This window comes from Methylobacterium sp. P3_A11 (genome assembly GCF_056403155.1).
Genome location: NZ_JBFUGA010000004.1, coordinates 56,470 through 111,741 on the forward strand (window position 1 = coordinate 56,470; position 55,272 = coordinate 111,741).

At 69.6% G+C, this 55,272-nt stretch carries 53 protein-coding genes and 1 pseudogene (2 of these 54 cut by a window edge); 21 read left to right on the forward strand and 33 right to left on the reverse strand.

Features of this window, described 5'->3' with window-relative positions:
- The 7 genes from AC1DXK_RS02345 to secA form a co-directional block, all read right to left on the reverse strand.
- A protein-coding gene (locus tag AC1DXK_RS02345) for an MFS transporter (RefSeq protein ID WP_477296713.1) crosses the window boundary here: on the reverse strand, positions 1 to 29 show its start. Its footprint begins 1,204 nt before the window's first position; 29 of the gene's 1,233 nt are visible here — the first part of the coding sequence; the start codon lies at positions 27 to 29; its stop codon lies off the left edge, out of view.
- Positions 30 to 66: 37 nt separating this feature from the next.
- The gene (locus tag AC1DXK_RS02350; RefSeq protein WP_477296715.1) at positions 67 to 2,661 is read right to left on the reverse strand and encodes a sensor histidine kinase; all 2,595 of its coding nucleotides are present in this window, start codon (positions 2,659 to 2,661) and stop codon (positions 67 to 69) included.
- Positions 2,662 to 3,035: 374 nt separating this feature from the next.
- The gene (gene ahcY / locus AC1DXK_RS02355; protein ID WP_457105718.1) at positions 3,036 to 4,436 is read right to left on the reverse strand and encodes an adenosylhomocysteinase; all 1,401 of its coding nucleotides are present in this window, start codon (positions 4,434 to 4,436) and stop codon (positions 3,036 to 3,038) included.
- A 163-nt stretch (positions 4,437 to 4,599) separates the two neighbouring features.
- Positions 4,600 to 5,004 carry a CsbD family protein gene (locus AC1DXK_RS02360; protein WP_457105719.1) on the reverse strand — a complete coding sequence of 135 codons (405 nt, stop codon included), beginning with the start codon at positions 5,002 to 5,004 and terminating at the stop codon, positions 4,600 to 4,602.
- A 304-nt stretch (positions 5,005 to 5,308) separates the two neighbouring features.
- On the reverse strand, positions 5,309 to 7,240 hold the full coding sequence (locus AC1DXK_RS02365; protein ID WP_477296718.1) for a potassium transporter Kup: 1,932 nt from the start codon (positions 7,238 to 7,240) through the stop codon (positions 5,309 to 5,311).
- A 122-nt stretch (positions 7,241 to 7,362) separates the two neighbouring features.
- Positions 7,363 to 8,034: a dethiobiotin synthase gene (gene bioD, locus AC1DXK_RS02370; protein ID WP_457105721.1), complete on the reverse strand. Its 672-nt coding sequence runs from the start codon at positions 8,032 to 8,034 to the stop codon at positions 7,363 to 7,365.
- Positions 8,035 to 8,041: 7 nt separating this feature from the next.
- Entirely contained in the window at positions 8,042 to 10,933 is a 2,892-nt protein-coding gene (gene secA, locus AC1DXK_RS02375; RefSeq protein ID WP_457105722.1) for a preprotein translocase subunit SecA, read from the reverse strand.
- 261 nt (positions 10,934 to 11,194) lie between these two features.
- Here secA and AC1DXK_RS02380 point away from each other — a divergent pair, with 261 nt between their 5' ends.
- A complete protein-coding gene (locus tag AC1DXK_RS02380; protein ID WP_457105723.1) occupies positions 11,195 to 12,118 on the forward strand; it encodes a foldase protein PrsA in 924 nt (307 codons plus the stop codon).
- Between the two features lie 138 nt (positions 12,119 to 12,256).
- On the opposite strand, the gene AC1DXK_RS02385 is transcribed toward AC1DXK_RS02380, so the two are convergent.
- Together AC1DXK_RS02385 and hemH are read right to left on the reverse strand one after the other, a co-directional pair.
- A complete protein-coding gene (locus AC1DXK_RS02385; protein ID WP_457105724.1) occupies positions 12,257 to 12,415 on the reverse strand; it encodes a hypothetical protein in 159 nt (52 codons plus the stop codon).
- 83 nt (positions 12,416 to 12,498) lie between these two features.
- On the reverse strand, positions 12,499 to 13,581 hold the full coding sequence (gene hemH, locus AC1DXK_RS02390) for a ferrochelatase (RefSeq protein ID WP_457105725.1): 1,083 nt from the start codon (positions 13,579 to 13,581) through the stop codon (positions 12,499 to 12,501).
- 250 nt (positions 13,582 to 13,831) lie between these two features.
- On the opposite strand from hemH, the gene AC1DXK_RS02395 reads away from it, so the two are divergent.
- Complete coding sequence (locus AC1DXK_RS02395) at positions 13,832 to 14,521, forward strand: uracil-DNA glycosylase (protein WP_457105726.1); 690 nt, start codon at positions 13,832 to 13,834, stop codon at positions 14,519 to 14,521.
- 15 nt (positions 14,522 to 14,536) lie between these two features.
- On the opposite strand, the gene AC1DXK_RS02400 is transcribed toward AC1DXK_RS02395, so the two are convergent.
- Complete coding sequence (locus AC1DXK_RS02400; RefSeq protein ID WP_457105727.1) at positions 14,537 to 14,968, reverse strand: hypothetical protein; 432 nt, start codon at positions 14,966 to 14,968, stop codon at positions 14,537 to 14,539.
- Positions 14,969 to 15,240: 272 nt separating this feature from the next.
- Here AC1DXK_RS02400 and AC1DXK_RS02405 point away from each other — a divergent pair, with 272 nt between their 5' ends.
- The 4 genes from AC1DXK_RS02405 (at position 15,241) to AC1DXK_RS02420 (ending at position 18,603) form a co-directional block, all read left to right on the forward strand.
- Positions 15,241 to 15,711 carry an AMP-dependent synthetase gene (locus AC1DXK_RS02405; RefSeq protein ID WP_457105728.1) on the forward strand — a complete coding sequence of 157 codons (471 nt, stop codon included), beginning with the start codon at positions 15,241 to 15,243 and terminating at the stop codon, positions 15,709 to 15,711.
- Between the two features lie 131 nt (positions 15,712 to 15,842).
- Entirely contained in the window at positions 15,843 to 16,661 is an 819-nt protein-coding gene (locus AC1DXK_RS02410) for an enoyl-CoA hydratase (RefSeq protein WP_457105729.1), read from the forward strand.
- A gap of 128 nt (positions 16,662 to 16,789) precedes the next feature.
- Positions 16,790 to 17,101, forward strand: a complete 312-nt coding sequence (locus AC1DXK_RS02415; RefSeq protein ID WP_457105730.1) for a hypothetical protein — start codon at positions 16,790 to 16,792, stop codon at positions 17,099 to 17,101.
- A gap of 65 nt (positions 17,102 to 17,166) precedes the next feature.
- Complete coding sequence (locus AC1DXK_RS02420) at positions 17,167 to 18,603, forward strand: phospholipase D-like domain-containing protein (protein ID WP_457105731.1); 1,437 nt, start codon at positions 17,167 to 17,169, stop codon at positions 18,601 to 18,603.
- Here AC1DXK_RS02420 and AC1DXK_RS02425 read toward each other — a convergent pair.
- Positions 18,521 to 19,306, reverse strand: a complete 786-nt coding sequence (locus AC1DXK_RS02425; RefSeq protein ID WP_457105732.1) for an endonuclease/exonuclease/phosphatase family protein — start codon at positions 19,304 to 19,306, stop codon at positions 18,521 to 18,523. The two genes, AC1DXK_RS02420 and AC1DXK_RS02425, sit on opposite strands and share 83 nt — an antisense overlap.
- Positions 19,307 to 19,692: 386 nt before the next feature.
- Here AC1DXK_RS02425 and AC1DXK_RS02430 point away from each other — a divergent pair, with 386 nt between their 5' ends.
- Both AC1DXK_RS02430 and AC1DXK_RS02435 read left to right on the forward strand, forming a co-directional pair.
- Positions 19,693 to 20,931 (forward strand): metallophosphoesterase family protein, encoded by a 1,239-nt coding sequence (locus tag AC1DXK_RS02430; RefSeq protein ID WP_457105733.1) that lies wholly within the window; start codon positions 19,693 to 19,695, stop codon positions 20,929 to 20,931.
- A gap of 22 nt (positions 20,932 to 20,953) precedes the next feature.
- A complete protein-coding gene (locus AC1DXK_RS02435; RefSeq protein WP_457105734.1) occupies positions 20,954 to 24,430 on the forward strand; it encodes an ATP-binding protein in 3,477 nt (1,158 codons plus the stop codon).
- 295 nt (positions 24,431 to 24,725) lie between these two features.
- On the opposite strand, the gene AC1DXK_RS02440 is transcribed toward AC1DXK_RS02435, so the two are convergent.
- The 5 genes from AC1DXK_RS02440 to AC1DXK_RS02460 form a co-directional block, all read right to left on the reverse strand.
- Entirely contained in the window at positions 24,726 to 26,228 is a 1,503-nt protein-coding gene (locus AC1DXK_RS02440) for a carboxypeptidase M32 (protein ID WP_457105735.1), read from the reverse strand.
- Positions 26,229 to 26,272: 44 nt separating this feature from the next.
- The gene (locus AC1DXK_RS02445) at positions 26,273 to 28,075 is read right to left on the reverse strand and encodes an ATP-binding cassette domain-containing protein (protein ID WP_457105736.1); all 1,803 of its coding nucleotides are present in this window, start codon (positions 28,073 to 28,075) and stop codon (positions 26,273 to 26,275) included.
- Positions 28,076 to 28,142: 67 nt separating this feature from the next.
- The gene (locus AC1DXK_RS02450) at positions 28,143 to 28,379 is read right to left on the reverse strand and encodes a hypothetical protein (protein ID WP_457105737.1); all 237 of its coding nucleotides are present in this window, start codon (positions 28,377 to 28,379) and stop codon (positions 28,143 to 28,145) included.
- A gap of 80 nt (positions 28,380 to 28,459) precedes the next feature.
- The gene (locus tag AC1DXK_RS02455; RefSeq protein ID WP_457105738.1) at positions 28,460 to 28,774 is read right to left on the reverse strand and encodes a polyhydroxyalkanoic acid system family protein; all 315 of its coding nucleotides are present in this window, start codon (positions 28,772 to 28,774) and stop codon (positions 28,460 to 28,462) included.
- Positions 28,775 to 28,897: 123 nt separating this feature from the next.
- Positions 28,898 to 29,248 carry a septal ring lytic transglycosylase RlpA family protein gene (locus tag AC1DXK_RS02460; protein ID WP_457105739.1) on the reverse strand — a complete coding sequence of 117 codons (351 nt, stop codon included), beginning with the start codon at positions 29,246 to 29,248 and terminating at the stop codon, positions 28,898 to 28,900.
- 585 nt (positions 29,249 to 29,833) lie between these two features.
- On the opposite strand from AC1DXK_RS02460, the gene AC1DXK_RS02465 reads away from it, so the two are divergent.
- Positions 29,834 to 31,024 (forward strand): site-specific DNA-methyltransferase, encoded by a 1,191-nt coding sequence (locus AC1DXK_RS02465; protein ID WP_457105740.1) that lies wholly within the window; start codon positions 29,834 to 29,836, stop codon positions 31,022 to 31,024.
- A 106-nt stretch (positions 31,025 to 31,130) separates the two neighbouring features.
- On the opposite strand, the gene mutY is transcribed toward AC1DXK_RS02465, so the two are convergent.
- A complete protein-coding gene (mutY, locus tag AC1DXK_RS02470; protein WP_477296726.1) occupies positions 31,131 to 32,474 on the reverse strand; it encodes an A/G-specific adenine glycosylase in 1,344 nt (447 codons plus the stop codon).
- Positions 32,475 to 32,607: 133 nt separating this feature from the next.
- On the opposite strand from mutY, the gene AC1DXK_RS02475 reads away from it, so the two are divergent.
- From AC1DXK_RS02475 to AC1DXK_RS02505, 7 genes are all read left to right on the forward strand, one after another.
- Positions 32,608 to 33,090, forward strand: coding sequence for a DUF721 domain-containing protein (locus tag AC1DXK_RS02475; RefSeq protein ID WP_457105742.1), 483 nt, complete (start codon positions 32,608 to 32,610; stop codon positions 33,088 to 33,090).
- Between the two features lie 89 nt (positions 33,091 to 33,179).
- On the forward strand, positions 33,180 to 33,824 hold the full coding sequence (locus tag AC1DXK_RS02480) for a DsbA family protein (protein WP_457105743.1): 645 nt from the start codon (positions 33,180 to 33,182) through the stop codon (positions 33,822 to 33,824).
- Between the two features lie 191 nt (positions 33,825 to 34,015).
- The gene (locus tag AC1DXK_RS02485) at positions 34,016 to 34,390 is read left to right on the forward strand and encodes an AtpZ/AtpI family protein (protein ID WP_457105744.1); all 375 of its coding nucleotides are present in this window, start codon (positions 34,016 to 34,018) and stop codon (positions 34,388 to 34,390) included.
- A gap of 74 nt (positions 34,391 to 34,464) precedes the next feature.
- Complete coding sequence (locus AC1DXK_RS02490) at positions 34,465 to 35,220, forward strand: F0F1 ATP synthase subunit A (RefSeq protein WP_457105745.1); 756 nt, start codon at positions 34,465 to 34,467, stop codon at positions 35,218 to 35,220.
- Positions 35,221 to 35,295: 75 nt separating this feature from the next.
- Positions 35,296 to 35,523 carry a F0F1 ATP synthase subunit C gene (locus tag AC1DXK_RS02495; RefSeq protein WP_007566773.1) on the forward strand — a complete coding sequence of 76 codons (228 nt, stop codon included), beginning with the start codon at positions 35,296 to 35,298 and terminating at the stop codon, positions 35,521 to 35,523.
- A gap of 144 nt (positions 35,524 to 35,667) precedes the next feature.
- Positions 35,668 to 36,246 (forward strand): F0F1 ATP synthase subunit B family protein, encoded by a 579-nt coding sequence (locus AC1DXK_RS02500; protein WP_457105746.1) that lies wholly within the window; start codon positions 35,668 to 35,670, stop codon positions 36,244 to 36,246.
- Positions 36,247 to 36,262: 16 nt separating this feature from the next.
- On the forward strand, positions 36,263 to 36,748 hold the full coding sequence (locus tag AC1DXK_RS02505; protein ID WP_457105772.1) for a F0F1 ATP synthase subunit B family protein: 486 nt from the start codon (positions 36,263 to 36,265) through the stop codon (positions 36,746 to 36,748).
- Between the two features lie 456 nt (positions 36,749 to 37,204).
- Here AC1DXK_RS02505 and AC1DXK_RS02510 read toward each other — a convergent pair.
- The 4 genes and pseudogenes from AC1DXK_RS02510 to AC1DXK_RS02525 form a co-directional block, all read right to left on the reverse strand.
- A pseudogene (locus AC1DXK_RS02510) lies at positions 37,205 to 37,432 on the reverse strand (transposase); the annotation flags it as partial.
- A gap of 21 nt (positions 37,433 to 37,453) precedes the next feature.
- Positions 37,454 to 37,660 carry a hypothetical protein gene (locus tag AC1DXK_RS02515; RefSeq protein WP_477296732.1) on the reverse strand — a complete coding sequence of 69 codons (207 nt, stop codon included), beginning with the start codon at positions 37,658 to 37,660 and terminating at the stop codon, positions 37,454 to 37,456.
- 243 nt (positions 37,661 to 37,903) lie between these two features.
- Positions 37,904 to 38,773 (reverse strand): formate/nitrite transporter family protein, encoded by an 870-nt coding sequence (locus tag AC1DXK_RS02520; protein WP_457105747.1) that lies wholly within the window; start codon positions 38,771 to 38,773, stop codon positions 37,904 to 37,906.
- 46 nt (positions 38,774 to 38,819) lie between these two features.
- Complete coding sequence (locus tag AC1DXK_RS02525) at positions 38,820 to 39,560, reverse strand: competence/damage-inducible protein A (protein WP_457105748.1); 741 nt, start codon at positions 39,558 to 39,560, stop codon at positions 38,820 to 38,822.
- Positions 39,561 to 39,637: 77 nt separating this feature from the next.
- Between AC1DXK_RS02525 and sfsA the strand changes: the two genes are divergently transcribed.
- Complete coding sequence (gene sfsA / locus AC1DXK_RS02530; protein ID WP_457105749.1) at positions 39,638 to 40,351, forward strand: DNA/RNA nuclease SfsA; 714 nt, start codon at positions 39,638 to 39,640, stop codon at positions 40,349 to 40,351.
- Here the strand turns inward: sfsA and AC1DXK_RS02535 are convergent.
- Positions 40,338 to 41,180, reverse strand: a complete 843-nt coding sequence (locus AC1DXK_RS02535) for an FkbM family methyltransferase (protein WP_457105750.1) — start codon at positions 41,178 to 41,180, stop codon at positions 40,338 to 40,340. The genes sfsA and AC1DXK_RS02535 overlap by 14 nt on opposite strands.
- Positions 41,181 to 41,296: 116 nt before the next feature.
- Between AC1DXK_RS02535 and AC1DXK_RS02540 the strand changes: the two genes are divergently transcribed.
- Positions 41,297 to 42,061, forward strand: coding sequence for an alpha/beta fold hydrolase (locus AC1DXK_RS02540; protein WP_457105751.1), 765 nt, complete (start codon positions 41,297 to 41,299; stop codon positions 42,059 to 42,061).
- A 4-nt stretch (positions 42,062 to 42,065) separates the two neighbouring features.
- On the opposite strand, the gene AC1DXK_RS02545 is transcribed toward AC1DXK_RS02540, so the two are convergent.
- From AC1DXK_RS02545 to AC1DXK_RS02595, 11 genes are all read right to left on the reverse strand, one after another.
- Positions 42,066 to 42,827, reverse strand: a complete 762-nt coding sequence (locus AC1DXK_RS02545; RefSeq protein ID WP_457105773.1) for an ABC transporter permease — start codon at positions 42,825 to 42,827, stop codon at positions 42,066 to 42,068.
- A 14-nt stretch (positions 42,828 to 42,841) separates the two neighbouring features.
- Complete coding sequence (locus tag AC1DXK_RS02550; protein ID WP_457105752.1) at positions 42,842 to 43,786, reverse strand: ABC transporter ATP-binding protein; 945 nt, start codon at positions 43,784 to 43,786, stop codon at positions 42,842 to 42,844.
- Between the two features lie 174 nt (positions 43,787 to 43,960).
- Positions 43,961 to 44,212, reverse strand: a complete 252-nt coding sequence (locus AC1DXK_RS02555) for a hypothetical protein (protein WP_457105753.1) — start codon at positions 44,210 to 44,212, stop codon at positions 43,961 to 43,963.
- Positions 44,213 to 44,594: 382 nt separating this feature from the next.
- Positions 44,595 to 44,906 carry a hypothetical protein gene (locus tag AC1DXK_RS02560; RefSeq protein WP_457105754.1) on the reverse strand — a complete coding sequence of 104 codons (312 nt, stop codon included), beginning with the start codon at positions 44,904 to 44,906 and terminating at the stop codon, positions 44,595 to 44,597.
- 291 nt (positions 44,907 to 45,197) lie between these two features.
- Complete coding sequence (locus AC1DXK_RS02565) at positions 45,198 to 45,497, reverse strand: hypothetical protein (protein ID WP_457105755.1); 300 nt, start codon at positions 45,495 to 45,497, stop codon at positions 45,198 to 45,200.
- Positions 45,498 to 45,792: 295 nt separating this feature from the next.
- The gene (locus AC1DXK_RS02570) at positions 45,793 to 46,176 is read right to left on the reverse strand and encodes an SUF system Fe-S cluster assembly protein (protein WP_457105756.1); all 384 of its coding nucleotides are present in this window, start codon (positions 46,174 to 46,176) and stop codon (positions 45,793 to 45,795) included.
- Between the two features lie 51 nt (positions 46,177 to 46,227).
- On the reverse strand, positions 46,228 to 47,472 hold the full coding sequence (locus AC1DXK_RS02575) for a cysteine desulfurase (RefSeq protein WP_457105757.1): 1,245 nt from the start codon (positions 47,470 to 47,472) through the stop codon (positions 46,228 to 46,230).
- A 203-nt stretch (positions 47,473 to 47,675) separates the two neighbouring features.
- On the reverse strand, positions 47,676 to 48,998 hold the full coding sequence (locus AC1DXK_RS02580; protein ID WP_457105758.1) for a SufB/SufD family protein: 1,323 nt from the start codon (positions 48,996 to 48,998) through the stop codon (positions 47,676 to 47,678).
- Between the two features lie 3 nt (positions 48,999 to 49,001).
- Positions 49,002 to 49,754, reverse strand: coding sequence for a Fe-S cluster assembly ATPase SufC (gene sufC, locus AC1DXK_RS02585; protein ID WP_457105759.1), 753 nt, complete (start codon positions 49,752 to 49,754; stop codon positions 49,002 to 49,004).
- 224 nt (positions 49,755 to 49,978) lie between these two features.
- Positions 49,979 to 51,448 carry a Fe-S cluster assembly protein SufB gene (gene sufB / locus AC1DXK_RS02590; protein WP_457105760.1) on the reverse strand — a complete coding sequence of 490 codons (1,470 nt, stop codon included), beginning with the start codon at positions 51,446 to 51,448 and terminating at the stop codon, positions 49,979 to 49,981.
- Between the two features lie 73 nt (positions 51,449 to 51,521).
- Complete coding sequence (locus AC1DXK_RS02595; RefSeq protein WP_477296738.1) at positions 51,522 to 52,691, reverse strand: cysteine desulfurase family protein; 1,170 nt, start codon at positions 52,689 to 52,691, stop codon at positions 51,522 to 51,524.
- A 276-nt stretch (positions 52,692 to 52,967) separates the two neighbouring features.
- On the opposite strand from AC1DXK_RS02595, the gene AC1DXK_RS02600 reads away from it, so the two are divergent.
- The 3 genes from AC1DXK_RS02600 to AC1DXK_RS02610 form a co-directional block, all read left to right on the forward strand.
- A complete protein-coding gene (locus tag AC1DXK_RS02600; protein WP_043351944.1) occupies positions 52,968 to 53,624 on the forward strand; it encodes an alpha/beta hydrolase in 657 nt (218 codons plus the stop codon).
- An 87-nt stretch (positions 53,625 to 53,711) separates the two neighbouring features.
- Positions 53,712 to 54,098 (forward strand): response regulator, encoded by a 387-nt coding sequence (locus AC1DXK_RS02605; protein WP_012317698.1) that lies wholly within the window; start codon positions 53,712 to 53,714, stop codon positions 54,096 to 54,098.
- A 58-nt stretch (positions 54,099 to 54,156) separates the two neighbouring features.
- A protein-coding gene (locus tag AC1DXK_RS02610) for an O-acetylhomoserine aminocarboxypropyltransferase/cysteine synthase family protein (protein ID WP_457105762.1) crosses the window boundary here: on the forward strand, positions 54,157 to 55,272 show its 5' portion. 177 nt of this gene lie beyond the right edge of the window; only the first 1,116 of its 1,293 coding nucleotides appear in the window; the start codon lies at positions 54,157 to 54,159; the stop codon falls past the right edge of the window.

Below are 55,272 nucleotides of genomic sequence, written 5' to 3' on the forward strand. Positions count from 1 at the left end.
GCCCAGCCGGAACGATCATGCGCGGACATGCCCCCTGCTGCGCGGGACCGATCGAAGAATCAAGTCTCAGGGCGATGAGCGCCTGTCGGACGTCGCGGGCTCTCTTTGGCTCACCTGAAGGGTGAGAGCGGGTTTCCGCGCGGGCGCCGGCGGCAGGACGGGTGTCGGGGGCTCCGGAAGCGGCTCGTGCCGCGGCTGGCCCGGGAGGTCGGTCGGGAAGGTGCAGGTGACGCGGGTGCCGTTGCCCGGCGCGGTCTCCAGCAGAACCCGGCCGCCGTGCAGTTCGACGAAGGAGCGCACGATCGACAGCCCGAGGCCGACCCCGCGGTGCCGGGTGCCGAGGGTATGGCTCTCGAAGCGATTGAAGACCGAATCGGCGATCTCTGCGGGCATGCCGCGACCGTAGTCGCGCACGCTGAGGAGAAGCTCCTGCGCGTCCCGCCGGGCATGCACCTCCACGCGCTGGCCGGCATCCGAGAAGCCGACCGCGTTCGAGAGCAGGTTGAACAGGATCTGGCGGACCCGCTTCCCGTCGGCATGGACGCTGCCGATATCCTCGGGCACGTCGAGGGCCAGCGTGATGTGGGATTCCGCCAGCCGGTCCTCGATACCCCGCACGGCGGCCTCGATCGTCGCCTGGACATCGACCTCCTCCCGCTGCAGCTCCAGCGAGCCGGCATCGATCGAGGCGAGGTCGAGGATGTCGTTGATGATCACGAGCAGCGCCGCCGAGGAGCGCATGATGTGGTCGGCGTATTCGCGCTGCCGCTCGTTGAGTGCGCCCACGGTCTCGTCGCCGAGGAGCTGCGTGAAGCCGATGATGTTGGTCAGCGGGGAGCGCAGCTCGTAGGAGACGTGGTGGACGAAGGTGTCGCGCAGCTGCGCGGCCTTCTCCAGGGCATCGTTCTTCTCGGTGAGCGCCCGCTCGACGTTCACGCTCGCGGTGACGTCGATCAGGGTGAGGAGCGTCGCGCCCTCGGGGAGCGGCTGGGCGGCGCAGTCGAGGACCGTGCCGTCCACTACCTCCAGGCGGCAGGCGCGGGCGGTGCGCGACTCCATGCCGACCACCGCGTCCCGGATGTCGAGCCACGGCTCCTCGGCGGGGGCCAAGGTGCGGCAGGCGGCGATGACCGCGTCGACGTGCGGCCGGTCCTCGACCATGGCCGGGTCGAGCCGCCACACGGTGCAGAAGGCACGGTTGGCGAGCGTCAGGCGCCCGTCCGCGCCGAACACCGCCACGGGCTCGGCCAGCGTGTCCAGGGTCTCGGCCTGCAGGCGGCGCAGGGCGTTGTAGCGGGATTCGGCGTTCAGGCTGTCGGAGACATCGTCGAACAGGTAGGTCAGGCCGCCTTGCGGGTTCGGATCCGCGACCACGCGCAGTGTCCGGCCATCGGGCAGGTACCACCAGGTCTGGTTCGCCTCCGCTGCCCGGTAGGCGGACAGGACGCMCTGCTTCCAGCCGCGGAAATCCGCGTGCTCCTCGAGCTTCCGCTCCGCCCGCAGGTGGTCCAGGATCTCGCCGTCCGCAGGGCGGCTGTCCAGGAAGGCCTGATCGAGATCCCAGAGCTGCCGGTAGGCGGCATTGTGGAAGATCAGCCGCTGCGACACGTCGAACATCGCCACCGCGGTCGGCAACTGGTCGAGGGTGCGGACGTTGGCGTTCATCTGACGCTGCAGGTCGGCGCGGACGCTCTCCAGTTCGGAAACGTCGATGGCGATGCCGACCCGTCCGGTATCGAGCGCCGTCTCGAACACGTCGAGCATGCGCCGGTTGCCCGCCACGATGGCCGAGAGGCGCGGGACGCTGCGGGTCAGGCCGGCGAAGCGGGCCGCCTCCTCGCGGGCGATCGTCTCCCGGGCCGGACGGTCGAACAGCTCCAGGCTTGCGTCGAGGGCCGCCTCCCGGCTCGCCGCTTCCACCGCCGACACGTAGGCGGCGTTGACCCAGCTCAGGCCGCCCTCGCGGTTGCGCCGCCAGACCGGCTGCGGGATCGCATCGAGGAGGCCCGACAGGGCCGACAGGCCCCGGCGGGTCTCGTCCAGGGTGGCGCGCAGGTCGGCGATCTCGCAGCGTTCCTGGCTGGTCTCGCGCAGGCGCAGCAGCGCCCGTCCCGCCACGGCCTGGCCGTGGGCCTCGATGTTGCGGCCGGTCTGGGTCTTCAGGCTCAGTGCGAAGCTCGTGCCCCGCGCCCGCAAGGTCTCCACGGCGGTTTCCACCGCCGTCGCGTCCGCGGCGACCAGCCATGTGCCGAAGGCCAGCACGCGGCGGGCATGGCCTGAGGTCGGCCGCTCGCCGTGGATGGCCAGGCTGATGTCGCCCTCCACCACCGGTTCGCTGCGCCGATCCCAGGTCACGATGATCTGGCGCTCGGCGTTGAGCAGCATCTCGGCCCGGTCGTGGGCGCCGCGCAGGACATCCAGGGTCGCGGCGAGTTCGCGCTCGCGGCGCGTCCATCGCCCGCGTTCGTAGAGGTGGAGGAGGGACAGGATCACCGCGAAGGCGACGAGGCCGCCGAAGATCGCCAGGGCGGCCACACTGTGGATCTCCCGGGCGGAATGCGCGGTCGCGGATTCCGGCAGCTCGGCCAGGGCCGCGCTCGCCGTCATCAGGGCCAGCACGCCCACACCGACCCGAACGCGTGTCGCACTACCGACACCCATGGCTTATCCTGCCCCCGCCCCCGATGGCGGTCCGACCGGCGCGCGTCACCGCGCGGCACAGGACGCACCGTTCCCGCAGTGATTCTCCCGAACCGCCGCAGCCCCATCGATCTAAGATTCGCCCACACTCTACAGTGCGCCGGAATCGACCCGGAAGGGGAACGAAGCGTGGCTTTGGGCCGAGTCGGCACAATCAATCGTTAACGACACACAGAAGACACAGTCCGACCCCGCAGGCTGAGCTTGACAAACGAAGAGGCCCGGCGCAGCGCGCCGGGCCTCTTCGTCGATGCCGATCGAGCCGTCCGGCCCCGACCCGGCGGCGCGACCCCGAAACCCCGATTAAGGCCGGATCGCGTCGCGCGGGTTCGGGCTCAGTAGCGGTAGTGCTCGGACTTGAAGGGGCCGGTCTCGGAGACGCCGATATAGGCGGCCTGATCGGGGCGGAGCTTCGAGAGCTTCACGCCGATCTTCTCCAGGTGCAGCGCCGCGACCTTCTCGTCGAGGGTCTTGGGCAGGGTGTAGACCTGCTTCTGGTACTTGCCCGGATTGGACCAGAGTTCGATCTGGGCCAACGTCTGGTTGGTGAATGAGGCCGACATCACGAAGGACGGGTGTCCGGTCGCGTTGCCGAGGTTCACGAGACGCCCCTCCGACAGGAGGATGATGCGGTGGCCATCCGCGAAGGTGATCTCGTCCACCTGCGGCTTGATGTTCGACCACTTGAGGTTCTTCAGACCGGCGACCTGAATCTCGTTGTCGAAGTGGCCGATGTTGCAGACGATCGCCCGGTCCTTCATCGCCCGCATGTGGTCGATGGTGATGATGTCCTTGTTGCCCGTGGCCGTGACGAAGATGTCGGCGCGGGGGGCCGCATCCTCCATGGTCACGACCTCGTAGCCTTCCATGGCGGCCTGGAGCGCGCAGATCGGGTCGATCTCCGACACCAGCACGCGGCAGCCGGCATTGCGCAGGGACGCGGCCGAACCCTTGCCCACGTCGCCGAAGCCCGCCACCATGGCGACCTTGCCGGCCATCATCACGTCGGTGCCGCGGCGGATGCCGTCGACCAGCGACTCCTTGCAGCCGTAGAGGTTGTCGAACTTCGACTTGGTGACCGAGTCGTTCACGTTGATCGCCGGGAAGAGCAGCTTGCCCTCCTTGGCCAGCACGTAGAGGCGGTGGACGCCCGTGGTGGTCTCCTCGGAGACGCCCTTGATGCTGTCGGCGAGGCCGGCGAACCAGCCCTTCGGCTTCTCGGCGAGCTTCTTCTTTAGGAGCGCGAAGAAGACCTCCTCCTCCTCGCTCTCCGGCTTGTCGAGGAAGGCGGTGTCGCCGTTCTCGGCGCGAAGGCCCAGGTGGACGAACATGGTGGCGTCGCCGCCGTCGTCGAGGATCATGTTCGGCATGCCGCCGTCATGCCAGTCGAACAGGCGCGAGGTGTAGTCCCAGTACTCCTCCAGGGTCTCGCCCTTCACGGCGAAGACCGGGATGCCGGCGGCCGCGATGGCGGCGGCGGCGTGATCCTGGGTCGAGTAGATGTTGCAGGAGACCCAGCGGATGTCGGCGCCGAGCGCCTTCAGGGTCTCGATCAGCACCGCAGTCTGGATCGTCATGTGCAGCGAGCCGGCGATCTTGGCGCCCTTCAGGGGCTGCGCCGCGCCGTACTCCTCGCGGACCGCCATCAGGCCCGGCATCTCCGTCTCGGCGATCGAGATCTCCTTGCGGCCGTAATCGGCCAGCCCGATGTCCCTGACGATATAATCCTTGGCCATGTGTCGATGGCTCCGTGTTCGCGTTGCGGGGTCGGGGCAAGCCCCTACCACCTCAAATGCTACGAAGCAATCAAGACATAAAGATGTCTTTATGCCTTTCCGTCGGCGGGGCGGCTGCACGAATGGCTGCCCCGCCTCTGCGGATATGGCTCGGTGCCGACGCTCAGCGGGTCGGCCGCGCCAGCCAGCCGATGCCGAAGGCCACGGCCGCCACGAGGGCCAGGGTCGCGGTGCGGTTCTCGTCCGCACGGGCGGCGAGACTGCGGCCGTGACGCGCGGCGCGGTCGCGATAGTGCTGGCCGCGCTCGATGGCCTCGTCCGCCAGGGCGTGACCGCGTTCGCTCACCTGACGGAACCGGGTGCGGCCCTCCTCCACGAGGTGCTCGCCGCCGTCACGCAGGTCGCGCACCGCCTCGCGGGCCTCGCCGTAGGCGTACTGGGCGGCGCCGGCGGCCTGATCGTAGGCGCCGTCGAGCTGGTCGGCCGCGCGGCCCCGGACTGCACCGGCGGCGGTCTTGACGCGACCCCGCAGATGGCGGACGCCGCCCTCGATATGATCCCTGTTCATCCTGTCCTCCGGTTCGGCGCACCGCATGGGCTCTTCGCCTGCGTCGGGTCGGAACGGCGACGGATGCCTCAGGTTCCCTCCGACGCGGCGCCCGGACCTCAAGTTTCCGTGCCTCATGCCGAAGAGCTGACACAGGGTTCCGCCCGACCGGCTCAGCGCCCGCTTGTGCCTCACCAGTCGCCAGGCGTTCTTCGGTTGACATCGAGGGCCGGATTGTCGCGCGATGTCCGGAGACGGCGGGACCTTTCCTCTGCCGCCTCCCGCCGGTGACTTGCCGGGTGGCGAAAAGGTCTGGGCGGATCGCCTAGATCTCGATCTCGGTCCCGACCTCGACCACCTGACGGGTCGGCACGCCGAAGAAGGCGCCGGTTCGCTCGGCGTTGCGCTGCATGAAGGCGAACAGGTTCTCCCGCCACGGCGCCATGCCGCGCTTGTCTTTCCGCGGGATGATCGTCTCGTGCCCCACGAAGATCGTCATGTCGTCGAGCACGTGCGGCGGCAGGTGGCGGGATTCCACCGCGCAGGCGAGCCCCTCCGGGATCGAGGCATCCTCCATGAAGCCGTAGCGCAGGATCACCCGGTAGAAGTCCGGTGCCAGGATCGTCACGTGCGCGCGCTGCGCCCTGGGGACCGTCGGCGTCTCCTCGTAGAGCGCGGTGATGATCAGGATCCGTTCCATGAGGGCGTGGTTGCGCTCGACGAAGCGCGAGAGGTGGAGCGGAATGCCGTGCTCGGCAGCCGACAGGAAGGCCRCGGTGCCGGGCAGCCACAGCAGATCGCGGTGTTGGAGGCCGGCCAGGAAGACGTCCTCCGGAAGCTGCAGGGCGACCCGCGCCGCCTCGACGAGTTCGTTGCCCTTCTTCCAGGTCAACATCATCAGCGCGACCACGCCGGCGAGCAGCAGGGGAAACCAACCGCCCTCCATCAGCTTCACGCTGTTGGCGGCGAAGAACACGGCGTCGATGGCGAGGAAGACACCGTTCACCGCGAAGACCAAGATGGGCTTGTAGCCCCAGCGCAGGGCGATGAGTGCGGCCAGGAGCGTCGTGATCGCCATCAGCATAGAGACCGCGATGCCGTAGGCGCCGGCCAGCGCATCGGAGGAACCGAACATGATGACCGCCGCGAGCGTCGCGACCGCCAGGAGCCAGTTCACCATCGGGACGTAGATCTGCCCGCGCTCCTCGCGGGCCGTCTGCACGATGCGCATCGCCGGCAGGAACCCGAGCTGGACCGATTGCTGGGTCAGCGAGAACACGCCGGAGATGATCGCCTGCGAGGCGATGATGGTCGCCAGCGTGGCGAGCAGCACGAGTGGCAGGTGGCCCCAGTCGGGGCAGAGGCGGAAGAACGGGTTCTCGAGGGCGTCGGGTTCGGCGATGAGCAGCGCGCCCTGGCCGAAATAGTTGAGCACCAGCGCCGGTAGGACGAGCCCGAACCAAGCCAGACGGATCGGCGTCGCGCCGAAATGGCCGAGATCGGCGTACATCGCCTCGCCGCCGGTCACCGCGAGGAAGGCCGCGCCGAGCATCGCGAAACTTACGTGCCAGCCGGCGTGCAGCATGAAATCGAGCGCCCGGAACGGATTGGCGGCCGCGAGCACCTCGGGATTGGCGACGATGCCGATCACGCCGAGCCCGGCCAGCACCGCGAACCAGACGAGCATGACGGGTCCGAAGACGCGGCCGATGGCGGCCACGCCCTTGTGCTGGACCAGGAACAGCCCGACCAGGATGACGAGGGTRATCGGGACCACGTACGGCCCGAGCGCCGGCGCGTCGATCTTCAGGCCCTCGATCGCCGAGAGCACCGAGATCGCCGGCGTGATCGCGCCGTCGCCGTAGAGCAGGGCCGCCCCGATGAGCCCGACCACCAGCAGMAGYGCCTTCCACGTCCCCGGCCGGGCCTGCCGGGCGCCGAGCAGCGCCAGCATGGCGACGATGCCGCCCTCGCCGCGGTTGTCGGCGCGCAGGATCAGCACCGCGTATTTCAGCGACACGATCAGGATCAGCGACCACAGGATCAGCGAAACCGCGCCTGTGGCCGCCGCCGGCACCGAGGCGCCGCCGGCGGTCGCCGCCTTCACGGCTTCCTTGAACGCATAGAGCGGGCTCGTGCCGATATCGCCGTAGACGACCCCCAGCGCGCCCAGGATCAGCGCCGGCCGCAGCCGGCTGCGGTCCGGCTCTGCGGCGTCCACAGCGGAATCCGTCGCGGGGGCAAGGGATTGACTCAACGCAGGGCTCCCGTCGGACACGACCCTGCAGGGGGGTGCATCGCCTCCGACCGACAAGTAGCGGCTGCCGCTACGCCGTCCAGCGCCGCTTCGGCCTCATCGGGGTGGGATACGGCGACGGTTCAGATCACATCTGCGAGCGCGTCGGGACACGACTCGCCGCGTCTCAGGCAGAAGACGGGCGCCCCGGCATGGCGGCCGATCGATGCGGCCACGGTGCGAGCCGGTGTCGGCGCACCGTCGCTCTCGCTGACCACCACCGCGAGGAGCGGGATACCGTGAAGGCGCAGCGTCTCGCAGGCGGTAAGCGCGTGGCTGATCGCCCCGAGATAGCTGCCGGTGATCAGGAGCGCCGGCAGCCCGAGCGCCCGAAGCCAGTCGAGGCCCGTCGCCACCTCGGTGACCGGGCTCATGAGGCCCCCCACGCCCTCGATCAGGAGCGTACCCTCCGTCGCGGCGATCTGCGCGCGACACCAGCCGACGAGGTCGGACAGCGCGAGGCTGCGCCCCTCCAGCACGGCGGCTTGATCGGGCGAGAGCGGCGCAGAGAACCGCCAGGGCGAGCAGGCCTCCACGGAGTCCCCCTCGAGGGGAAGGCCTTGCGCGTCGAGCAGGCGGGCGGTGTCGCTCTCGGCGAAGCCCGGATCGTCGAGCGGCGGGACGCCGCTCGCGAGGGGTTTCAGGGTCCGGACCGGCCGGCCAAGCGCCCGCAGGCGCCGGGTCAGGGCGGCGGTGACGTAGGTCTTGCCGATCTCCGTGCCGGCCCCGGCGATGAAGACGGCCCGTGCGGGCATGCCGGCCTCAGGCCTGAAGCGTGCCGTGGCAGTGCTTGTACTTCTTGCCCGATCCGCAGGGGCACGGCTCGTTGCGGCCGACGCGACCCCATGTAGCCACGTCGTTCGGGTCGCGCTCCAGCACGGCACCATCCGCGGCCAAGCCCTGGGCGGCGAAGCCGTAGGCGGGGCCGCCGCCGCCGTCGCTGCCCGATCCGAGCCCAGCGTAGTCCATCTCGTTCTCGCCGGTGACCGGGTCGAGATGCTGGGCGAACATCGGCGGCAGGGCCGGGCCGCCGGGCGGGTACTCTTCCGGCTGCTCCTGCATCATGATCTCGACCCGGGACAGCTGCGCCGTCACCTGCTCGCGCAGGGCCGTGACCAGCCCGTTGAACAGGTCGAAGGCCTCCGACTTGTACTCGTTCAGCGGGTCCCGCTGGGCGAAGCCGCGCCAGCCGATCACCTGCCGGAGGTGGTCGAGGGTGACGAGATGCTCGCGCCAGAGATGGTCGAGGGTCTGGAGCAGGACCTGCTTCTCGATATAGGCCATGATCTCCGGGCCGTTCTTCTCGGTCCGGGCTGCATAAGCTTCCTCGGCCGCCTTGAGCAGGCGCTCGCGCATCTCCTCGTCGGCGATGCCCTCCTCCTTGGCCCACTCCTCGACGGGGACGTCGAGGCTGAGCACCTCCGTCACCTGCTCGCGCAGGCCGGCGACATCCCACTGCTCGGCGTAGGCGTTCTCCGGGATGTAGCGGGCGACGAAGTCGTCGATCACGCCCTCGCGCATCTCGTCCACGGTCTCGCGGACGCTGTCCTGGCCCATGAAGTCGCGACGCTGCTCGAAGACGACCTTGCGCTGGTCGTTCATGACGTTGTCGTACTTGAGCACGTTCTTGCGCATGTCGAAGTTGCGCGCCTCGACCTTCTGCTGCGCCTTCTCGATGGCCTTGTTGATCCAGGGGTGGATGATCGCCTCACCCTGCTCCAGGCCGAGCTTCTGCAGCATCCCGTCCATCCGGTCGGATCCGAAGATCCGCATCAGGTCGTCCTGAAGCGACAGGTAGAACTTCGAGCGGCCKGGATCCCCCTGGCGGCCGGAGCGGCCGCGGAGCTGGTTGTCGATGCGSCGCGATTCGTGGCGCTCGGTGCCGATGATGTAGAGGCCGCCGGGCAGCGCCTTCTTGCGGCCCGCCTCGGGATCGGCCGGCTCGCCCGAGGCCAGCACCTTGGCGCGGTTGTCGGCGATCTCCGCCTTGATCGCCTCGATCGCGGCCGTGCGCTCCGGCCCCTCCGCGAGATGCCCGAGCTCCTTCTCGATGCGCATCTCGAGGTTGCCGCCGAGTTTGATGTCGGTGCCGCGGCCGGCCATGTTGGTGGCGATGGTGATCGCCCCCGGCACGCCGGCCTCGGCCACGATGTAGGCCTCCTGCTCGTGGAAGCGGGCGTTCAGCACCGCGAAGCGCTTGGTCACCCGGCCCTCGCGGGCGGCGGCGTAGACGTCGGTCAGCGCGTTCGGATCGGAATAGTCGAGCAGGGTGTAGCCGGCCTTCTTCAGCATCTCGGCGAGGTGCTCGGACTTCTCGATCGAGCCGGTGCCGACCAGGATCGGCTGGTGGCGTCCATGCGCCTTGTCGATCTCGGCGATGATGCCCTCGTACTTCTCGCCGACGGTCCGGTAGACCTCGTCGTCCTCGTCGACGCGCTCGACCTCCTTGTTGGTCGGGATGTCGACCACGTCGAGCTTGTAGATCTCGGCGAACTCGTCGGCCTCGGTCGAGGCGGTACCGGTCATGCCGGCGAGCTTCTTGTAGAGGCGGAAATAGTTCTGGAAGGTGATCGAGGCGAGCGTCTGATTCTCTGGCTGGATCGTGACCCGCTCCTTGGCCTCCAGCGCCTGATGGAGGCCCTCCGAGTAGCGCCGGCCCTGCATCATGCGGCCGGTGAACTCGTCGATGATCACCACCTCGTCGTTCTTGACGATGTAGTCCTTGTCGCGGGTGAACAGGGTGTTGGCGCGTAGCGCCTGGTTGACGTGGTGGACCAGGGTGACGTTGTGCGCGTCATACAGGTCGCCCTCCTTTAGGAGACCGGCCTCGCGCATCGCCTCTTCGATGAACTCGTTGCCCTCCTCGGTCAGCGAGACGGTGCGCTGCTTCTCGTCGAGGTCGTAATATTCCTTGCGCAGGCGCGGCATCAGCGCGTCGACTGACACGTAGAGTTCCGAGCGGTCGTCCACCGGACCCGAGATGATCAGCGGCGTGCGCGCCTCGTCGATCAGGATCGAATCGACCTCGTCGACGATCGCGAAGTTGTGTCCCCGCTGCGCCAGCTGGGACATCTCGTACTTCATGTTGTCGCGCAGGTAGTCGAACCCGTACTCGTTGTTGGTGCCGTAGGTGATGTCGCAGGCATAGGCCTCCTTGCGCTGCGCATCGTCGAGCCCGTGCACGATCGTGCCGACGCTGAGGCCCAGGAACCGGTAGACCTGACCCATCCACTCGGCGTCGCGGGAGGCGAGGTAGTCGTTCACGGTGACGACGTGGACGCCCTTGCCCTCCAGGGCATTGAGGTAGACCGGCAGCGTCGCCACCAGGGTCTTGCCCTCGCCGGTCTTCATCTCGGCGATGCCGCCCTCGTGCAGCACCATGCCGCCGATGAGCTGAACGTCGAAGTGGCGCTGGCCGAAGACGCGCTTGGCCGCCTCGCGCACCGTCGCGAAGGCCGGCACGAGGATGTCATCGAGACTCTTGCCGGCGGCGAGTTCCGCCTTCAGCATGTCGGTACGGGCGCGCAGGGCCTCGTCCGAGAGAGCCTGGATCTCCGGTTCCAGCGCGTTGATCAGCGCCACGCGCGGGCGATAGCCCTTGACGCGACGGTCGTTCGAGGAGCCGAAAATCTTCTTGGCGATAGAGCCGAGCATCGTTGACCTGCGGACGCGCGAGCCCGCCCACGGGTGAGCGTGGCGGGCCGGCCTGGACGGAGTTGGCCGGGCTTATAGAGGTAAACATCGCCCGGCGCACCTGGAAGGGGCAGCCCTCAACGCATGCCGGTACGGTCACGGTTCCGGCATCGGTGAAATGGCCGCGCTTGCCTTCTCATGCGACGCGGGCCACCTGTGCCGCGGCCTGCCGCCCGGGCGCTCCGGCGCGGCGCCGAGACGCGAGCCGAGGACTTCGCCCGCATGCCGAACACCGCCCTTCTCCGGCGCGCCAGCGCCCTCGCCCTCCTGATCGCGATGCCGGGATTGGCGCTGGCGCAGGCGCCTCAGAAGGCCCCGGCCCCGACGCCGGCCGCGAACACGCCGGCCGTTGCCCCCGCCGCCGAACCGAGCGCGGATGCGGTCGTTGCGAGCGTCAACGGCAAGCCGATCACGCAGGGCGACCTCGCCATCGCGGCGGACGACCCGGCCCTGTCGCTGCCCGGGGTGGACGAGGCGCAGAAGAAGACCCTTCTTGTCGATTACATGGTCGACCTGCGGGTCGGCGCGCAGGCGGCTGAGGCCGCCAAGATCGGCGACAGCCCGGAGTTCAAGCGCAAGCTCGCCTATTTCCGGGACAAGCTCCTCCTCGACGACTACCTCGAGCAGGAAGCCAAGCGCGCGGTCACGCCCGAGGCGGAGCACGCGATCTACGACCAGACCGTCAAGCTGATGAAGCCCGAGGAGGAGGTGCATGCCCGCCACATCCTCGTGGACAACGAGGCGGAGGCGAAGAAGATCGCCGCGCGCATCAAGGGCGGCGAGGACTTCGCCAAGGTCGCGGCTGAGACCTCGAAGGATCCGGGCTCCAAGGCCGAGGGCGGCGATCTCGGCTGGTTCACCAAGGAGCGCATGGTGCCCGACTTCGCCAACGCCGCCTTCGCGATGAAGCCCGGCCAGGTCTCCGATCCGGTCAAGACCCAGTTCGGCTGGCACGTGATCAGAGTCGAGGAGAAGCGGACGAAGCCACAGCCGACCTTCGACGAGCTGAAGGAGCAGATCGACCAGCACCTGATCCGCAAGGCGCAGCAGGACATGATCCTGAAGCTCCGCTCGGAGGCCAAGATCGACCGCACCGACGCTCCGCCGGCTGCCGCGCAGCCGACGACGGAGCCGAAGAAGCCCTGATTCGGCTCTGAAAGCGAAGCCGCCCGCCATGCGTCGTCCGCGTCGCGCCTTTCGGGTCGCCCCACAGGCGCGCGGGACATCGTCGGTCCGACCGCTCACATGGATCTGTGTCGCGGCCGGCGGCGATCGCGGCGTCCGTCAGTAGGGCCGGTCTGGGACGAGATAGCTCGACTGGGCCGGTGCGGGTTGCGGCGTCACGCCAAGCGCGGCGAGTTCGTCGCTACGGCGCCCTTCGGCGATCCGATCGAGCACCGCGATCAGCAGCCACGGACACGCGATGCCGATGAAGAACGCCATGTAATCCTCCCGAGCCGAATCGATCTGACCGTCCGGCTTAGGAAAAGAATAGGGGGGCTAGGCGCGCCCGCAAGCGCGGAGCCTCAGATCCAGCCCTGAAGCTCCCGACGGACCACGTGTTCGATGACCTTCATGCCGAGATCGGTATCGTTCAGGCAGGGGATGTAGGCGAACCGCTCGCCGCCGTTCTCCTCGAAATAGTGGCGGTTCTCGCCGTCGAGTTCCTCCAGCGTCTCCAGGCAATCCGCCGTGAAGCCGGGGGCGACGATCGCCATGCGCTTCACCCCGGATTTCGCCAACGCCATCACCGTCTCGTCGGTGTAGGGCTTCAGCCACTCCTCGTTGCCGAACCGCGACTGGAAGGTCGTGCGCATCTTCTCCGGAGAGAGGCCCAGCGCCTCTCGGATCAGCCGCCCGGTCTTGTGGCACTGGCAATGGTAGGGGTCGCCCTTGAGCAGGTAGCTCCGCGGCACACCGTGGAACGAGGTGAGGATCACCTCCGGCTCGAAGTCGAGCTTGGCCAGACCCTCGCGGATCGAATCGGCCATCGCGGCGATGTAGACGGGGTCGTCATGATAGGGGGGCGAGACCCGCACCGTCGGCTGCCAGCGCATGTCCATCAGCGCCCGGAACGCCTGATCGCAGGCGGTGGCCGAGGTGGCGGCGGCGTATTGCGGGTAGAGCGGCACCAGCAGGATCCGGTCGCAGCCCTGATCGAGCAGGGCCTGGATCCGGCCGGCGACCTCGGGCTTGCCGTAGCGCATCGCCCAATCGACCACCACGGATTCGCCCATGGCCGCCTGCAGCCGCTCGCTCTGGCCGCGGGTGATCGTCTTCAGCGGTCCCTCGTTGAGGGCGTTGTTCCACACACTGGCGTAATCGCGTCCCTTCGGTCCCGGGCGCTTCGTCAGGATGATCAGGTTGAGGAGCGGCCACCAGATCAGACGGGGCACCTCGATCACCCGCCGGTCCGACAGGAACTCCTTGAGGTACCGGCGCATGGGCCAGTAGGACGTGCCCTCGGGCGTTCCCAGATTCATCAGCAGTACGCCGACGCGGCCCCAGGCCACTTTCGGGTGGTCGGGCGGCAGGGTGCCGGCCGCGGGCGTGGGCGGTGCGAGGGGCCGGCCATTCGCCAGCGCGGCGGGTTCGACGCGTTCGTTCATGGCAGCGTTCCGGCGCCGCGCGCCGAGATCCTTCTTCTGGTTTCCCATATCCGGCCGCCGGCGCATGGGCCTGAGCCGGGCCGGAGTCTAACCCCTCGCGGGTGCGCTTCCATCTAGGGTGCGAAGCCGCCCGGCGAAGACCGGATGCGACATGCCGCACCGCGATGTGCCGCACGCTCGCCCTCATGTCCCTAAACACGGGCTGCCCCGGRCCGCAACTGTCGGCCCTGCACCGGACCCTGGAGTGACCATGCCCGAGACGCCCGTGGCTGATGCCCTCGCGGCCTTCCGCGCCTCCGGCTCCCCCTGGCTGGCGCTGCCGTTTTTCGCCGGGTCCCAGGCCGCGGCGGTGGCGGCCCGCGTCGATGCGCGAATCGCCGCGGGTGCCGGCGTGCTCCCGGCCCCGGATCGGATCTTCCGTGCCCTGACGGAAACCCCGCCGCAGGACGTCCGCGCGGTGATCCTCGGTCAGGATCCCTACCCGACTCCCGGCGACGCCAACGGCCTCGCCTTCTCGTTCGTGGGGTCGGGCCGCCTGCCGGCGTCGCTGCGGGTGATCCTGGCAGAGGCGGAATCCGGTCGTGAAGCGGGGGGCGACCTGACGCCCTGGGCGCGGCAGGGCGTCCTTCTGCTCAACAGCGCGCTCACCGTGGAGGCCGGCAAGGCCGGGGCGCATCTGCGGTTCGGCTGGTCCGCGCTCACCGACGAGGCCGTCACCGCCGTGTCGGCGCGTCCGGAGCCCGCGATCTTCCTGCTCTGGGGCGCCCAGGCGCGGGCTCGGGCCGCCCTGATCGATTCGACGCGGCACGGCGTGTTCGAGAGCGGGCACCCGTCGCCCCTCAACCGTGCCCGGGACTTCCCGGGTTCCGACCCGTTCGGACGGGCCAACCGCTGGCTGGCCGAGCACGGCCGCCGTCCGATCGACTGGCGGCTCGGCTGAAGCCGGCGACGATCCCTATTGCGGCTTGGCAGGCACCGAAGGCTTGGCGGGCTCGGCTGGCTTGGCCGGAGCCTTCGCGTCCTGGCCTGCCGGCAGGAGCACGTTCTTGGCCACCGTCCCCTCGGGGCCGTACTCGCCGGCCACCGCGATGCAGGCCTGGTCGCGGTTCTGCTGCATCTGGTTCGACATCAGCGTGAACATGGTCTGCACCCGGTTCCCGAACGGGCCCCGCGGCTGGACATCCGCGACCTGGACGTTCTGCTTGGCCAGCAGCGCCTCGAACTGGTCGCTGCCGATCCGGTAGCCGCAGACGTTGGAGGCGGCGAAGATGTAGGCGGCGAATTCCAGGGCGCGCGGCCCCGGGGCATTTCGGATCTGCGCCCGCGCTGGCAGGGCCGCGAGCGTGACGGCGGCGAGGAGGGCGATCCGGGTCGTAATCGGGCGCATGCGCAAAGGTTTCCTCGGTGGTCGGCGGCCTCTGACGGGCCGCTCCGGCCTGCGCCACATAGGCCCGTCTCGCGCCCGCGCCAATGCGACCGAAGTTGCCGACACTTTGCGCGTCGCCGTTCACGGCCCGTTGGCCATAGGCTCAGTCACCGGCCGGCACGGCGCCGAAAACGGAGTGGTTTTCCGATGGAACGGCGCGGTGTGAGAGAGTGTTAACCTGCTCGCGTCACGCCAGGGCTACGGTTTGTCCACATCCAGGCGGTCCGCATCGCATGTACGGCGTCCATTCCTCTGCGGCCTCCAACTCCATCCCGGCTCTCGACAGCGACCGGCACTTCCGGTCCGGCGTCACCGGGGCCGGCACTGCGGACCGGCGCATTGCGCCGGGCGGACCCGCCGCCGCCATCTGTCCGCACCGGTTCGCCCGCTGGGCGTGGGGTGAGGGCCTGCGCGCCGGGGTGACGGTGGCGCTCATGGTACAGGATCTCGGACAGGCGGAAGCCATGCGCCTCGGCCTCACGCGCCTCGGCCTCAGTGTCGTTTGCCTGGACAGCGCCGGCCGCGACCAGACGCTGGCCGACAGCCTGACCCGGTCGGAGGCCGCACTGGTCATCGTCGATACGGCCCTGGCCAGCGCCTATGCCGGCGTGATGGGCCGGCTCGCCCGCTATCCCGCCGTCTGGTGGAACGGACCGGGTGCCGATTACGCGAGCCTCGATCACGCCCTCGCCGAGCGGGCCTGAGCGTAAGCCGCTTAGATTGGCGCCGACGGTATCCTCCCGCCCTGGCGGCATCGCGGCCTGCAAGCCCGCGTGGTAATCTCCGATAGCGAGACCGGTCCCGCATCAGGGAGACCGGCACGGGAGACGCCGCCATGACCGCAGCCGTAGCCACGGCCCCCTCCGTCGCCGCGGATCGGGAGGCACCGGTCCTCCTGCGCAGCGACGCCGACGGCATCGCGACCCTCACCCTGAACCGCCCGCAGTCGCGCAACGCCCTGTCCATGGCCCTGATGGGCGCCCTTCAGGTCGAGCTCGACGCAATCCGCCAGGATCCTGCGGTCCGGGTCGTGATCCTGCAGGGAGCAGGTCCCGCCTTCTGCGCCGGACACGACCTCAAGGAGATGCGCGCCGATCCGTCCCGGGCTGCGACGGAGGCGGTGTTCCAGACCTGCGCCCGGCTCATGCTGAGCCTCGCGCACCTGCCGCAGCCGGTGATCGCCCGGGTCCACGGGATCGCCACCGCCGCCGGCTGCCAGCTCGTCGCCACCTGCGACCTCGCCGTCTGCAGCGAGACGGCCCGCTTCGCCACGCCCGGGGTCCAGATCGGCCTGTTCTGCTCGACGCCGATGGTCGCCCTGTCGCGCGCCGTGTCGCGCAAGGCCGCCCTGGAGATGCTGCTCGTGGGTGAGCCGATCGACGCCGCCGAGGCGCTCAGGATCGGCCTCGTCAACCGGGTCGTGCCCGAGGCGGACCTCGACGCCGCGGTGGGCGCCCTCGCGACGCGGATCGCCGGAAAGGCCCGGCGGGTGCTGGCAATCGGCAAGGAGGCGTTCGGGCGCCAGATCGAGATGGGCCTGGAGGACGCCTACGGCTACGCCGCCGAGGTCATGACCCGGAACATGATGATGGCCGACGCGCAGGAGGGCATCGACGCCTTCCTGGGCAAGCGGCCGCCGCGCTGGGAGCCGTGACCCCGCGCGGTGGCGCGATACGACGCAGGCCGGCTGGCGCCGCGCTGGTAGGTGATGGCGCGACCCTGCCCTAGGATGACGGGCGCGTCCGATCCTGCCGGGCTCGGCGCCCAGAAACGGAACGGCTGATGAGCACCATCGACCTGTTCGGTCTGACGCTGGCCTTCTACGGCACGATGCCCCCGCCCCGGCCGCCGCGGCCGGAGCGCAACGGCGCGACCTGGGCCGCCGCGGTGATCTTCGGCGGCATCTGCCTCGCCACGATCGGGCCGATGATCACGATCTGGAGCTTTCACCGCCCCTACGCGGAGGCCAAGGCGCGTTGCATCGCCTCCGGCGGCCGGGTCCTGTACGCGGCCCTCGATGGCAGTGGACCCTATCGCTGCGAGCGGCCCGCCGGCGCCGACGCCATTGCGTATCCGGTCAAGCCGGCGGATTAATCCGCCCGCCGCACGGGCTTCGGGCCAATCCGGCGCCTCCCGCCGCGAATTCGGATACCGAAACCTTGGAAAACGCGCTTACCCGCTGGGTCCAGTCGACCGCCCTGCTGCGGTCGGATGTCGAGGCGCTGATCGGCTTCGCGCTGGCGATCGGCGTCACCCTGCACGCCCTGCTGCGCAAGCGGCGGGTCAGCGTGGCGGTGGGCTGGATCGGGCTCGCATGGCTGTCGCCGATCTTCGGAACCGCCCTCTACCTCACCTTCGGCATCAACCGAGTCTCGCGCCGCGCCCGGCGGCTGCGGACAAAGCCTTCCGACGCGACGCAGCTGCCCGACACCGACGACGCGGTGGTGCCGGAGGCGCTCTGGCCCCTCGACCGGGCCGTCCGGCGGATCACCGGCCTGCCGGCCTTCTCGGGCAACACCGTGCAGATGTTCCGCAACGGCGACGCGGCCTACCCGGTGATGCTGGCGGCGATCCGGGAGGCGCAATCCAGCATCGGGCTGTCGAGCTACATCTTCCGGGACGATGCCACCGGCCGCGCCTTCTGCGACGCCCTGTTGGAGGCGCAGGGCCGGGGCGTGCAGGTCCGCGTCATCATCGACGGGATCGGCGGCGGCTATTTCCGGGCGCCCGTCTATCACCGCCTGACCGCCGCCGGGGTGCCGGTGGCCCTGTTCATGCACTCGGCGCTGCCCTGGCGGATGCCGTTCCTCAACCTGCGCTCGCACAAGAAGCTGCTGATCCTCGACGGGCAGATTGCCTTCGCGGGCGGCCTCAACATCTCCCACCCGAATCGCGTCGCGCTGAAGCCCGAGCACCCGATCCGGGACACCCATTTCCGGATGACCGGACCCGTGGTCGAGCAGCTCGCCGCCGCCTTCGCGGCCGACTGGGCCTTCGTCGACGGCGAAATCCTCGACGGCGCGCCCTGGTTCGTCGACCTCGAGCACACCGGACCCAGCGTCGCCCGGGCGGTCACCTCTGGCCCCGACGCGGATGTCGAGAAGATCGAACAGGTCATCCTCCAGGCCCTCGCCTGCGCGCGCCGGACGGTCCGGTTCGTGACGCCCTACTTCCTGCCCGACGAGCTCGTCACAGGGGCGCTCGCGCAGGCCGCGACCCGGGGCATCACCGTCGACGTGATCATACCGCGGGTCAGCGACCATCCGTTCATCGACTGGGCGACCCGGGCGCATCTCGATCCGCTGCTGCGGGCCGGCGTGCGGGTCTGGCTCGACGACCCGCCCTTCGACCACTCCAAGGCGATGGTGGTCGACGACATCTGGTGCTTCGTGGGCAGCGCCAACTGGGACATGCGCAGCTTCCGGCTCAATTTCGAGCTGAACGTCGAGATCATCGACGCGGAGCTGGCCGCCGAACTCGACCGGTTCATGCGCGGCAAGATGGAGGCGCGCCTCAGCCGGGACGATCTCGCCGCCCGGATCCTGCCGATCCGTTTGCGCGACGCAGGCGTGCGACTGCTGCTGCCATACCTTTGAACCGCCCCGGGGCGTGCGCCTCGGGCGACGGTCCGAGATGGACGACGATTGGCCGGTGATCGGACGGCCCCCGCGGCAGCACCGCGTGGTCGTGGCAGACGAGGCCGCGGGCGAGGCATCGGTCGAGCCGCAGGGGCAGGACGTCGACCATCGCGTGGGTCGGCTGCCGCGGCCCGACATCGCGAAAGCCCGGGATCAGCGCGGGGCCGACGATGTTGTAGTCGCCGAGCACCGCCGCCCGCGGAGGCAGTTCGCCGACGATGCGGCGGAGCTGACGGCGGTTCAGCATCTGGCCGTGCGACAGGTGGACGTTGGCGACGCCGAACTCCCCCAGGTCGAGGATCTGGCAGACCCGGTGCACCAGGGCGCCGGAGGGCAGCGTGATCACCCGGGGTGGTGCCGGCCACGGCCTCGGGCTCCACATGGCCAGTCCGTGGATCCGGCCCGGCAGGGGCGCCCAGGCATAGTGGCCGCCGATCCGGTCCAGCAGGAAGCCGATGGCCCGGGTCGCCTCCTGCATCAGCAGGAGGTCAGGTTTCTCCTGGGCGACCAGGGCTGCCACGTCGTCGACCGCCGCGCCGGTGCGCCGCAGCAGGTTCCAGCTCACGATCTTGAACGGGCGATGCGGCCGATCCGCCGGGCGGACCGGCGCGGCGGGCAACGCGACGGGGATGGCGCGGGCCGGGCGTGCAATAGGGATCATCGGGCCGGACTCGTACCTCACCATGCGGCGCTCCCGCCACCGCCACGCTCTAACGCGCACGGGGCCGGGACGTTCGACAGGTTCGGTGCGCGCCGGGTGCCGCGCGCCCGGCCGGACGCGAGGACCGCTCGTGCGCCTGATCGTGTGCGGCCCCGGGACCTGTACCGCTGGCACTCCGACGGTCCCGGTGACGGGATCGGACCTGCGGCCTGCGACCCGTCAGGCGGAGCCTCGGGACCTGCAGCCCGCGCATCGCGCCCCACAGGCTGTCGCCGATGGCCGCTTGAGGCGAGCCCCGTCGGCGGCCTAAGACCCCGCTACGGGATGCCGACGGCCGCTCTGGATCGCGCGTTCCGACTTCACCACCGATCCCGACCCGGAGGCCGATGACCGCGTTCAGCTTCATCCACGCGGCCGACCTGCACCTCGGCAGCCCGCTATCGGGCCTCGCCACCCGCGACGCGGAACTCGCGCGGCGCCTCGCCTCGGCCGGGCGGCAGGCCTTCGAGGACCTGGTGAGTCAGGCGATCGAGCGCTCGGTCGCCTTCGTGGTGGTGGCCGGCGATGTCTATGACGGCGACTGGGCCGACACTACGATCGGCCTGTTCTTCGCCCGACAGGTGGCGCGCCTCGACCGCGCCGGCATCCCGACGATCCTGGTGCGCGGGAACCACGACGCCGAGAGCGTCATCACGCGCTCGATCACGTTGCCGGCCTCCGTGCACGTCTTCCCGTCCGCCCGTGCCGGCACCCTCCGCCTCGACGCCCTGCGGGTGGCGATCCACGGCCGCAGCTTCCAGGGACGGGCCGTCGAGGAGAACCTGTCGCTGACCTACCCGGCGGCCGTGGCGGGCTGGTTCAATCTCGGTGTCCTGCACACCTCCTGCACCGGTCACGCCGCCCACGAGACCTACGCCCCCTGCTCGGTGGCCGATCTCGCCGCCCGGGGCTACGAGTACTGGGCGCTCGGCCACATCCACGAATACGCGGAGCTGTCCCGGGATCCCTGGATCGTTTTCCCCGGCAATCTCCAGGGCCGGAGTGTGCGTGAATGCGGGGAGAAGGGCGCCGTCGTGGTGGACGTCGCCGACGGTCGGGTCACCGGCCTGAGCCGCCTCCCCCTCGACCGGGCGCGGTTCGAGCGGATCGCGGTCGATCTCGCCGCGGTGGCCGACCCGCGCGGCGCCGTCGAGGCTGTCGAGACCGCCCTGAGGCCGCTCGCCGCCGTCGCGGCGCGCCGGCTCCTGCTGGTCCGGGTCCACCTCGTGGGCAGCACGTCGGCTCACGACGTCCTCGCGGCCGACCGGGATTCGCTGACGGCCGAGATCCAGGCGGCGGCCCATCGGCTGCACGAGGACATCTGGCTGGAGCGCCTGAAATTCGAGACGCGCCGTCCGCCGGCGACCGCGGAACCGTCCGGCGCCGCCATCGACCCTGCGGCGCTGCTGGCCGACCTCGATCGCGATCCGGAATTCCGTGCGCGCGCCAAGGCGGCCCTGGCCGAGATCGGCGGCAGGATGCCGGGGACCGTGGCGGCGGAAGCCGACCTCGACGCCGAACTCGACGCGCTCTGCGCGGAGGCGGAGGCGCTGATCCTCGGCCGCCTCGGCGGCCGGCACTGCTGAGGCGATCGCCTATGGATGCCCGATGCGCCTGATCCGCCTCGCCCTGGAGCGCTACGGCGCCTTCACGGACCGCACCGTCGAATTCCGGCCGGACGCGCGCCTGCACGTGGTGCTCGGCGCCAACGAGGCCGGCAAGAGCACCGCCCTGGCGGCGGTCACCGACCTGCTGTTCGGTTTCGAGAAGTCCACCCGCTACGCGTTCCTGCACGACATGCCGCAGCTCCGCCTCGGCGCGGCGATCGGCGCCGCCGACGGCCGCCGCCTGTCCTTCCGCCGCCGGAAGGGCAACAGCCGGACCCTCATCGACGCCGCCGACGCGCCGCTCGCCGACGATGCCCTCGCCCCGTTCCTCGGTGGCCTGTCCCGGACGGTGTTCTGCCGGGCCTTCGGCCTCGACGCGGCGAGCCTCCGGGCCGGGGGGCGCGAGATGGTCGACGTCGAGGGCGAGGTCGGCGCCAGCCTGTTCGCGGCGGGCTCGGGCCTGCGCGGACTCACCGAGCTGCAGACCACCCTCGACGCCGAGGCCGACGCCATCTTCGCGCCGCGCCAAGCCAAGCACCGCACCTTCTACCAGGCACTGGAGCGCCACGAGAACGCCCGCCGTGCGGTCCGCGAGAAAGGCCTGCGCGCCGGCGACTGGCGGGCGCTGAACGACGAGATCACCGCGGCCGCCGCGCAGCTCGAGGCGCTGCGGGCCGAACAGAAGGCGATCGCGGTCGCGCGCGCCCGATTGGAGCGGCTGAAGCGCGTCCGTCCGATCATCGCCGAGATCGACGCGCTGGGCGCGCGCATCGCCGCCGAGGCCGACCTCGTGGACGTGGACCCCGCCTGGATCGCCCGTCTCGGCGCCGCCCTCGACGCCTGCCGCGCCGCCGAGGCCGAGGCGGCGCGGACGGCTTTGGCGCGGGACCGGGCGCGCAGTGAGGCCGAGTCGGTGTCGGTCGAGCCGGGCTTGACGCACCGGGCGGACGAGATCCTGGCGGCGTTCAGCGGCACCCGGGAATTCGAGAAGGGGGCCACCGACCTGCCGCGGATCGAGGGCGACGCCCACAAGGTCGGCCTGGATCTGGAACGGCTGCGCGCCCGGATCGGCGTGCCCGATCTCGCGGCGCTGGAGGTCCGGCAGCCACCGGACGCCGCCCGTGCCCGGATCGAGCGCCTGATCCGCGAGGCGCGGACCCTGGCGGCCGCGGAGGACCAGCTCGCCCGCGACCTGACTGCCGCACGCGCCGAGCGGGAGCGGCTGGCCAGGGCCGTGGAGGCTGCCGACGCGACCCGGGATCCGACGCCCCTGCGGGAGGCCCTGAAGCCCCTCGCCCGCCTGCACGAGCGGATCGCCGCCCACGAGACCCTCGACGCCACGATCCGCCGGGAGACGGCGCTGCTGCGCAATCAGGCCGGGCGTCTGTCGGCCCCCGTCGCCGACCTTGCCGCCCTTGTCCGGACGCCCCTGCCCGGCCCCGACACGGTGGCGCGCTACCGGCAGAGTCTCGATACCAAGACCCGCGAGCACGAGCGGGCCGCCGACCGTCGCGACGCGACCCTCCGGCAGGTCGCCGCTACCCGGGCGCGGCTGCGCGAGCGCGAGGCCGGCCGACCCGTCGCCACCCGGGAGCGGCTCGACGCGGTGCGGGCGACCCGTGACGCGGCCTTCGTGCCCCTCCGGGACGCCCTCGCGGCCGGCCGCGCGGCCGCCATCGCCGAGATCGCGGCCTTCGAGCGGGCTCTGCTCGAGGCGGACCGCATCGCGGACGATCGGGCCGCCGACGCCGCCCGGGTCGCCGCCCATGCGGCCGATCTCGAGCGCCTCGCCGCCGAGGAGGCCGAGGCCCGCGAGGCCGATGCCATCCTCGCCGGGCTCGCCGCCGAGATCGCCGCGGGCGAGGCGGCCTGGCGGGAGGCGTGGCGGCCGGCCGGGCTCGTGCCCGGTCCGCCGGCCGAGATGGCGGCATGGCTCGCCGAAGTGGAGAACCTGATCGAGGCCGAGCAGCGCCTCGCGGAGCAGCGGATCGAAGCGGATCGTCTCCGGATTCGGATCGAGGCGGCCCGCGCACCCCTGGCCGATCTGCGCGTCCGCTCCGGGCTCGACGCGGCGCCGGATCTGGAGGTCGCCGCCGCCCTGGAAAGCCTGGAGGCGCGGGTCGCCGCCCTGGCGAGCCGCTGGGAGGCCCATCTTCAGACCGGCGGCTCGCTGCGCGCTGCCGAGGCCGCCGCCGAGCGGCTGGAGGCGGCGCTCGTCGCGGCCGAGTCCCGCCGCGCCGCATGGCAGACCGAATGGGCGGCCGCGATGCTGTCCCTCGGACTGGACGGCACGGCGCGACCCGAGGAGGCCGAAGGTGCCCTGGAAGCTTGGCGCACCGTGCCGGACCGCCTGGCAGAGCGCGCCGCGCTGCTGCGCCGGTCGGCCGGGATCCGCCGGGACATGGAGGGGTTCCGGGCGACCGCTGCCGCCCTCGTCGGAGACCTGGCGCCCGACCTCGCGGACGCGACGCCCGCCGGTGCGATCCGCACCCTGCACGGCCGGCTCGTCGCCGCACAGGCCCGCGAGGCCCGGCGGGCCGAGCTGGATCGCCGCCGCGACGAGGCCGAGACGGCCCATGGCGGTGCCGCCGACCTCCGTGACGCGGCCCGGACGGCGCTCGGAAGGCTGGTCGCGGGAGCGCTGCCGGACCTCGCCGAGGCCGCAGTGACCGACATCGAGATCCTGTTCGCCCGCTTGAGCGCCCGGGAGCAGCTGCGCGCCGAGCATCTGCGGCTCCGCGGCAGCCTCGCGGGCGCTGCCGACGGCGTGCCCGAAGCCGAGCTGCGCGATAGTCTCGCGACGCTGGCGTCGGAGGCCATCGAGGCGGAGCTGGCGCGGCTCGCGCTGGAGGCCGACGAACAGGCGGAGCGCGGTCAGGTGATCTTCGCCGACCGCGACCGCGCCGAGCGGCGCCGGGCAGAGCTGGAAGGCGGCACCGGCGCCGAACTGGCGTTGGCCGATCGTAAGGCCGCAGAGGCGGATCTCCAGACGGCGGCCCGGTCCTGGGCGGTGCTGCGCCTCGCCGGGCTGATGCTGGGGCAGGCGGTGGCCCGCCACCGGGCCGGGCAGCAGGATCCGCTGGTGGCCCGGGCGGGGGCGCTGTTCGCCGCCCTCACCGGCGGCGCGTTCTCCGGGCTCGCCCAGACCTACGACGAGGCCGACACGCCCAAGCTCGCCGGCCAGCGCGCCGGGGGCGGCACAGTGACGATCGAGGGCATGAGCGAGGGCACCCGGGACCAGCTCTACCTGGCCCTGCGGCTGGCCTACCTGGAGGATTACGCCGGGCGCGCCGAGCCGGCGCCGTTCATCGGCGACGACCTGTTCTCGACCTTCGACGAGACGCGGACCGGCTTCGGGCTGGATGCTCTGGCGGAGATCGGCGCCACGGTGCAGCCGATCCTGTTCACCCACCACCGCCACGTGGCCGACATCGCCCGGACGCGGCTGGGGGACGCGGTCGACATCGTGGCGCTGTAGGGACCGTGTCTCCGCGGAAGCGCGCCGCGATGGTCGCGCGCGGCGTCGGAGGAGCGGCAATCGGCTCCGCATCTCCCCCTCGCCCTCGCGTGCAGGAGGCAGGAGTGGGGATGGCGCGGACGGCGCCGACCCGTTCAATCCGGCACTACCCTGCCTCCAACTCGGACCCGCAAGGGGGAGGAGCGAGCGTCACGGCCCGCGAAGTTTGAACAGCGGCGACCGTTGCGGAAAAAGAGAGGCGGAGCCCGCCCTCGGTTTCCTCCCGGGCAGACGTACCAGTCTGCCGGGGCTCCCTTCACGCCCCGAGATACCGCGCCTCCAGATGCGCCCGGAACGCGTCCGTGCCGAGCGGCGCGCCCGTGGCGCGGGTCAGCAGCGTGTCGGTCTCAAGCAGGCTTCCGACTTCGTGCACGTTCGCGCGCAGCCACGTCCGCAGGGGCGCGAAATCGCCCTGCGCGAGGCAGTCCGGCAGCGCCGGATCGGACGCCCGGGCGGCGCGGAACAGCTGTGCCGCCGCCAGGGCGCCGAGCGTGTAGGTCGGGAAGTAGCCGAAGGCCCCGCTCGGCCAGTGGATGTCCTGCAGGCAGCCGACCCGGTCGTCCGGCACGGTCAGGCCGAGGAGCTCGCGCAGGCCGTCGTTGAACGCGCCCGGCAGGTCGCGCACCGCGAGGTCACCGGCGATCATCGCGGTCTCCAGCCGGTAGCGCAGGAGGATGTGGGCCGGGTAGGTCGCCTCGTCGGCATCCACACGGATGAAGCCCGGGGCGACCCGGGTGTTGAGCGCGTGCAGGTTCTCCGACGACCATTCCGGCCCCGACCGCCCGAATGCCTCGCACAGGAGCGGCGCCAGGAAGGTGAAGAACGGCCGGCTCCGGCACGCCTGCATCTCCACGATGAGCGACTGGCTCTCGTGCAGGCTCATTCCCCGGGCCGAGCCCACCGGCTGGTTCCGCCACGAAGCCGGGCGGCCCTGCTCGTAGAGGGCGTGGCCGGTCTCGTGCAGGACGCCCATCAGGGCGCGGCCGAAATCGGCCGCGTCGTAGCGGGTGGTGATCCGGACGTCGTCGGTGGCGCCGCCGCAGAACGGGTGCAGGCTGATGTCGAGGCGGCCGCGGCTGAAGTCGAAGCCGACCGCCTCCATCAGCTTCAAGCCGAGGTCACGCTGCACCGCCACGTCGAAGGGGCCGTCGAGCGGCAGCGGCGCCGGCCGCGACGCCTGAAGCTCCCGGGCGCGGGCGATCAGCGCCGGCAGCCAACCCGTCAGATCCGCGAAGAGCGGGTCGATCGCGGCACGGCGCATGCCGGGATCGTAGCTGTCGAGGAGCGCGTCGTAGGGATCGAGCCCGAGGGCCGCGCCCTTCGCCTGCCCGATCTCCCGCTGGAGTCGCAGCACCTCGGCGAGATGCGGTTCCAGCTTGGCGAAATCCGAGTCCCGCCGCGCCTCGCGCCAGACCATCTCGGAGCGCGAGACGGCCCGCGAGCTGGCCTCGACGAGGTCGCGGGGGACGGCCGTGGCGTGCGCCTGCGCGCGACGCATCTCCCGCAGGTTGGCGGCCGCCCAGGGATCGAGGCCCGCATCGGAGGTCCCAGCCCGCTCGGCCGCGTCGAGGTCCTCGGCCGTCGCGGGGGCCGTCAGCATCTCGTGGGCGAGACCGCGCAGGATCGCGAGTTGGTCGCCCCGCGCCTCCGCGGCGCCGTCCGGCATCAGGGTCTGCGCGTCCCAGCCGAGGATCCCGGCCGCGCCTTCGAGAGCGGCGAGGCGCGCGAAGCGCTGTTCGAGGGTCTGATAGGCGCTCATGCGTTCTCCGGTGCGGTCTCGTCTCGCAGGATGCGCGGCGGCATTCAGCCCGCCTGCAGCATCTCCAGCTCCAGCCAGCGATCCTCCGCCTGCGACAGCTCGGTTTCGGCCTGGGCCAGCATGGCCGAGGCCTTGTCGAAGCGGGCGGGGTCGCGGGCGTAGAGGTCGGGGTCGGCCAGAATCGCTTTCAACTGCCCGATCGCGGCCTCGAGCTTCTCGATGCGGGCCGGGAGCGTCTTCAGCTCGTGCTGATCCTTGAACCCGAGCTTGGGCTTTCCGGCCGGTTGGGCCGCCGGCGCGGAGGTCCGCTCCCGCGGCTCCCTGGCTTTCGGGGCGACGCTCCGCGCCTCGACGCCCTGCCCCCGCTGGACCAGCATGTCGCTGTAGCCGCCGGCATACTCGACCCAGCGGCCGGATCCCTCGGACACCAGCACGCTGCCGGCCACGCGGTCCAGGAAGTCGCGGTCGTGGCTCACCAGGATCAGCGTGCCCTGGTAGTCGCCCAACATCTCCTGCAGCAGGTCGAGGGTCTCCAGGTCGAGGTCGTTGGTGGGCTCGTCGAGCACCAGGAGATTGGCCGGCTGGGCCAGCGCCCGGGCGATCAGCAACCGGTTGCGCTCGCCGCCGGACAGCACCGAGACCGGCGTGCGCGCCTGCTCGGGGGCGAACAGGAAGTCCTTGAGATAGCCGATCACATGCCGGCTCTGGCCGTTGACGATGACGCTGTCGCCGCGTCCGCCGGTGAGCACGTCGGTCACGGTCATGCCCGGCTCCAGAACGGCCCGGGCCTGGTCGAGCACCACCGGGAGCAGGTTGGTGCCCAGCACGACCTGTCCGGAATCCGGCGCGAGCCGGCCCATCAGCAGATTGATCAGCGTGCTCTTTCCGGCGCCGTTCGCCCCGACGATGCCGAGCCGGTCACCGCGCATCACCCGAAGGGACAGGCCGTCGACGATCGTCCGGTCACCATAGCGTTTCCCGATGTCGCGGGCCTCGACCACGAGGCTGCCCGAGGATTCCGCGTCGGAGGCCTGCATGCTGACGCTGCCCACCGGGCGGCGCACCTCGCGGCGGTCCTGGCGCAACGCGTGCAGATTGCCGAGGCGGCGGACATTGCGCTTGCGCCGGGCGGTGACGCCGTAGCGCAGCCAGTGCTCCTCGGCGACGATCTTGCGGTCGAGCTTGTGCTGCTCCCGCTCCTCCTCCTCGAAGAAGGCGTCGCGCCATGCCTCGAAACTGGAGAAGCCCTGGTCGATCCGCCGGGTCTCGCCGCGGTCGAGCCAGATCGTCGCCCGCGACAGGGCCGAGAGGAAGCGCCGGTCGTGGCTGATCAGTACGAGGGCCGCGCGGGTCCCCTTCAGCTCCGCTTCGAGCCACTCGATCGCCGGCAGGTCGAGGTGGTTGGTGGGCTCGTCGAGGAGCAGCACGTCGGGTTCGGGGGCGAGCGCCTGGGCGAGCGCGGTGCGCCGCCCCTCGCCGCCCGACAGCGTGCCCGGATCCTCGGTGCCGGTGAGCCCCAGGCTTTCCAGCAGGTAGCGGGCGCGGTGAGTGGATTCGCCCGGCGGCAGGCCCGCCTCGACGAAATCGAGGGTGGTGGCGAAGCCCGAGAAATCGGGTTCCTGGGCGAGATAGCGGATCGTGGTACCGGGCTGGATGAAGCGCCGGCCCCTGTCGGGCTCGACCAAGCCCGCGGCGATCTTCATCAGCGTCGACTTGCCGGACCCGTTCCGGCCGACGAGGCAGGTCCGCTCGCCCGGCGCGATGGCGAGGTCTGCGCGGGTGATCAGCGGCGTGCCGCCGAAAGTCAGCGCGACGTCCTGGAGGGTGAGAAGCGGGGGAGCGGCCATGGGCGGGGCTTATGGCAGCGCGGGGCGGCCTGTTCAAACGGTCCCGCCCCGCGCGACCCGCGCCCGTTCAGGCAATCGGATTGGCCGGCCCTGTGGGCGGGCTGATCTCCGGCACGCCCGGATCGCTGACCGGAATCTCGGGGGGCTGGATGCCGGGCGACTCGGTCGGGCTGTTCCCGGGAATTTCCGGACCGGGCGGCTGCGTCGGCGCCTGGGGCGGATCGTAGGGGCGGTCCGGCACCGGAGCCGGCTGCGGCGGCACCTCGGGGACCTGCCCCGGATCGGCGAGGGTGAAGTCGGGCACCGTTATCCTCCGCGAGACCGACGGTGCGAACCCGCACCGGTCCGGCGGAAACAAGGCCCGGCCGATCCGGTTCCGGGCTCCTACTTCTTGGTCAACAGGAGGTTGCCCTCCTTGCTCGCCACCTTCTGGATCTTCTCGGCGAACAGGGCGAGCAGGAACGGCAGCTTCACCTCCAGCCGCACGCTCTCAGCACCCACGTCGATCGTGCCGGCGATCTTCTGCGCCATGGCGGATACGCCGAAATCGAGCCGGTCGCCCGTCCAGGCGAGCTGATCCACCGCGATGCCGCTCTTGGCCAGGAACGCCCGCGCCTGCTCGGTCCCCTGTTCCAGGCGCCGCTTGGCCTCGTCGCGGCCGAGGTCATGCGGGATGTCGACGATGAGGGGCTTGGGCATGGGCGGCTGATCCGGGGCTGAACCCGGCAGCAGATGGGGCCTCAGGGCGCGGCAGACAACGCCCGGGCCGCCCCCGCCCTCTCGGGACGRGGGCGGCCGGGCACCGCATGATGCTCGATTGGCTCAGTGCACGACCTGCAGCGACACGTAGGTCGTGCCGCCCATGCCCAGGGCGCGGGCAGAGCCGCGCGACAGATCGATGATGCGGCCGCGCACGAAGGGACCGCGGTCGTTGATGCGCACCACGACCGAACGGCCGGTCCGCTTGTTCTCGACGCGGACGCGCGTGCCGAAGGGCAGACTGCGATGGGCGGCGGTCAGTCCGTTGGGGTTGAAATGCTCACCGTTTGCGGTGCGATGGCCGCTCCCGTACCAGGAGGCCGCTCCGCTCTGCGCGGCGGCTGGGAGGCTTGTTCCGACGACGGTGGACAGCATTCCAAGCGAGACAACGAGCTTTCCGAAACCAAACGACATTCTCGACGCATTCCCTGTGTTGTTGTCGGGGCGGCGCCAGTCGTGTCGGAAGTCGGCCGGATTATGGCGGGATTTTTTGGTCGGACGACGTCACATTTTGGTCCTTTTTTTCCTGGTCATTCTGAATACATGGGCGTTTGTTACAGTTTATTTCCGCTCTTGTTGCCAGCTGTGCATCGGTCCGTCGTCGCATGTATTTCGCAAGATCTGCGCGTGCCGGCTTATGGAGGCGGTGAATAGGCCGAATTTCCTGAGGTCTGCACTGACGGTGACCCTGCATCCCGCTGAGGTGGACGCGCGACGCGCGGTCGGGCCACCGGCGGCGATGATTGTCATGCCTGGCTGTTTGGGAAGGACAGTCTGCCGGAGTGCCCGGGTGTGCGCAGACGAACCCGCGTCCCGTGGCGTGCGGCCTGTCTAGAGCGCGACGGTAACCGTCGTTTAATCTGTCCGAACACTGCCCGGCCGCGTGATCGGCAAAATCTGCAGCCCCAGAACGGGACGCCCGGCGGCCGAATCCGACAACGCGACCTTTACCGTATCCGGGGCATGGTCTGCCGGTCAGTCGCGTAACCGGTGTTTGCCATGGCTTCCCCGCGTACCGTGGCTGCCGACGCCGTCGCCCGGAAACAGGTCTCGCGTGCCGGGCGGCCCGCGTTGGCGCCACGGATGGGTCTCGTACCCGCCCAGCGTTCTCTGCCCCTCGACCAGGTTCTCGTCGGGGATTGCATTGCGGCAATGAACGCCCTTCCGGCGTCGAGCGTCGACTGCGTGTTCGCCGACCCGCCCTACAACCTCCAGCTCGGTGAGGCCGGCCTCCTGCGCCCGGACCAGAGCCGCGTCGACGCGGTCGACGACGACTGGGACAAGTTCGCCACCTTCGAGGCCTACGACGCCTTCACCCGGGACTGGCTCGCCGCCTGTCGCCGCGTGATGAAGCCGAACGCGACCCTCTGGGTGATCGGGTCATACCACAACATCTTCCGGGTCGGGAGCGCGTTGCAGGATCTCGGTTACTGGATCCTCAACGATATCGTCTGGCGCAAGGCCAACCCGATGCCGAACTTCCGCGGCAAGCGCTTCACCAATGCCCACGAGACCCTGATCTGGGCCTCGCGCTCGGCGGAATCCAAGGGCTACACGTTCCATTACGAGGCGCTGAAGGGGGGGAACGAGGACCTCCAGATGCGCTCGGACTGGTTCATCCCCCTCTGCACCGGCGACGAGCGGCTGAAGGATTCGGACGGCCGCAAGGTCCACCCGACCCAGAAGCCCGAGGCGCTGCTCGCCCGGACGCTGCTGGCCGCAACCAATCCCGGCGACGTTGTGCTCGACCCGTTCTTCGGCACCGGCACCACCGGCGCCGTCGCCAAGCGCCTCGGGCGACGGTTCATCGGCATCGAGCGCGAGGCCACCTACGCCGAGGCGGCGCGTGCACGGATCGCGGGTGTCGAGACCCTGTCGAAGGCCGCCCTGATGGTGGCGCCGACCAAGCGGGCCGAGCCGCGGGTACCGTTCCTCTCGGTGATCGAGGCGGGTCATATCCGGCCGGGCGAGACCGTGACCGACGAGCGCCGCCGGTTCCGCGCCACGGTGCGCCCGGACGGCCAACTCGACAACGGCCTCGTCATCGGCTCGATCCACAAGATCGGTGCCCTGGTCCAGGGCCTGCCGGCCTGCAACGGCTGGACCTTCTGGCATGTCGAGCGCGGCGGCAGGCCGGTGGTGATCGACAGCTATCGGGCCGGCCTCCGGCAGGCGATGGCGAACGGCTGACATCCGCTCCAGTTTTGCGAGCCGAGCGAAGCAACCCAGTCGGCGCCACGCCTGTCGGTGTCGCGCTGCCCTGGGTCGCGTCGCTCCGCTGGCGATGACGGTGGTGCTACCGCTTCCGGGCCGGCCCCGTCCGCCGGGCCGACGATCGGGCACGCGCCGGAGCAACCGGTTGCTCCACCTCCCCCTCGAGCAGATCGTCCGCCTCGGGTGGCGGCGGGGGTGCCGGCTTAGGCCGCGGCTTGGGTACGGCCCGGACGCTCGGGCGCGGCTCGGGATCCGGCATCGAGACAGGGGCCTCCATCGCGGCCAACAGCGGCATCGGCGGCGGCTCCTTTCGGGGACGGCCCCGCGACTTCTTCTCGGGCTCCGGCTTCGGGTCGAAGGCGTGGGCCAGGACCTTCCGCATCAGGCCGGGCAGCGGCTCCGCGTCGAGGGCGCTGCCCGGCGTGAAGCGCATGCCGGCGGGCGCCGGCGTCGACAGGGCCACCCGCGCCGCGAACACCGTCAGTTCCAGCGGGAAATGCGTGAAGCCGTGGCGCACGAGCCCCGGAACCCGCTTCCAGCGGGCGTCGAGGGGGGCGTCCAGCAGCGCGGCCGCCAGATCGTAGCCCGGCTCCCAGGCGCTGCCCGGAGGCTCGGCCATGTTGCCGAGCAGGCCCTCGGGTGCCCGCGTCCGCAACAGCACCGCCTCATCGCCGCTGCGGATCGCGACGAAGGCCGCGCCGCGCCGGAGCGCCCCCTTGGCGACCCTGATCTTGCGCGGGAAGGTCTCCTGGGTGCCCAGCGCCCGGGCTCGGCAGGGCGCCATCCAGGGGCAGAGCGCGCAGGCGGGACGCTTGGGCGTGCAGATCGTTGCGCCGAGATCCATGAGCGCCTGGGCGAAGTCGCCCGGCCTGTCGTCGGGTACCAGCGCCTGGGTCAGGCGGCGGATCTCCGGCCGGCTGCCCGGCAGCGGCGCGTCAATCGCATAGGCCCGGCTCAGGACGCGTTCGACGTTGCCGTCGACGGCGGCCTCCGGCCGGTCGAAGGCGATCGCTGCGATCGCGCCCGCCGTGTAGGCGCCGATCCCCGGGAGCTTGCGCAGTCCTTCGGCCGTGTCCGGAAACCGCCCGCCGCCCGCCGCGACCGCCCTCGCGCAGGCATGGAGATTGCGCGCACGGGAATAGTAGCCGAGGCCGGCCCAGGCCGCCATCACGGCCTCATCGGGGGCCTCGGCCAAGGCGAAGACGTCGGGGAAACGAGTCAGGAAGCGCTCGAAATACGGCTTCACCGCCGCGATCGTCGTCTGCTGCAGCATGACCTCGGAGAGCCAGACCCGGTAGGGATCGGGCACCTCACCGGCGCGCGAACGCCAGGGCAGCACGCGCCGATGCCGGTCGTACCAGGCGAGCAGGTCTACGGCGCTCGGTCCGGGACCGGGCTCGGGATCCGTGGCGGTGCGAAGCGGCATGAGCAGGTCGACAGGGGTCGCGCTGCATAGCCGGTGCCCCGCTTCGATCATAGGGCGGCGAAAGCGCGGCTGCGTCCTCCCTTCGTCAACCATCCTGCGCTAACCTGCGCGGATCCACAGGGCCGGAACCACCATGGCGCGCGTCAAACCGCTGGCCGAACTGATCGAGGGTTGCATCGGGCCCGCCTTCGCGGCGCAAGGCTTCGCCTCGACCGACATCCTGGCCGCTTGGCCGGAGATCGTCGGCGAGCGGCTCGCGCGCTATTGCCGGCCCTCGAAGCTCGAATGGCCGAGGCGCCGCCGGAAGGAGGCCGAYGCCCCCGAATCCGGGACGTTGGTGGTGCGCGTGGAGGGTGTCTTCGCCCTCGAACTGCAGCACCTCGCCCCCGTGGTGATCCAGCGGATCAACGCCCATTACGGCTGGGCCTGCGTCTCCCGCATCGTGCTGCAGCAGGACCGGGTCGGGCGCCTCGGGCGCACCCCGTCGCGCGCCCGCATCGATCCGGCCGCCGCCAGCGAAGTCCAGCGCGCCGTGGCGGGGATCGCCGATGACGGCCTGCGCGCCGCCCTCGACCGACTCGGCACCGCCGCCGTGGCGACGCGCCCGGAGCGGTGAGCAGTCGATTCGGTCACCTTGCCAGGACGGTCGCGCCCGAGTACCCGCATCCGGACGCCATGAGTGTTCAATCCGGCGGAGCCTGCCCGATGACGACGCGACGCGACGCTCTCAAGTTTTCCGGCCTCGCCCTCGGCGCCGGCCTCGCCCTGCCCTACCTCTCGCGCGGCGCCCAGGCGCAGGGCACCGACATGGCCGCGCTGCTCCAGCCCGGCCCGCTGGGCGATGTCTGGCTCGGCCCGGCGGATGCCAAATGCACGATCATCGAGTATGCCTCGATGACCTGCTCGCATTGCGCCGCCTTCCACCGGACCACATGGCCGACGCTGAAGGAGCGCTACATCGACACCGGCAAGGTGCGGTTCACGCTCCGCGAGTTCCCCCTGGACCCCCTCGCCACCGCGGCCTTCATGCTGGCGCGCTGCGAGGGCGATGCCAAATATTATCCGATCACCGACCTGCTGTTCGACCAGCAGCCGGCCTGGGCCTTCACCCCGAAGCCGGTGGATGCCCTGGAGCAGATGCTGCGGCAGGCCGGCTACAACAAGCAGACCTTCGAGGCCTGCCTGAAGGACCAGAAGGTCTACGGCGCGGTCAATGCCGTGAAGCAGCGCGGCCTCGACGTGTTCAAGGTCGATTCCACGCCGACCTTCTTCATCAACGGCGAGCGCTACACCGGCGAGATGACCGTCGAGGGCATGGAGAAGGTGATCAAGCCGCTCATCGGTGCCTGATCGCCCACTCGCAGCCTCGTGAGAAGCGCGGTTGCGGCGCCGCGCTCGAAGCTGAAATACCAACTCAAAATCAAAGACTTACCGTGTATGGGGCTCGCCTTGACACTCAAGATAGGCGAAACTATGGTGCGCCCCGCTTGCTGGGGGTGTCCAGCCGGTTCCAGATCCTCCCGCCCGATGAGCTTTGAGCCGTGAACGGCGACGACCCGAGGGACGGGAAAGGGACCGAGCAGACGCCGACGGACAGCGAACTCTCCGCGAGGCTCAGACGTCTCGAGACGCAGATCGAACGGAAGCGGCCGCAGGCTGCTCCCGATCCTTCCACGCGCCCTCGGAACGGCGGGCCATCCTCGCTGGGCCAGGCCATGACGATCTCCACGGAGTTCGTTGCGGGCGTGATCGCGGGGGGCGTACTCGGCTGGATCGTCGATCATGTCTTCGGGACGAAGCCCTGGGGTCTGATCGTCCTCCTGATGCTGGGGTTCGTGGCGGGGATCTACAACGTGATGCGGGTGTCGGGTTTCGCCGGCGCGCGTCCGGGACGGCGCGATCGGCAGGAGCCATAAGGCGCGCCGATCGGTAGGGAATGTGGGGCGGCCGACATCCGTCGGCGCGCCGGACAAGAAGGGCGGAAGCGGGAATGGCGGTCACGATCGACCCGATCGAGCAGTTCGAGCTGAAGCCGCTCGTCTCGCTCGGCCATATCGGCCATCAGCAACTCGCGTTCACGCAATCCGCCCTCTACATGTTCGCCGCCGTCGGCGTGATCGCGCTGATCACCATCGTGGCGACCGCCTCGCGCTCGGTGGTGCCGGGCCGCATGCAGTCGCTGGCCGAGATCTTCTACGAATTCATCGCCGACACGCTGCACCAAGCCACCGGCGACGGCGGCAAGCGGTTCATGCCGCTGGTGTTCTCGCTGTTCATGTTCGTGCTGATCCTGAACCTGTTCGGCATGATCCCCTACGCCTTCGCGGTGACCAGCCACCTGATCGTCACCTTCGGTCTCGCCGCCCTCGTGATCTCCACCGTAGTGATCTTCGGCGTGATGAAGCACGGCACCCACTTCTTCGGCCTTTTCGTGCCGTCGGGCGTGCCGAAGGTGCTGCTGGCGATCCTGGTGCCGATCGAGATCATCTCGTTCATCTCGCGCCCGATCAGCCTGTCGGTCCGTCTGTTCGCCAACATGCTGGCCGGACACATCGCGATGAAGATCTTCGCGTTCTTCGTGGTCCAGCTTCTTCTCGCGGGTGCATGGAGCGTGCTATCGCCGCTTCCGCTGTTCCTGACGATCGCGCTGACCGCTCTCGAATTCCTCGTTGCGGCGCTTCAGGCCTACGTCTTCGCGACGCTGACGGCGATCTACCTGAACGACGCCCTTCACCCCGGCCACTAGTCACCAGACCTGGCCGGCTCCACCCGCCGCAAACGTCACTGCACGTTTCGATCTGAAGAGACCTCAGGAGTTACCATGGATCCCGTCGCTGCGAAGTACATCGGCGCCGGCCTCGCTTGCCTCGGCATGGCGGGTGCGGGCATCGGCCTCGGCAACCTGTTCGGTCAGTTCCTTGCCGGCGCCCTTCGCAACCCCTCCGCGGCCGACGGCCAGCGCGCCACGCTGCTCCTGGGCTTCGCCCTCACCGAGGCGCTCGGCATCTTCTCGCTGCTGATCGCCCTGCTGCTGCTCTTCGCCGTCTGATCGGCGCCGGAGGCCGCGGTTCCCGCGGTCTCCAACGGGTGTCCGACACCCGACGAACGGGTGGGCGCTCCCTGACGGGGCGTCCGCCTTCTTCGGTCACCGCGCCGCGGTGACCTACGCGAACGGTGTCAGTGTAGCGGTCTCATGGCGCAGCCCAACCCCCTCACCACGCCGCCTCCGGGCGCCGACACGCAGATCGTGCCGGGCCATACCGAGCACTCGGAAGCGCATACGGGCGCGTTCCCGCCCTTCGAGAGCTCCGGGTTCCTGTCGCAGCTGATCTGGCTCGCCCTGGCCTTCGGGCTGCTCTACTACCTGATGGACAAGATCGCGCTGCCGCGGATCCAGTCGATCCTGCACGCCCGCGCCGAGCGCCTTCGGGCCGACCTGGATCAAGCGCAGGCGATGAAGGCCGAGGCGGATGCCGCCGGCGTGGCCTTCGAAACCGCTCTTCGGGACGCCCAGGGCAAGGCGCGCGACATCGCTCAGACCACCCGGGGCGAACTGGCCGCCGAGGCCGAGGTCAAGCGCAAGGCGCTGGAGGAGGAGCTGAACGCCAAGCTCGCCGCCTCCGAAGCGACCATCCGCTCCCGGACCGAGGCCGCCATGGGCAACGTCCGCTCGATCGCGGGCGAGGCCGCGTCGGCGATCGTCGAGCGTCTGACCGGTCAGGTCCCCGACCGGGTGACCCTCGACCGCGCCCTCGACGCCACCGCACACTAGACGGGATCCCACGATGCTGCTCGAAGCCGAATTCTGGGTCGCCGTTGCGTTCGTCATCTTCATGGGCATCGCCTGGAAGGCCGGCGGCTTCTCGGCGATGACCAAAGGCCTGGACGGCCGCGCCAGCCGTGTCCGTCACGAACTCGACGAGGCCAAGCGCCTCCGCGAGGAGGCGGCTGCCGTCCTCGCCGACTACAAGCGCCGCCGCGCCGAGGCCGAGAAGGAGGCCGAGTCGATCGTCGCCAGCGCCCGCGAGGAGGCCAAGCGCGCCGCCGAGGAGGGTCATCGGAAGCTCGACGACTTCCTCGCCCGCCGCACGAAGGCCGCCGAGACCAAGATCGCCCAGGCCGAAGCTCAGGCCGAAGCCCAGGTCCGCGCCGCCGCCGCGGAAGCGGCCGTGAAGGTGTCGGAGACGATCCTGCGCGAGCGGATGCAGGGCGAGGCCGCTCAAGGTCTGATCCGTTCGAGCCTCGGCGAGGTCCGGACCCGCATGCGATCCTGATCCGGACGCTCCGACGCATCGAGAAGCCGCCTCCGGGCGGCTTTTTCTTTGGCCATTATACCGTTCGCACAGACGCCTCAGCGAGGCTTCGCGGCTGGCGAAACGATTGCCAATTTCTGATCTGCGTAACAAACGGCGTTCAGGACCGTTGACCTAGATCGTCAGCAACCGAACCGTAGGCGCTGACGGCCGAGAGAGACGTGCGCTCCCGCTTACAAGCTTGGAGCGCAACCATGCCCTTCGTTATTTCAGGCAAGGGGCCGGACGGTCTCCGCTCGGTCACGCGGACATCGCCGGCAAGTGCAATCGTGCTCGCTATGGAATGGAGCGCGGAAGGCGTTGAAGGCGTCCAAATCACGCCGCCTGACCAAGCGCCCCGATGCTTCAGGGTCTTCCAGAGGCAGCATTACGGGGCCTCGCTACCGGCTTCAGCATGGCATCAAAACCAACCTCGTCCTAGCTAGCCCCAGCCCCACGCAGCGCGAAACAATAGATATCGTGCGGGATGGCCGGTCGGTGCCTGTTTCGCCGTTGAGGGAGCACGCGAGGGCGGAACGTGTGCACGAAGTCCAACTCCGCGAGATAGCGGTGGAGGTGCTGCTTGCCGCAATGTGGGTAGATGCCCCTCATGCTATGTTTCAACATGGAGGAGTGGCCCACAACGGTGTTCGTGTGGACGATGCCGCGGACCGCTTCCTGGTGCCCTCAGCGGTCTTCTGGGATTAGTGAAGGTGACGCCGACCGTCGCGTCAGATGTCGGACCCGTCCGTGTGGGCGCGCTTCCTTGACGATGTCGGCCGCGATGATCGGCCGGATCGTCGCAGGCTTTATGTCGGCTACCACGTCAGTGCTTTCCAGCTTGACGGACGCTGCGGCTTCGTCGCGGAGGAAGGCTGCGGACAAGGCGGACATCGGGCCAGCTCCTTGATGAAGAAGCGAGGCCGTCAGGCCGGATGTGGTGACGAGAGAAGAGCTTTTTCTTTCAGCGTCGCCATGGTGTGGACTGGAACGTCGGATGCATCCCCGATCCTGGAGGGCGCGAGCGCCGGGTCCGCCCGTGACATACGAAGACCGTTCAGGCTCGTGTGCTGCAGGTCCGGGATGACCCGGACTGTCCGGTCGGCTCGCCCCTGCGCGTCGACGGGCGCCTCCGCCTCAATCGGGCCGCTCGCCCTCCACCGCCTTGGTCTCCTCCACCTCCGGAGCCACCTGACCGTAGTTCAGCACCGCCACCAGGGTTGCGCCGCCGAACAGGTTTCCCAGCAGCGTCGGCAGGAAGAACTTCAGCCCGTAATCGGCCATCGAAGCCGCGCCGGTGACGACGAGGTAGAACGCCTCCACGGAGCCGGCGACGATGTGCGCGAGGCTGCAGAGCGCCACGAGCCACGTCATCAACAGGATCACGAAGGGGGCGGCGCTGCCGGTGGCCGGAAGGAACCAGACCATCAGGGCGACCATCCAGCCGGCGAACACCGCCTTGACGAACGTCGCCCAGAACGGGTGCGCGATGGCGTCGTGGCTGATCGCGGCGAAGGCCTTGAGCACCGGCGGCTCGAAGGCGCCGGCGTGCGCCAGAACCGTCGCGATGGCGAGCGTGCCGAGGATGTTCCCGGACAGGACGATGGCCCAGAGCCGTATGACCCGCAGGGCCGTCTTCACCGAGCGGTCGTGCAGCAGCGGCAGGATCGGCGTGATGGTGTTCTCGGTGAACAGCTGCTGCCGACCCAGCACGACGACCAGGAACCCGACCGCGTAGCCCATCGAACTCACGATCTTCGCCCAGTCGGTCTCGGGCAGGTGGCTCCGCAGGACGCCCGGCACGATCAGCGACAGGGCGATGCTCAGACCGGCCGCGAAGGCCGACAGGAACAGCGCGACCCCGTGGCGCCGCAGTTCCTCGTCGCCCTCGAGGCGGATGACCTCGTGCAGCACGTAGGCGTCCGGTCGCCCGATCTCGGAGACTTCCTTCAGCAACTCGTCGCGCCGGACCTCCGGATCAGCCCGCTTGTCCTTGTCCCGAACCATCCACTCAGCCTCGCTACACCACTCGATCCGAACGGATGTCCGTCACTCAGGCCGACAGCCGTCCCACCAGGGCTTCGACCGCGCTCCGCGCCTTCGCGAGCGCCTCCGCGTCGCGGCTGCGCACCACGATCCGGTTGCGGAACCCCTCCGGCGTGATGGCCGGGTACGAGCCGATGGAGACCGACGGGTGCGCCTTGGCGATCGCGCCGAGTTCGCCCGCGTAGGTGCCCTCGGCCACGCCGGCGGCCTCGATCGTCTCGGACAGCATCGCGTCCCCACCCTTCAGGGTCGGCGCGATCGAATCGAGCATGGCCTGCATGATGCTCGGGACGCCGGCCATGACGTGGACGTTCCCGATCCGGAAGCCGGGTGCCTTCGAGACCGGGTTGGCGATCAGGTCGGCCCCGAACGGAATCCGCGCCATGCGCAGGCGCGCCGCGTTGAGATCCTCCGGCTTGTGTCGCTCCAGCAGCATCGCCCGGGCGCGCTCATCGACATCGATGCCGACCCCGAAGGCTTCGGCCACGCAATCGGCCGTGATGTCGTCGTGGGTCGGGCCGATCCCGCCGGTGGTGAACAGGTAGGTGTAGTGGGCGCGCAGCGCGTTGACCGCCTCGACGATCATGGCGGCCTCGTCGGGCACGATCCGCACCTCCCGCAGGTCGATCCCGGCGGCGGTGAGAAAGTCGGCGATCGTGCCGATGTTCTTGTCCTTGGTGCGACCGGAGAGGATCTCATCGCCGATGACGAGGATCGCGGCGGTGACGGAATCGGAGGGCTGGGTCATGGAACTCTGGCGTCGGGCTGGTCTCGCAGGCAGATAGCGCGACCGCAGCCCACGACTACGCAAACCCCGAGGATCCGATGCAGTTCGCCGCGCCGCTCCTGCCCGGACGGCTCGTGCAGCGCTACAAGCGCTTCCTGGCCGACATCGATACCGATGACGGCCGGGTGACGGTCCATTGCCCGAACCCCGGGGCGATGCTCGGGTTGAACACGCCCGGGGCGCAGGTGCTGCTCTCCAGGTCGGGCAATCCGGCGCGGAAGCTGCCGCTGACCTGGGAACTCGTGGAGGCGGACCTGCCCGGCGGTGCGCAATGGGTCGGCGTCAACACAATGCGCCCGAACGCCCTCGTGGCCGAGGCCTTCCGGGCCGGCGCCATCGCGGCCCTCGCCGGTCACGACGTGCTGAAGCCGGAGGTTCGCTACGCGCAGGCGAGCCGGGTCGACTTCCTGGCGAGCGGCGCGGCCGAGGGCGGATGCCACGTCGAGGTCAAGAACTGCCACCTGATGCGCCAGGCCGGCCTCGCCGAGTTTCCGGACTGCAAGGCCGCCCGTAGCGCCCGGCACATGCGCGACCTCGCCCAGGTCGTGGCCGAGGGCGGCCGGGCGCTGGTGGTCATCGTCGTGCAGATGCAGGCCGAGGCCTTCGATGTCGCCCGGGACATCGACCCCGCCTTCGACCGGGCTTTCCGGGAGGCCCGGGCGGCGGGTGTGGCGGTCCACGCCTATCGATGCGCCGTCGGGCCGGAGGGCGTCGCCATCGCCGCGGAGATTCCGGTGATCACCCCGCCCTGACGTCGGGACGCTCGAACATCAGGTTCAGCCGCGACCGCGAGATCTCGCGGTAGCCATAGGTCGCAAGATGGGTCGGCAGGTCGAGCTGCCACTGCCCGCTGCCGTTCTCGATCAGCAGCATCCGCGGCAGCAGCGCCTCAGGCGCCTCGCGCAGGAACGGCTCCAGGATCAGGTCCTCCGCGCCCTCGACGTCGAGCTTGATCGCGTCGACCCGGCTCAGGCCTTCGCTGCGCAGGAGATCCAGCAGCGTGACCGCCGGGACGGTGATCCGCGCGCCTTCGTTGGTGCCGACGATGCGCAGGCTCGACTCGCCGCGGTTGCGGGGATCGATGAACAGGGTCAGCTCGCCGGCCTTGTCGGCCACCGCGCAGGCGACGGCCTTGACGGTGTGGAACGGGTTCTGGGCGATGTTGTAGGTCAGGCGGTCGAACACGTCGGGCTGCGGTTCGACGGCCACGATCCGGGCCGCCGGACCCGAGAACGCCGCGACGCATAGGGCGTAGGCGCCGATATTGGCGCCGATGTCGAGGAACACGCAGTCCTTCGGCAGGCGCGCCTGCAGCAGCGCCCGCTCCTCCGGATCGAAGAACTGCGGGGTGAACAGCACCTTCTTCTCGCAGTTGTTGTTGTAGGGATGCAGCCGCATCCGCGCCCCGTAACGGATCACGTCGAGGGGTTTGCCCCCCAGGCGCGAGATCGCGATCCGGCGCAGGAACAGCGCCAGGCGCCGCCCGTACCAGGATTCGGCGGGGATCCGGTTCGTGCGGCGGGTGATCGCCGCCACGAGGCCGGCCGGTTCGTAGGTGCCGTAGGGCTGCGTGTCCGTCATGACCGCCGCGGTTTGCCAGCCGGCGCTCCGCCCCGCAAGCGGATCGATCCGCGTTGCCCCGGCGCGCCCGCTTGGTCTAAGCCGTGGCCGAGCTTGATGAACACAGGGTGCCCGGCATGGAATCCTTCAATTCCGACGGCGTGCGGATCGCCTATATCGACGTGCCGCCTGCGGACGGAGGAGGCAAGCCGGTCCTGCTGATCCACGGCTTCGCGTCGAACCACGCGGTCAACTGGGTGAACACCCAGTGGGTCCGCGCGCTGACCCAGGCCGGCTACCGGGCGATCGCGCTGGACAATCGCGGCCACGGCGAGAGCGAGAAGCTCTACGACCCGGCCGCCTACAGCTCCGAAGCGATGGCGGGCGACGCGATCCGGCTCCTCGACCATCTCGGCATCGAACGCGCCCACGTCATGGGCTATTCGATGGGCGGCCGGATCACGGCCCACATCGCCCTGGACCACGCGGACCGGGTACGGTCGGCCCTGATCGGCGGCCTCGGCATGCATCTGGTCGAAGGCAAGGGACTGCCCTCCGGGATCGCCGAGGCGCTGGAGGCGCCGGCCGGGACGCCGGCGCCGAACCCGACGGCCGCCGCCTTCCGCACCTTCGCCGAGCAGACCCGCAGCGACCTGCGCGCCCTGGCGGCCTGCATGCGCGGCTCGCGCCAGACGCTCAGCCGGGCCGAACTCGGGCAGATCGAGGTTCCGGTGCTGGTCTCGGTCGGCACCCTCGACACCGTGGCGGGATCCGGTCCGGCTCTCGCCGCCCTGATGCCGGATGCGCGCGCCCTGGAGATCGAGGGCAAAGACCACTCCACGGCGGTCGGAGCCAAGCCGCATCGGGACGGCGTGCTGGCCTTCCTCGCCGCCCAGCCTTGAGCCTTCAGCTCTTCAGCCTGTAGCCCGTCCGGAAGATGTAGGTGACGAGGCCCAGGCACACGCACAGGAACAGGGCGGTCATGCCGAGGCTGATCGCGATGCTCACGTCGGCGCTGCCGAAGAATGCCCAGCGGAATCCGCTGATCAGGTAGACGACCGGGTTGAGCAGGCTCACCGCGTGCCAGAACGGCGGCAGCATGCCGATGGCGTAGAAGCTGCCGCCCAGGAAGGTCAGGGGCGTCACCACGAGGAGCGGCACCAGCTGAAGCTTCTCGAACCCGTCGGCCCAGAGCCCGATCACGAAGCCGAACAGGCTGAACGTCACCGCGGTGAGCAGCAGGAACCCGAGCATCCAGAAGGGATGGTCGATCCGCAGCGGTACGAACAGCGCCGAGGTCGCCAGGATGATCAGGCCGATCAGGATCGACTTGGAGGCCGCCGCGCCGACGAAGCCCAGCACCACCTCAAGAGGTGAGATCGGCGCCGAGAGGATCTCGTAGATCGTCCCGGCGAAGCGCGGGAAGTAGATGCCGAACGAGGCGTTGGAAATGCTCTGCGTGAGCAGCGACAGCATGATCAGGCCCGGCACGATGAACAGCCCGTAGGGCACGCCGTCCACGGCCGAGACCCGGGAGCCGATCGCGGCCCCGAACACCACGAAATACAGGGTTGTCGAGATCACCGGGGCGAGGATGCTCTGCCCTGCCGTGCGCCAGAAACGGCCCATCTCGAACAGGTAGATCGCCCGAACCGCCGGCCAGTTCATGCTGAAGGCCGCGCTCATGCCGGTACTCCTGACCGTGCGTCGTCCCCGCGGACGAGGCCGACGAAGATGTCCTCCAGGGAACTCTGCTCGGTGTGGAGGTCGTTGAAGCGGATGCCCGCCGCGGAGAGTCCGGTCAGCAGCCCGGTGATGCCGGTCCGCTCCGCCCGCGTGTCGTAGGTATAGATCAGCGCGTGTCCGTCCCCGGCAAGCGCCAGCTCGTAATCGGCAAGTTCCGACGGAACGGAAGCGATCGGCTGCTGGAGATGCAGGGTCAGCCGCTTGCGCCCGAGCTTGTGCATCAGCGCCGCCTTCTCCTCGACCAGGATGATCTCGCCGCGGCGGATCACGCCGATCCGGTCGGCCATCTCCTCGGCCTCCTCGATGTAGTGGGTGGTGAGGATCACCGTCACGCCCTGCTGGCGCAGCTCGCGCACGAGGCGCCACATGTCCTGGCGCAGCTCCACGTCGACCCCCGCAGTGGGCTCGTCGAGGAAGAGGATCCGGGGTTCGTGCGATAGGGCCTTGGCGATCAGGACGCGGCGCTTCATGCCGCCCGACAGGGTCATGAGCCGGCTGTCGCGCTTGTCCCACAGGGAGAGCGCCTTCAGGATGCGCTCGATGTGGCCGGGGTCTGGCCGCAGGCCGAACAGCCCCCGGGAGAAGCTCACCGTATTCACCACCGTCTCGAAGGCGTCGGTGGTCAGTTCCTGTGGCACGAGGCCGATGGCCCGGCGGGCGGCGCGGTAATCGCCGGCGATGTCATGACCGTCGACCAGCACGGTGCCGGAACTCGGCGTGACGATGCCGCAGACGATGTTGATCAGAGTCGACTTGCCGGCCCCGTTCGGGCCGAGGAGCGCGAAGATCTCGCCGCGCTCGATGGCGAGGTCGATGTCGCGCAGGGCGGTGAAACCGGACGTGTAGGTCTTCGACAGCTTCGAGATGGAGAGGATCGGCATCGGGGCCTGAAGCGAGTTGGGGCTTGCGCGGAGACGGCGACGGCGTTCCGGCTCCGGACATGCGGTGGGCCGACCGTGCGGGCCGCCTTCGGAAACGGAGGCCCCTATAGCATGCCGACATCGCGGCGCTCACAGAGCCCGCGTGCGCAACCGCACCGCGGGGGGCTTCGCCTCTCAGGCGCGACTGTAGCGCTCCGCCAGCACCACGCACGCCTTGCGGAGTTCCGGGTCCTCGATCCGCGAGAAGGCCGACAACAGGGCGGCACACTCGGAGGCGCTCGGGCCGTTGGGGCTCAGAGAGGCGGCCGGCCTTCGGAAGGTCGAGATCGGGATCTCCAGGGCCTCGGCAATCTGGCGCAGCAGCGATTCGCGCTCGCGCGCGGTTTTCGCCTTGCTGTCGAGATCGAATCCACCCGCGTCCGTCATGATTTCCCGGAAACCAATCCTTCAGCCGAGCGCGAAGGCGCTGGATGGCACACCCGCGCCGTCTAAACGGCGCGCGGCACGACCATCCACACTTTTTCGGCGGGTGCAACCTGCCGTTATGTTGCTGCCGCATCTCCGGGGTCTGCGGCCGGACCGGCCGCGAGGAGGCGCACCGGGCAATTGGCTGCCGGTGATCCGCTTTCCCTGGCGCAGGCCCCGAGCCCGCGCTTATTCGCCGCTGAAAAATACAATTGTCGGTAGCGCGAGATCGTCGCTTCTGAGCTGAGCCGTTCTCGATCGTGTCGCAACGGTTTGGACGCAGGGGGACTGCGGTCCAGGCAGCCGCGTCATGCCCCCTCTCCCAACCCAAGCGGGAACGGCGCTAGCCGACGCGTCGGAGCGTGGTGAGCGCGATCAGGCCGATCAGCGTCGCTGCGCCGAGAATGCGACGCCACGGATTCACGCCACGCAGGAGTTCGTCGGCCGCCCACCACGCCAGCGCGAGGTCGGCACCGAGCGACAGCCAGGACTCGACCGGTCCCCGCCCCTGCGCGAGCCAGGCCGCCAGGCTGAAGCCGGCGAACAGCCAGAGGGGCAGATTCGGCCATTGCGCGATGGTGATCGCGCCGGTCCTCCGGTCACGGAAGAGCCAATCGACGATCCGCCCGATGGTCGTGCTCGGGGTTGGAGACATGACGCGAACTTTCCTGGCGTCCGGTGGGGACGTGCGTGTCCGGGCCGAAACGGGGCGTACGCGCAGATCCCGATTTAACCAATTGGTAACTTTAGTAAATGGAAAGCGTCGGTAAATCCCTAACGGAACCTGAAAGGACTCGCGCAAAACCTGTCCTTTCGCTGATGATGCCTCATCGAAGCAGCGGCCAGCCAGCCAAACAACGCGGGGCGATCATGAGCGCACGTCTGGAAGACCTGAAGTTCATGCTGACGCTCAGCGCCGTCGTCCTGTTCGGAAGCGGCCTCGACATCATCCTGCGCTGATCGCTGCGGACAGTCCGTTGCGCAGGGTCGGGATGGCGCGCCCGAGCGCCGCACGGGCGGCCGATGGGCGCGCAGGTTCCGCGCTGCCGCGCGCGGGGTCGAACGGGATGGCGATGACGCGCGACGCAACGTCCGTGTGCGATCCGACGGCGCCGGTCGCCGGCATCTGTCCGGACCGAAGGAAGCTCCGCAACTCGGCGGACCGTGCCTGTCGTTCCGTCCGCATCCTGAGCACCGCGATCACGAGACCGACCAGCCCGACCAATTCCAGGAACGCCGCGACCACGTAGCCCGATGCCATCCGTTTCCACCAACCGTATCGAGGGAGAGGCCGCGGCTCGCAGCGGCTCCGATCGATCTGCGCGGTCGTGGTTAGCGGGGTCTTAACGGCTACGTAGATCGCCGCAGAACCGGACGGCGCGACGGTTCGCGCGGCGCCCGAAGTCCGCGCGCTAAACCGTTTCGAAGGCAGTGTAATATTTTCCGGGCAGGCCCCCGCGGGGGGCCGTCCCCGAGCGATCCTCGGAACGCCGTGACGCCATGGGCTTGCGGCCCCACGCACGGGTGGAGCCGCGGACGTCCTACCACATGTCCAGGGCGACGCGGGCCTCGTCCGACATCCGGCTCTGGTCCCACGGCGGATCGAACACCATGGTCACCGTGCAGGACTGGACACCGGCCACCGCGCCGACGGCGTTCTCGACCCAGCCCGGCATCTCGCCCGCCACCGGACAGCCAGGGGCCGTGAGGGTCATGTCGATGGCGACCTTTCGGTCGTCGTCGATGTCGACCTTGTAGATGAGGCCGAGTTCGTAGATGTCGGCCGGTATCTCGGGATCGTAGACGCTCTTGAGCGCGGCGACGATGTCGTCCGTCAGGCGGTCCATCTCCGCCTGCGGGATCGCGGAGGTGCCCGCGACGGCGGGGGCGTTCATGCCGCCCGTGATGGTGGCGTCGGTGGTCATCGCTTCACTCTCCCCGGTCCCGCGCGGGCGGGACCAGCTCCAACCAGACTATCAGGTGAACAGCATTTCTGCCCTGCCGAGGGCTTCGGCAAGGGCGTCGATCTCCGCCGTGGTGTTGTAGAGGCCGAACGAGGCCCGGCAGGTCGAGGTGACGCCGAAGCGGTTCAGCAGCGGCATGGCGCAATGCGTCCCAGCCCGCACCGCCACCCCCTGCCGGTCGATCACCGTTGCGATGTCGTGGGCATGGGTCCCCTTCATCTCGAAGGCGATCACGCCGCCCTTGCCGGCCGCGGTGCCGATCAGGCGCAGGGTATTCATCGCGCCGAGCCGTTCCTGCGCGTAGGCCGTGAGCTTCGCCTCGTGAGCCGCGATGGCCTCTCGTCCGAGGTTCATCATGTACTCGAGCGCCGCCCCGAGGCCGACGGCCTCGACGATCGCCGGGGTCCCGGCCTCGAACTTGTGCGGCGGGTCGTTGTAGGTGACCGCGTCCTCGCTCACCGTGCGGATCATTTCGCCCCCGCCTTGATAGGGCGGCAGGCGCTCCAGCCATTCCTTCTTGGCGTAGAGCACGCCGATCCCGGTCGGTCCGTAGACCTTATGGCCGGTGAAGACGAAGAAGTCGCAGTCCAGCGCCCGGACGTCGACGGGTTGATGCACGGCGCTCTGCGCACCGTCCAGCAGCACGGGGACGCCGTGGGCATGGGCGATCCGCACGATCTCCGCGGCGGGCGTCACCGTGCCGAGCACGTTCGACATGTGGGTGATCGCCACCATCTTGGTGCGCGGCGAGAACAGCTTCTCGTACTCCTCGACCAGGAAATTGCCCTGGTCGTCCACCGGCGCCCACTTGATCACCGCGCCGCGGCGCTCGCGCAGGAAGTGCCAGGGCACGATGTTGGAGTGGTGCTCCATGATCGAGAGGATGATCTCGTCCCCCTCSCCGATCATCCCGGCCCAGCCCATCGACGAGGCCACGAGGTTGTAGGCCTCCGTGGCGTTGCGCGTGAAGATGATCTCGTCCGTGGAGGCGGCGTTGAGGAACTGGCGCGTCGTTTCGCGGGCGCCCTCGAAGCCCTCGGTGGCGGCATTCGCCATGAAATGCAGGCCGCGGTGGACGTTGGCGTAGCCCGTCTCCATGCAGGCCACCATCGCGTCGATCACCTGACGGGGTTTCTGCGCCGAGGCCGCATTGTCGAGGTAGACCAGCGGCTTGCCGTAGACCTGCTGCGCCAGGATCGGGAAATCCTTGCGGATCGCCTCGACGTCGTAGGTGGGGGTGAGGACGGGTGCGTTCATGGTCGCGACCTTCGGAAGACTTCGCCGATCCCGGGAACAGCCCTCATCCTGAGGTGCCGGAGCGGAGCGGGGGGCTCCTCGGAGCCCCCCGGCTGGTGTTGCGGTGCCTGGCGCCCACCCTGGAGACCCGCTCCCGCGGGCGCCTCAGGATGGGAGTCAGGTCTGGAGAAGCGGCCGGTCACCGAGCGGGACCGGCCGGGATGTCAGCCCCGCGCCTTGAGCCAGGCTTCGATCTCGCCGATCAGCGCCGCGCGGGCGCCCTCGTGCGTGACCGCCTCCACCGCCTCGCCCACGAAGGCCTGCACCAGCAGGCTCTCGGCGACGGGGCGCGGCAGGCCGCGGGCCATCAGGTAGAACAATAGATCCTCGTCCGGCGCACCGCAGGTGGCCCCGTGGCCGCAGGCGACGTCGTCGGCGAAGATCTCCAGTTCCGGCTTGTTCATCATCTGCCCCTCGTCGGTAAGGAGGAGGCAGTCGGACTTCATCTTGCCGTCCGTCTTCTGGGCGGCCTGCCGGACGATGATCTTGCCCTGGAACACGCCGGTCGCGTCGCCGTCGATGATCCACTTGAACTGCTCGCGGCCGACGCCGCCGACGGAGGCATGGTCCGCAAGCAGCGTCGAATCGGCGAGCTGGCCCTTGCGCAGCATGGCGGCGCCGTTGACGACCACGTTCGTATCCTCGCCCGCGACGTGGACGAAGATCTGGTGGCGCGACAGCACGGCCCCGGTCACGAGGTTGACGGTCTCGACCTGCGCCTCGGCCTCGACTTTGAGCGACAGGGTCGAGAGCGCGATCGTGGCGTCCCCCTCGATGTTCAGGCGCGTATGCCGGAAGGCGGCCCTGGGGCCGACCACCACGTCGAGGGCGTCGTTGGGCTGACAGGTCAGCCCGTCCGGCCCCTCGTGGCTCTCCAGCAGGCTGAATTCCGCACCCTCGCCGAGCTGGACCAGCACGCGGGTCGCCGTCGAGAACGGCGCATCGCCGGTGCCGACGAAGCGGAGGTGCAGGGGCAGCTCCGGCTTCGCGCCGGGGGCGACCGTGATCACAGCCCCGTCCGCGAGGAAGGCGGTGTTGAGCTGATAGACCGGGTTCTCGCGGGCCTGGGACACCGGTGCGAGCTGCTTCAGGGCGGCGTCGCCCTTGGTCAGCGCCTCGGACATCGGGGTCACCGTGACGCCCTCGGGGATCCGGTCGAGATCGGACAGCGCGCGGACGAGGTGGCCGTTCACGAAGGTCAGGCGCGCGGCCTCGAGGCCGGCGAAACCCCGCGCCGCGGCGACGGCCGCCTTCGCAACGTCGAGGCTCGGCGCCTCCGCGGGCGGAGCGGCCTCCGTGATGGCGGCGCGCAGGTCGGTGTACTTGAAGGCCTCGACCCGGCGGCTCGGCAGGCCGGCCGCCTCGAAGAAGCGGAAGGCTTCCTCACGGGCGATCGCGGTTTCGCTGGCGAAGCTCTGGCGACCCGCCTCGAACAGCTTCGACAGGCCAGCCTCGGCAGGCGAGCGGAAGTTGGTGACGTCGGCCATGGCTCAGGCCGCCTCGCTGGTGCTGTATTCGGCGTAGCCCGACGCCTCGAGCTCCAGGGCCAGCTCCTTGCCGCCGGTCTTCACGATCCGGCCCTTCGCCATGACGTGCACGACGTCCGGCACGATGTGGTTCAGGAGGCGCTGATAGTGGGTGATCACCAGGAACGAGCGGCCCTTGCCGCGAAGGGCGTTCACGCCCTCGGAGACGATGCGCAGGGCGTCGATGTCGAGGCCGGAATCGGTCTCGTCGAGGACGCAGAACTTCGGCTCCAGGAGCGCCATCTGGAGGATCTCCATGCGCTTCTTCTCGCCGCCGGAGAACCCGACGTTGAGGGCGCGCTTGAGCATGTCCTTGTTGATTTCCAGCCGGTCCGCGGCGGCGTTGACCGCGCGGATGAAGTCGGGGGTCGAGATCTCGCCCTCGCCGCGGGCCTTGCGCTGGGCGTTCAGGCAGGCCTTGAGGAACGTCATGGTGCCGACGCCGGGGATCTCCAGCGGATACTGGAAGGCCAGGAACACGCCGGCGGCCGCGCGCTCGTCGGGCTCCATCTCCAGCAGGTTGTGGCCGTCGAGCAGGATCTCGCCGTCGAGGACCTCGTAGTCCGACTTTCCGGCGATGACGTAGGAGAGGGTCGACTTGCCCGAGCCGTTCGGACCCATGATTGCGGCGACCTCGCCGTCCTTCACGGTCAGGTCGAGGCCGTTGAGGATGCGGTTGTCCTCGATCTGCACGACGAGGTTCTTGATTTCCAGCATTGTCCGGTAGTCCTGTTCGAAGTCGCTGATTGTCCCCCGTCCCCGAGGCCTCGCCGCTCACGCATCCTGGCGTGATGACGGGCGACGCGCTCTCCTCCCCCGTGCGGGGAGGAGCCGGAGTTGGGGTTGGAGCGGAAGGCAGCGCCGAATCTGATCCGGCACCACCCCCAGCCCCGGCCCTCCCCGCAAAGGGGAGAGCGGATGTACACACGCGTCGAGAGCCCTCAGCCCACCGAGCCTTCCAGGCTGATCGAGATCAGCTTCTGGGCCTCGACGGCGAACTCCATGGGCAACTGCTGCAGCACGTCCCGGACGAAGCCGTTGACGATGAGCGCGGTCGCCTCCTCTTCGGAGAGGCCGCGCTGCTGGCAGTAGAACATCTGGTCCTCGGAGATCTTCGAGGTGGTCGCCTCGTGCTCGAACACCGCCGAGGCGTTCTTCGACTCGATGTACGGCACCGTGTGCGCGCCGCACTGGTCGCCGATCAGAAGGGAGTCGCAGTTCGTGAAGTTGCGCGCGCCCTTGGCCTTCTTGTGGGCCGAGACGAGGCCCCGGTAGGTGTTCTGCGAGCGGCCCGCCGAGATGCCCTTCGAGATGATCCGGCTCGTCGTGTTCTTGCCGAGATGGATCATCTTGGTTCCGGAGTCGACCTGCTGCATGCCGTTCGAAACCGCGATCGAGTAGAACTCGCCGCGCGATTCGTCGCCGCGCAGGATGCAGGACGGGTACTTCCAGGTGATCGCCGAGCCGGTCTCGACCTGGGTCCAGGAGATCTTCGAGCGGGCGCCGCGGCAGTCGCCGCGCTTCGTGACGAAGTTGTAGATCCCGCCCTTGCCCTCGTTGTCGCCCGGGTACCAATTCTGGACGGTCGAGTACTTGATCTCGGCGTCATCCAGGGCGACGAGCTCGACCACTGCGGCGTGGAGCTGGTTGTCGTCGCGCTTCGGGGCCGTGCAGCCCTCGAGATACGAGACGTAGGAGCCCTTGTCGGCGATGATCAGCGTGCGCTCGAACTGGCCGGTGTCGCGCTCGTTGATGCGGAAATAGGTCGACAGCTCCATCGGGCAGCGCACGCCCGGCGGGATGTAAACGAACGACCCGTCCGAGAACACGGCCGAGTTCAGCGTGGCGAAGAAGTTGTCGGTCACCGGCACGACCGATCCGAGGTACTTCTGCACCAGCTCGGGATATTCCTGCACGGCCTCCGAGATCGGCATGAAGATCACGCCGGCCTTCGAGAGTTCCTTCTTGAAGGTGGTGGCCACCGAGACCGAATCGAACACGGCGTCGACCGCCACGCGGCGCTCCGGCGCGATGCCCTCCAGCACCTCGACCTCGCGCAACGGAATCCCGAGCTTCTCGTAGGTCTTCAGGATCTCGGGGTCGATCTCGTCAAGCGACATCGCCGCCGGCCGCTTGGGCGCCGCGTAGTAGTAGATGTCGTTGTAGTCGACCTTGTCGTAGGAGACCCGCGCCCATTCCGGCTCCTTCATGGTCAGCCAGCGCCGGTAGGCGTCGAGGCGCCATTCCAGGAGCCACGCGGGCTCGTTCTTCTTGGCCGAGATGAAGCGGACGACGTCCTCGGAGATGCCCTTTTCGGACTTCTCCATCTCGATGGTGGTCTCGAATCCGTACTTGTACTGGTCGAGGTCGATCGAGCGGACCCGGTCAATGGTTTCCTGCACGGCAGGCATCAGCGTCTCCTAGGCATCTCCGGCGTCAAGGACCGGGAAGCGTCTGTCGGAAAGCGGAGGGGTACGGCCGCGTTCAGGCCGCGCGCCCTTTCCGCTTATATAGGGGCTGCAAGACCCGTTCGAAGGCGTCGAGGAAGCATGACACCTCCTCGTCCACCGTGTTCCAGCCGAGGCTGACGCGGAGCGCCCCCCCGGCGAGATCCGGACCGACGCCCATAGCGGCGAGCGTCGCCGAGCGCGTGACCTTGCCCGAGGAGCAGGCCGAGCCCGACGACACCGCCACGCCGGCGAGGTCGAGGGCGATCAGGGCGCCGGGCGCGTCGAGGCCCGGGACCGAGAAGCTCAGGGTGTTGGGCAGGCGCGGCGCTCCCGCGGCGAACACCACGGCGTCGGGCGCCAGAGTCCGCACGCGCGCCTCCATCCGGTCGCGCAAGGCCGACAGCCGCGCCGCTTCCGCGTCGAGGGACTCGCGGGCGATCCGGGCCGCCTCGCCCATGCCCACGATCGCCGGCAGGCTCTCGGTGCCGCAGCGCTGCCGGCGCTCTTGGCCGCCCCCGCGCAGGAAAGCGGTCTCCAGGGTGACGCCGTCCGCCAGCACCAGGGCGCCGACGCCTTTCGGGGCAGCGAACTTGTGGCCCGACAGCGTGAGCGCGTCGAGGCCGAGACCGGTCATGTCCAGGGGGATCTTGCCGGCCGCCTGGACCGCGTCGCTGTGGACAAGCGTCCGGCCGTGCGCCCGCGCCAGGGCCACCACATCGGCCAGCGGCTGGACCGCACCGGTCTCGTTGTTGCCCGCGTGAACCGAGAGGAGCACGCTTTCCTCCGCCAGTTCCGCGAGGCGGGACTCCAGCGCGGCGAGGTCGATCACACCGTCGCGGTTGACCGGCAAGGCCTCCACGGCGGCTTCCGGGAACCGGTGGCCGGCCGCGACGCAGGGGTGCGCCGTGGCCCCGTGGAGCAGGCGCGTCGCGCCGGGCTGCCCGCGGCCGCGCAGCGCCCCCGACAGGACCGCGTTGGCCGCCTCGGTCCCGCCACTGGTGAACACCACCTGGTCGGGCCGTGCGTTCACCAGGGCGGCGACCTGCGCGCGGGCGGCCTCCAGGGCGGCCCGGGCGGCACGGCCCTCCGCGTGGATCGAGGACGGGTTGCCGGGGAGCATCAGCGCGCGCGCCACAGCGTCCGCAACGGCCGGGCGGACCGGGGCGGTGGCGTTGTAATCGAGATAGGCGCGTGCCCGGCTCATCCGTGTTCCGTTAAGGCCTCTGTTGCGGCGCGTCACAATTCCTTGCCCGCGCGGCGGCTCGCCGTGCTAAGGCGCGCCGACAAAATGAAATCCCGCCCGGCCGTGTTCGGTCGGCGTGACAGCCAACGCGATGGGCCGGAGCGGCTTTTTTTAGAATAATTCTAATCGACTAGAACTATTCTAAGAGCGCTTTTATGATGCCCGCGCGATGAGTCAAGGCTGCTGCGCCGCCGCGCCGATCGCCCGGTTGGCGATCTCGACAGCGAGAGACGAGCGATGCCCGAAGTCATCTTCACCGGCCCGGCCGGCCGCCTGGAAGGCCGTTATCAAGCCCCCAAGAAGCGCGGCGCGCCGATCGCGATCATCCTGCACCCGCACCCGCAGTTCGGGGGCACGATGAACAATCAAATTGTGTACAATCTTTTTTACACCTTCGCCAATCGCGGCTTCGCAGCCCTGCGTTTCAATTTTCGCGGGGTCGGCCGTAGCCAGGGCTCCTTCGATCACGGATCGGGCGAACTATCCGACGCGGCCGCGGCCCTCGATTGGGTGCAGTCGGTCAATCCGGAGGCGAAGTCGTGCTGGATCGCCGGCGTCTCGTTCGGCTCGTGGATCGGCATGCAGCTGCTGATGCGCCGGCCGGAGATTGAGGGCTTCATCTCGATCGCCGCGATGGCGAACCGCTACGACTTCACCTTCCTGGCGCCCTGCCCGTCCTCGGGCCTGTTCGTGCATGGCTCGGAAGATCGGGTGGCGCCCGCCCGCGAAGTCATGCCGGTGATCGAGAAAGTGAAGACCCAGAAGGGCGTCATCATCGAGCACCAGATGGTCGACGGAGCCAATCACTTCTTCGACGGAAAGGTCGAGGAACTGACCCAGACGGTGGACACCTATCTCGATAAGCGCCTCGGCAAGCGTGAAGAGGCAGCCTGACGCAGCCGGGACCCCTGCCTTGACGCGGGGAGCCCCGTGGGAATACGGCGCGGGCTTCGGAATTTGAGACTCACCTTCGCAGGTCTGATGTCAGATAGCCCGTCCGACCAACCCGTGGTGCTCCTGGTGGAAGACGACGGCCTCCTGTTGATGGAGGCCTCGGACACTCTCGCGGATGCGGGCTTCACCGTCGTGGAGGCGACCCACGCCGACAAGGCTCTCAAGGTCCTGGAGAATCGCGACGACGTCGGCGTCCTGATGACCGACGTCGACATGCCGCAGGGCTCGATGGACGGATTCGCCCTCGCCCGCCTCGTGGCCCATCGCTGGCCGTCGATTCCGGTGCTGGTGGTGTCCGGCATGGGCACGCCCGGCCCCAACGACATGCCGGAGGGCGCGCGGTTCATCCCGAAGCCCTACGAGCCGACCACCCTGGTCCGAACCCTTCAGGCCTTCATACGCCGCGCGGCGTGACGCCCGGTTGCGCGCGGGGTCACCCCCGGTCCGGGCCTGCAACACCCGACCGAGAGCCATGACGGACAAGAACCGACCGCACCGCTTCGCGACCCGGGCCATCCATGCCGGTGCCGCGCCGGATCCCGCCACGGGTGCACGGGTCCAGCCGATCTATTTCACCAACGGTTTCGTGTTCGACTCCACCGAGCAGGCGGCGGACATCTTCGCCGGACGCCGGACCGGCTTCTCGTATTCGCGCGGCTCCAACCCGACGGTGGCGGCCCTGGAGCGGCGTATCGCCGACCTCGAAGGCGCGAAGGCGGCGGTCGCCGTCTCGTCCGGTCAGTCGGCCATGCTGCTCGTGCTCATGACGCTGATGAAGAGCGGCGATGCCTATGTCGCCTCTCCGCGCCTGTTCGGCGGCTCGCTCGGCCTCATGCGGCGCCTCGACGGCCGCTACGACCTGAAACCGCATTTCGCCCGCGGCATGACCCCGGAGGATTTCGAGGCGGCGATCACGCCGGACTGCCGGGCGATCGTCTGCGAATCGATCGTGAACCCCTGCGCCTCCGTGATGGACCTCGCCGGCATCGCCGCGGTGGCGCGCCGCCACAACCTGCCGCTGGTAGTGGACAACACCCTCGCCTCCCCGGCGCTCATCCGGCCGATCGAGCACGGCGCTGACATCGTCGTGCACTCGACCTCGAAATTCCTGGGCGGCTCCGGCCAGACCATCGGGGGCGTGATCTGCGATGCCGGCCGCTTCGATTGGGCGAAGGTCGGCGGCTACAACCTCATCACCGAGCCCTGGCCGGATTACGACGGTCTCGTCCTGACGGAGGCCTTCCCGGCGACGCCGTTCGCGGCGGCCTGCCGGTTCTTCGGCCTGCGCGACCTCGGCCCCGGCCTGTCGCCCATGAACGCGTTCCTGACGCTGATGGGCATCGAGACGCTGCCCTTGCGGATGGAGCGTCACTGCGCCAACGCCCGGGCGGTGGCGGCTTTCCTCAAGGACCACCCGGCGGTGGCCTGGGTGAGTTATCCGGGGTTGCCGGGGCAGCCCGGGGAGGACCTCGCACGGCGCTACACACCGAACGGGCCGGGCTCGATCTTCACCTTCGCGTTGAAGGGCGGGGAGCAGGCCGCGCTCACGTTCATCGCCGGGCTGGAGTTGATCTCGCACCTCGTGAAC

What these genes read in the sequence shown, in the direction of transcription:
- AC1DXK_RS02395 (WP_457105726.1), top strand. Translation starts at nt 13,832, where the DNA reads ATGCCCGAGACGCCCGTGGCTGATGCCCTCGCGGCCTTCCGCGCCTCC.
- AC1DXK_RS02540 (WP_457105751.1), top strand. Translation starts at nt 41,297, where the DNA reads ATGGAATCCTTCAATTCCGACGGCGTGCGGATCGCCTATATCGACGTG.
- AC1DXK_RS02545 (WP_457105773.1), bottom strand. Translation starts at nt 42,827, where the DNA reads ATGAACTGGCCGGCGGTTCGGGCGATCTACCTGTTCGAGATGGGCCGT.
- AC1DXK_RS02410 (WP_457105729.1), top strand. Translation starts at nt 15,843, where the DNA reads ATGACCGCAGCCGTAGCCACGGCCCCCTCCGTCGCCGCGGATCGGGAG.
- hemH (WP_457105725.1), bottom strand. Translation starts at nt 13,581, where the DNA reads ATGAACGAACGCGTCGAACCCGCCGCGCTGGCGAATGGCCGGCCCCTC.
- sufB (WP_457105760.1), bottom strand. Translation starts at nt 51,448, where the DNA reads ATGCCTGCCGTGCAGGAAACCATTGACCGGGTCCGCTCGATCGACCTC.
- AC1DXK_RS02360 (WP_457105719.1), bottom strand. Translation starts at nt 5,004, where the DNA reads ATGAACAGGGATCATATCGAGGGCGGCGTCCGCCATCTGCGGGGTCGC.
- AC1DXK_RS02550 (WP_457105752.1), bottom strand. Translation starts at nt 43,786, where the DNA reads ATGCCGATCCTCTCCATCTCGAAGCTGTCGAAGACCTACACGTCCGGT.
- AC1DXK_RS02380 (WP_457105723.1), top strand. Translation starts at nt 11,195, where the DNA reads ATGCCGAACACCGCCCTTCTCCGGCGCGCCAGCGCCCTCGCCCTCCTG.
- AC1DXK_RS02430 (WP_457105733.1), top strand. Translation starts at nt 19,693, where the DNA reads ATGACCGCGTTCAGCTTCATCCACGCGGCCGACCTGCACCTCGGCAGC.
- ahcY (WP_457105718.1), bottom strand. Translation starts at nt 4,436, where the DNA reads ATGGCCAAGGATTATATCGTCAGGGACATCGGGCTGGCCGATTACGGC.
- AC1DXK_RS02605 (WP_012317698.1), top strand. Translation starts at nt 53,712, where the DNA reads ATGTCAGATAGCCCGTCCGACCAACCCGTGGTGCTCCTGGTGGAAGAC.
- AC1DXK_RS02580 (WP_457105758.1), bottom strand. Translation starts at nt 48,998, where the DNA reads ATGGCCGACGTCACCAACTTCCGCTCGCCTGCCGAGGCTGGCCTGTCG.
- AC1DXK_RS02385 (WP_457105724.1), bottom strand. Translation starts at nt 12,415, where the DNA reads ATGGCGTTCTTCATCGGCATCGCGTGTCCGTGGCTGCTGATCGCGGTG.
- AC1DXK_RS02495 (WP_007566773.1), top strand. Translation starts at nt 35,296, where the DNA reads ATGGATCCCGTCGCTGCGAAGTACATCGGCGCCGGCCTCGCTTGCCTC.
- AC1DXK_RS02600 (WP_043351944.1), top strand. Translation starts at nt 52,968, where the DNA reads ATGCCCGAAGTCATCTTCACCGGCCCGGCCGGCCGCCTGGAAGGCCGT.
- AC1DXK_RS02455 (WP_457105738.1), bottom strand. Translation starts at nt 28,774, where the DNA reads ATGCCCAAGCCCCTCATCGTCGACATCCCGCATGACCTCGGCCGCGAC.
- AC1DXK_RS02500 (WP_457105746.1), top strand. Translation starts at nt 35,668, where the DNA reads ATGGCGCAGCCCAACCCCCTCACCACGCCGCCTCCGGGCGCCGACACG.
- sufC (WP_457105759.1), bottom strand. Translation starts at nt 49,754, where the DNA reads ATGCTGGAAATCAAGAACCTCGTCGTGCAGATCGAGGACAACCGCATC.
- AC1DXK_RS02595 (WP_477296738.1), bottom strand. Translation starts at nt 52,691, where the DNA reads ATGAGCCGGGCACGCGCCTATCTCGATTACAACGCCACCGCCCCGGTC.
- AC1DXK_RS02400 (WP_457105727.1), bottom strand. Translation starts at nt 14,968, where the DNA reads ATGCGCCCGATTACGACCCGGATCGCCCTCCTCGCCGCCGTCACGCTC.
- AC1DXK_RS02405 (WP_457105728.1), top strand. Translation starts at nt 15,241, where the DNA reads ATGTACGGCGTCCATTCCTCTGCGGCCTCCAACTCCATCCCGGCTCTC.
- mutY (WP_477296726.1), bottom strand. Translation starts at nt 32,474, where the DNA reads ATGCCGCTTCGCACCGCCACGGATCCCGAGCCCGGTCCCGGACCGAGC.
- AC1DXK_RS02460 (WP_457105739.1), bottom strand. Translation starts at nt 29,248, where the DNA reads ATGTCGTTTGGTTTCGGAAAGCTCGTTGTCTCGCTTGGAATGCTGTCC.
- bioD (WP_457105721.1), bottom strand. Translation starts at nt 8,034, where the DNA reads ATGCCCGCACGGGCCGTCTTCATCGCCGGGGCCGGCACGGAGATCGGC.
- AC1DXK_RS02535 (WP_457105750.1), bottom strand. Translation starts at nt 41,180, where the DNA reads ATGACGGACACGCAGCCCTACGGCACCTACGAACCGGCCGGCCTCGTG.
- AC1DXK_RS02570 (WP_457105756.1), bottom strand. Translation starts at nt 46,176, where the DNA reads ATGACCACCGACGCCACCATCACGGGCGGCATGAACGCCCCCGCCGTC.
- AC1DXK_RS02415 (WP_457105730.1), top strand. Translation starts at nt 16,790, where the DNA reads ATGAGCACCATCGACCTGTTCGGTCTGACGCTGGCCTTCTACGGCACG.
- sfsA (WP_457105749.1), top strand. Translation starts at nt 39,638, where the DNA reads ATGCAGTTCGCCGCGCCGCTCCTGCCCGGACGGCTCGTGCAGCGCTAC.
- AC1DXK_RS02490 (WP_457105745.1), top strand. Translation starts at nt 34,465, where the DNA reads ATGGCGGTCACGATCGACCCGATCGAGCAGTTCGAGCTGAAGCCGCTC.
- AC1DXK_RS02520 (WP_457105747.1), bottom strand. Translation starts at nt 38,773, where the DNA reads ATGGTTCGGGACAAGGACAAGCGGGCTGATCCGGAGGTCCGGCGCGAC.
- AC1DXK_RS02435 (WP_457105734.1), top strand. Translation starts at nt 20,954, where the DNA reads ATGCGCCTGATCCGCCTCGCCCTGGAGCGCTACGGCGCCTTCACGGAC.
- AC1DXK_RS02555 (WP_457105753.1), bottom strand. Translation starts at nt 44,212, where the DNA reads ATGACGGACGCGGGTGGATTCGATCTCGACAGCAAGGCGAAAACCGCG.
- AC1DXK_RS02560 (WP_457105754.1), bottom strand. Translation starts at nt 44,906, where the DNA reads ATGTCTCCAACCCCGAGCACGACCATCGGGCGGATCGTCGATTGGCTC.
- AC1DXK_RS02425 (WP_457105732.1), bottom strand. Translation starts at nt 19,306, where the DNA reads ATGATCCCTATTGCACGCCCGGCCCGCGCCATCCCCGTCGCGTTGCCC.
- AC1DXK_RS02465 (WP_457105740.1), top strand. Translation starts at nt 29,834, where the DNA reads ATGGCTTCCCCGCGTACCGTGGCTGCCGACGCCGTCGCCCGGAAACAG.
- AC1DXK_RS02445 (WP_457105736.1), bottom strand. Translation starts at nt 28,075, where the DNA reads ATGGCCGCTCCCCCGCTTCTCACCCTCCAGGACGTCGCGCTGACTTTC.
- AC1DXK_RS02480 (WP_457105743.1), top strand. Translation starts at nt 33,180, where the DNA reads ATGACGACGCGACGCGACGCTCTCAAGTTTTCCGGCCTCGCCCTCGGC.
- AC1DXK_RS02440 (WP_457105735.1), bottom strand. Translation starts at nt 26,228, where the DNA reads ATGAGCGCCTATCAGACCCTCGAACAGCGCTTCGCGCGCCTCGCCGCT.
- AC1DXK_RS02515 (WP_477296732.1), bottom strand. Translation starts at nt 37,660, where the DNA reads ATGTCCGCCTTGTCCGCAGCCTTCCTCCGCGACGAAGCCGCAGCGTCC.
- AC1DXK_RS02525 (WP_457105748.1), bottom strand. Translation starts at nt 39,560, where the DNA reads ATGACCCAGCCCTCCGATTCCGTCACCGCCGCGATCCTCGTCATCGGC.